This is a genomic window from Enterococcus caccae ATCC BAA-1240, from assembly GCF_000407145.1.
GTDB lineage: Bacteria > Bacillota > Bacilli > Lactobacillales > Enterococcaceae > Enterococcus_L > Enterococcus_L caccae.
Genome location: NZ_KE136472.1, coordinates 1095596 through 1153266 on the forward strand (window position 1 = coordinate 1095596; position 57671 = coordinate 1153266).

A 57671-nucleotide genomic window follows, 5' to 3' on the forward strand; every position below is an offset into this window, starting at 1 on the left:
CGGTTCAAAATAACTGTTTTAATTCTTTCATAAAATACTGACCAATCTCACTGATTGCTTTATTTTTTTGATAAAGAACACAAATTTTATTTGTCGCACTTTCAGCCAGTGGAACCAAACGAATTTCTTTTTTCGTAAAACCTGTTACCACACCAGAACCAGAAGCATATGCATCGGTTTCAACCAATAAATTCATCAAGGTTCCTCGATCATTAGTGTAAATGACGGTTTCTTGTTCTTGATTTTCGATCAAATCTTCGGAAAAATAAGCAAAATTACTACCTTCTTGAGTAAAACGAACTTGAGGGTAGCAACATAATTGTTCCAGTTTGATTTCTTTTTGCTGCGCCAAAGGATGATTCTTACCAAGGAAAATATGGGTTTTAAAACTACCTACAACTTCATAGGTTAAATTTGCCTGCTCTAAATACCGCTCGATTCCAGGTTGATTTTGGCTATTTAAATAAATAATTCCTAACTCACTATGATAACTTTTCACATCTTCGATCACTTTTAATGTCGTGGTTTCAAAGACACGAAAATTTTTATATTGCTCTTTGAATTGTCGAATAACACTACCCATTACTTCTCCTAAAAAATCATAATGCTGAGAAGAAATCGAAAACCGTTCGCTCTTTGTTACTTCTTGGTAGCGATTTTCGATCATTTCCATTTGAGTCAAAATTTTTTCTGCATGTTCTAAGAATGTCAGTCCTTCTTCAGTCAAAGACGCACCTTTGTTCGTACGAATAAACAAAGTTACCCCAATCTCTTCTTCTAATTCACGAATACCATTTGAAAGACTAGGCTGTGTAATAAACAGTTTCTTGGCGGCTTCTCGAAAACTACCATTATTGGCAACTGCAACAACGTATTTCATCTGTTGAATATTCATCGGTGACCTCCGTCTTATTCGGAAAAATAGATTTTACGTCCGTTCAATTTTTGAACTGGTCGGTTATTAAACGGTAACATTCCTTCATCAATTCGTTCAAAAAAATCACGGTCCATTTTTTGAATAGTATCAAAAACAAACCAATGAACTGGTCCTTTAGTTGGTGGCGTTGTTAATGAGCCTAAATAATGAAAATGGGTTCTCTGTTCTGGTAGAAAAATAGAAGGGTCAAACCATTGTTGATGGGTTTCTGACTTCCATTCAAGGGTACTCTTATTTTTCGAAAATTTATTTTCTGCTGTTGTAATCGTAAATAAACATCCCACCACCAAGTTATCGCCAGAATTATTCATGTGAACAAGATGGAATTCGAGTGGTGAATGTTCGCCATCAAAAGTATGCTCACTAGGTGTGTGAAAATGGATATCGGTCAAATAATATTTTTCATCTTCAAAAACGATAAAGCTTTCTGTATTTGGCGGAACAAAATGAAACGTATTTTTGAATTCTTTTTCGGTAAACTCTTCTTTTTTATAACAAAATTTAATTGCTCGACTAGTCGAAACACCATTAACTAAATTTTTTGATAAATTAATTGGCGATTGATAAGGATATTTTGCACCCGTTGAAAACCAATCACAAAGCGTGTGCCAATGTTCTGGTCCACGTTCTCCTTCATAGCCCCATTCCACATCCATATTCCGAATATTTTTCATCAAACCCCACCTTCTAATTTTATCATTTGAATAACTGTATCTTATTTATTCTTAACAGTCAATTGTCAAAAACTTCTTTGTTCTTTTTTCAAGTATAACATATTATAAAGAAATCAATTGATCAAGTAAAAAAGTATAACTTTTGAATGAATGATCAAAAATTATACTTTTTTAAAATTGCAGCTATTTGTTTAACCAATTTTCAGGGTCTTGCTTCCAGTCTTTTAATAATACAACATCATTTGCTTCGATATAATTTGACTCTAATGCTGCATCAATCAATGTTGAATAATTTGTTAAAGTAATTAAGTCCATTTTTTGTGCTTCAAAATTTTCTTTCCCTTTTGGTAATTCATACGTAAAAATCGCTGCAACACCTAACACATCAGCACCTTCACGTTTGGCAGCATCTGCTGCTTCAAGCACACTTCCCCCAGTTGAAATCAAATCTTCGATCACAACCATTTTTTGACCTTTAAAAATACGGCCTTCGATTTGATTGCCTTTACCATGTTCTTTTGCTTTACTGCGAATGTAAACCATAGGTAAATCTAAAATATCTGCTACCCAAGCAGCATGCGCAATCCCAGCAGTTGCAGTTCCTGCAATCACTTGAACATCTGGATAGGCTTCTTTTATTTTGTCTGCTAGTCCTTTGGCGATATCTTTACGAACAACAGGATAGCTCATTGTAATCCGATTATCGCAATAGATCGGGCTCTTGAGGCCGCTCGCCCACGTAAAAGGTTCAGTTGGACTTAGAAATACTGCTTCAATTTCTAATAAATCTTTCGCAATCGCTTTAGCTAGTTCTGTCATTTTGTTTCTCCATTCCATTCATTTTTTATTTGTTGATATGCTACATATGGCTTTTCAGCTTGTGTTATTGGACGACCAACAACAATATATGTCGATCCGATTTTTCTTGCATCAATAGGTGTCACAACACGTTGTTGATCCCCAATATCACTACCGCTTGGACGAATTCCTGGTGTTAAACAAATAAATGCTTCACTTGTCGCATCATGGATATCTTTGGCCTCTAGTGCTGAACAGACTACACCATCTAATCCAGCTTTTTCAGTACATTTTGCATAATGGATCACACTATCTTTTAGTGGAACTTCAATCAATTGATTTTGATGCATTTCCTGTTCACTAGTTGATGTAAGTTGTGTTACAGCAATTAAAATTGGTACTTTGGCACCCTTTTGTGTTCCTTTTTTTAAGCCTGATTTTGCAGCTTCCATCATCTTAATGCCGCCGGCTGCATGCACATTCGTAATATCCACACCAAGTTTTGCTAAGCCGATCATTGATTTCTCAACCGTATTTGGTATGTCATGCAATTTCAAATCAAGGAAAACGGAATGCCCTAATGTTTTTAACCAGCGGACGATTTCAGGTCCTTCTTGATAAAATAATTCCATTCCTACTTTAACAAATAACGATTCTTCTTCTGGAAATTTATCCAAAAAGTTTGCTACATCTTTTTTTGAAGGAAAATCTAAAGCGATGATCGGTCTTTGACTCATTTATTTTTTTCCTCTCTAACCTCTTTAATTAGTTGTTCCAACGATTCGATACCAAGTTCTGCCATTCTATTAGGCAATGCATCGATCAATTTCGGACAAATGTATGGATCTGTAAAATTAGCTGTTCCAACCGCTACTGCACTGGCTCCTGCCATAAACATTTCTAATACGTCATCGACTGTTTGTACACCACCCATACCAATAATCGGTAAGCTAGAAATTTGAGCTACTTGATGAATCAAGCGAATTGCAACAGGTTTAATTGCAGGACCTGACAGCCCACCTGTTTGATTGGCTAACACTGGACGTCGATTTTTCAAGTCGATCCGCATTCCTAAAAGTGTATTGATCATGGAAAAACCGTCTGCGCCTCCAGCCTCGATTGCTTGCGCAACTGGTACGATATCCGTCACATTAGGAGATAGTTTTACATAAATCGGAACTTTAGCTACTTTTTTAACCGCCTGAGTTAACTGAAACGCAACCTCTGGATCAGTACCAAAAGCAATCCCACCATGTTTTACATTGGGGCACGAAATATTCAACTCAATTGCTTTCACATTGGGAGCGTCGCCAATCTTACTACAAACTTCAACATAATCCTCTTCACAAGCTCCTGCAACATTTGCAATGATTGGTATATCATAAGCTTCTAGTGCTGGTAATTTTGTATTCATGACTACATCTAAACCAGGATTTTGTAACCCAATTGCATTCAGCATACCGCTTGGTGTTTCTGCAACTCTTGGCGTAGCATTTCCAAAACGTGCTTGTGGTGTTGTAGCCTTGATCATGATTGAGCCAAGTTTTCCCAAATCATAATATTTAGCATATTCTTCACCGAATCCAAAACAACCACTAGCAGGAATAATCGGATTCTTCAGTTCTAAACCAGGAATATTGATTGCTAACGGATTTTCCATCATAAAACCACCTCGTTTGCTCTAAATATTGGTCCTTCATCACAAACCTTAACACTTTTTACTCCTGTTTCATCATCTGGCACATGGCAAACACAAGCATAACATGCCCCCATACCGCAAGCCATGCGTTGTTCTAATGAGAGAAAAACATTCGGGTTATCAGAAAAAACTTGGGCAACCATCTTTAACATGCCATTGGCACCACAAGCATAAACAGCATCTGGTTGTTCTTTTTGAATTGCATCTAATAAAAGATTCCCAACATTCCCTTCAACTCCAAACGAACCATCATCCGTCGCAAAACGTGTATCTCCTAAAGCGATAAATTCATCCTGAAAGTAGGCAACGTCTTTAGATGCATAACCCAAAAAGTGGATAACTTCAATTCCATTTTGTTTCAACTGCTTTGATAATTCATACATCGGCGGAATACCAATACCACCACCAATCACATACGCTTTTTGGCCCGAAGTCAGGCAGTCGACATCAAAGCCATTTCCTAAAGGTCCCATCACATCTAATGAGTCTCCAGTTGTAAGTTCAGAGAAAACTTTCGTTCCATCGCCTTCTGTTCGATAGATGATCGTGCAAGTCTTCGCCTCTTTATTTATTTGATTAATACTGATCGGTCGTCTTAAAAGCATATCAGCTCGCGGGACTTTTATATGAATAAACTGACCAGGTTTATCCATTTCCTTGACTAAATCACCTGTCAAAGTCATTTGAAAAATTCTAGGCGCTAATTGTTGTTGAGAGATGATCGTCATTATTTCCTGTTTCATTTATTTCGCTCCTTTACAACATGACGTTGAGAAAAAACAAGTGCCTTTTCCCAAAGCTTACTCAGTTTTAGATAGACTCCGTTGAAAATGCTCTTGATTCTAATACTTTTAAAATTGCTTCTGCTGTATCCAATGAAGTAAATAGTGGAACCCCATGTTCTACTGCTTCTCGACGAATCATAAATCCATCTTGATTTAGGTCAGAGCGATTTTTATCCATCGTATTCACAACAACTTGAGCCTCACCGCTGCGGATCAAGTCAAGGACCGTTTCTCCGCCTTGATTTATTTTGAGAACTGTTTTCACTCTCAAGCCATTTTTTGTTAAAAATTCAGCTGTCCCTTTTGTAGCAATCAAGCTATAGCCAATTTGATTAAAGCGTTTAGCTAGTAACAAAGCTTCTTCTTTCGTCTCATCTGCTATCGTGAATAGGACTGCTCCAAAACTTGGCAAGTGTAATCCTGATGCTTCAAAAGCTTTATATAAGGCTTTTTCCAAACTATAGTCTGAACCCATCACTTCACCAGTCGATTTCATTTCAGGTCCTAAATATGTGTCCACCTTTTGAAGTTTAGTAAAAGAGAATACCGGCGCCTTGATGTGTACTTGCTGACTTTCAGGATACAAACCATCTTGATATCCTAAATCAGTTAGTTTCTCACCAAGAATTGCTTTAGTCGCTACCTGAGCCATTGGAATTCCTGTGATTTTACTTAAAAACGGTACTGTTCGACTTGCTCGAGGATTAACTTCTATCACGTAAACTTTCTCCTCATGGATTACAAATTGGATGTTCATCATGCCAACACAATTCAAACCGATTGCAAGCTTTTTTGTATAATCAGCGATTGTCTGTTGAATCTCTTTTGATAATGTTTGTGGTGGATAAACAGCCATTGAATCACCAGAATGAACTCCAGCACGTTCAATATGCTCCATGATGCCAGAAATCAAGACAGTTTGTCCATCACAAATTGCATCAACTTCACATTCTTTACCTAGTAAATAGCTATCCACTAATACTGGATGCTCTGGTGAAGCTTTTACTGCATTGCGCATATAGTCTTCCAAGTCCTTTTGATTTTCAACAATTTCCATTGCTCGTCCTCCAAGTACATAACTAGGACGAACTAAAACGGGATAACCGATCTTATTAGCGACTGTCACTGCTTCTTCGGCACTTGTTGCAGTATCTCCTGGCGGTTGAGGTATATTTAATTCTTGTAATGCTTGTTCAAAAAGGTCTCGGTTTTCAGCTCTATCTAAGTCTTTGATTGATGTTCCTAGAATCTTAACGCCTTGTTTTACTAAAGGTTCCGCTAAGTTGATTGCTGTTTGACCGCCAAACTGAACGATGACGCCTGTAGGTTGTTCCAGTTCAATCACATTCATCACATCTTCTAACGTTAATGGTTCAAAATAAAGTTTATCCGAAATCGAAAAGTCCGTTGAGACCGTTTCAGGATTACTATTCATAATGATTGCTTCAAAACCTGCTTCTTGAATTGCTTTTACGGAATGAACCGTCGCGTAGTCAAACTCCACACCTTGCCCGATTCTAATGGGACCTGAGCCCAGCACTAATACGGAAGGTTTCTCAGAACGGATACTTTCGTTTTCAAATTCATAAGTACTGTAAAAGTACGGGGTTTGAGATTCAAATTCAGCTGCACAAGTATCAACCATTTTATAAACAGGGAGTATTTTTTGCTCGTGACGATACTCCGAAATTTCTTTTTCAGTCATCTTCCACAATTCAGCAATTTTTCTGTCAGTAAAACCATTTTGTTTAGCTTCTTTTAAAAGTTCGGAATCTCTAATATTTGCTTCTAATGCCGTTTCTAATTCAACAATATGAAGAAGTTTGTCTAGGAAGAATAAATCAATTTTCGTCAACTTAGCCAAATCTTCAATCGTAAACCCTCGTCTAATTGCTTCTGAAAGATAAAACAATCGATCGTCTTGAGCTTTTACGATTTTTTCAGTCAATAATTCGTCACTGACTTCTTGCATTTCTTTTAGCTCGTTGTGATACACTCCGATTTCAAGAGAACGTACAGCTTTCAACAATGATTCTTCAATATTGCGGCCTATCGCCATGACTTCCCCTGTTGCTTTCATTTGAGTGCCTAATCGCCGTTCGCCTTTTTCGAATTTATCAAAAGGCCAGCGAGGAATTTTTGCAACAACATAATCCAAAGCTGGTTCAAACTCTGCATACGTTGTTTCTGTAACTGGGTTTTTCATTTCATCTAATGTTAGACCTACAGCAATTTTGGCAGCTAATTTGGCAATGGGATAGCCAGTTGCTTTGCTAGCTAAAGCAGATGAACGAGAAACGCGTGGATTAACCTCAATTACATAGTAGTTAAAACTATGTGGATCTAGCGCTAGTTGAACATTGCAGCCACCTTCTATTTTTAGTGCTCTAATAATTTTAAGTGATGCATCACGAAGCATTTGATATTCGTGATCAGACAATGTTTGACTTGGAGCAAATACGATCGAGTCACCTGTATGGATTCCCACTGGATCGAAATTTTCCATGTTACACACAACAATTGCATTATCAGCAGAATCACGCATTACTTCATATTCGATTTCTTTGAATCCAGCGATACTTTTTTCAATCAAACATTGGGTTACAGGAGATAGTTTCAGACCATTTTCAGCGATGATTCGTAACTCTACTTCATTGTCACACATTCCACCTCCTGTACCACCTAAGGTAAAAGCAGGTCGTACAATGATTGGATAACCAATGGTATTGGCAAATTCTACCGCTTGTTCTACCGTATTGACGATTTCACTTTCAGGAATCGGCTGATCTAACTCTTCCATTAGTTGTTTAAATAAGTCACGATCTTCTGCTTGATCGATTGCATCTAGTTTTGTTCCTAATAATTCGACTTTTAACTCATCCAAAATACCAGAAGCAGCTAACTCCATTGCCATATTTAGTCCAGTCTGACCACCTAATGTTGGAAGTAATGCATCTGGGCGCTCTTTTCTTAAAATGCGAGAAACAAATTCCAGTGTAATCGGTTCGATGTAAACTTGGTCCGCGATTTCTTTATCCGTCATAATTGTTGCTGGATTTGAATTGACTAAGACCACTTCATACCCTTCTTCTCTTAAAGCAAGACAGGCCTGTGTACCGGCATAATCAAATTCTGCGGCTTGGCCAATAATGATTGGTCCAGAACCTATTACCATGATTTTGTTTATATCTGTTCTTTTTGGCATTCGTCCTGCTCCTTCCATGCATCCATTAATTCCATAAATTCATCAAACAGATGAAGTCCATCGTGGGGACCTGGTGCTGCATCTGGGTGGTATTGAACTGTAAAAGCTGGGTATTGGCGATGTCTAACCCCTTCAACTGTCCCATCATTTACTTCTACGTGCGTCACGATTAGTTTTTCAGGATCAACGGTTGTGTCATCTACTGCATATCCATGATTTTGTGAGGTAAAATCGATTCGTCCAGTCGCAATTTCCCGAACAGGATGATTTAATCCTCGATGTCCGAACTTCATTTTATAAGTATCTGCTCCATTCGCTAAAGCAAATAGTTGATGGCCTAAACAAATCCCAAAAATCGGTACTTTTCCTTGAATAGCTTGTATCATTTTAATTGCTTCTGGTACATCTTTAGGATCTCCAGGTCCATTTGTCAACATAACCCCATCTGGCGAGAGTTCTAAAATCGTTTCAGCAGCTGTATTATAAGGTAAAACGGTCAAGTTACAGTGACGTTTTGATAATTCACGTAAAATACTATGTTTCAAACCGAAATCGACTACAACCACATTACGACCAACCCCAGGACTTGGATAAGGTTTCGTTGTTGAAACTTGTGCTACTTGGTTTTTCGGTAAAACGGTCGCCTTAAGTTGATCGAATTCATGTGTTAGATCATCGTCAATATCAACAAATCCTGCTTTCATTGTTCCAACTGAACGAAGTTTCCTTGTTAAGGCGCGTGTATCTATTCCTGAAATACCCGGAATTCCTTTTCTTTTCAAAAATTCGTCAAGCGTCATTTGTGCCCGCCAATTTGAAGCAAGTCGAGCGTGTTCTTTGACGACTACACCTTTACAAGTTGGGGAAATTGATTCATAATCATCGCGATTGACACCATAATTACCAACCATTGGATAGGTAAATGTAATAATTTGACCATTGAAACTTTGGTCAGTGATCGTTTCTTGGTAGCCTGTCATACTTGTTGTAAATACAATTTCTCCAACAACATTAACTTCTGCACCAAACGCTTTTCCTTCAAAAACGGTTCCGTCTTCTAGTATCAATAGTCGCTTCAAATTTATGCATCTCCCTTAGACCAAGCTGATTGCCCATCAACAAAGGTCATTAATGTATTCCCTTTAACTTTCCAGCCAACAAATGGTGTATTGATCCCCATCGACTCAAAATCTTTGTCATCAATCGTTTCTTCTAACTCTAAATCGAAAACTGCGAGATCAGCAGGAGCACCAATCGTAAGTGTTCCAGCATCTAGTCCAAAAATCTCAGCTGGTTTTGTTGCCATCCAGTTGATTACTTGTTCTAATGTGAATTTTCCTGTTTCCACAAAATTTGTATAAATCAATTGGAAAGCTGTCTCACTACCGACAATTCCGAATGGCGCTTTTAAGAAAGTTTGATTTTTTTCTTCTAAACCATGAGGGGCATGATCTGTTGCGATGCAGTCGATTGTGCCATCCAATAAACCTTCGATCAAAGCATCACGATCAGATGTTGCTCTGAGCGGTGGATTCATTTTCCAAAAGCCATTATCCTCCGGAATATCTTCATCAATCAAAATCAAGTGATGCGGTGCTACTTCTGCCGTTACATGTATTCCTGCTCGTTTAGCATCACGAATCACACGAACACTTTCTTTTGTTGAAACGTGACAAACATGATAGTGAACACCTGTTTCGCCCGCTAACACAACATCTCGAGCGATTTGTGACGCTTCTGTCGAACTTAAAATCCCCGGTAGTCCTAATTTTTTAGAAATTTCTCCTTCATGCATAACTCCGTCAAAAAGTAATGACTCATCTTCTGTATGAGCCACGATCGCCATGCCGAGCGAAGCGGCTTCTTTCATAGCAAGGTACATTGTTCCAGCCGTTTGTACTCCTACACCGTCGTTTGTGAATGCGAAAGCACCAACTTCTTTTAGCGCTTTCTGATCTGTTAACGTTTCGCTGCGCAACTTTTCTGTAATCGGTGCATATTGTAGTACTTTTACAACAGCATTTTTTTCAATGATTTCATAAACTTCTTTTAATTTCTCTGCAGTATCTGGAACTGGATTTAAGTTAGGCATAGCACAAACGGTAGTATAGCCGCCTCTAGCCGCTGATTTGCTACCTGTTTCAATTGTTTCTTTATACGTAAATCCTGGTTCTCTTAGATGAACATGGACATCCACTAATCCAGGAGTGATCAGCTGTCCTTTAGCATCATAGACTTTTTCAAATGTACTTTCATCAAATGTTTCACCAATTGCTCTGATCTTACCATCTTCAAGCCAAATTTCTGCTGGAATTAACTGATTGTCTTTTTTTATGATTTTCCCATTTTTGATAAGTGTTTTCATGTTGTTCACCTATGCCTTTCCATGTAATACTGCTTCTAAAATTGCCATTCTCATATAAACACCGTTACTCATCTGCTGGATGATTCTTGATTGGATTCCTTCTACTAGAGAATCCGCCAGTTCAACATCACGATTGACAGGGGCTGGATGCATAATAACTGCATGTTTTTGGAGTCGTTTAGCCCGTTCAACGGTTAAACCATACTCTTGATGGTACTCTTCTTTTGAAAAGATTTCTGATCCGTCATGGCGTTCATGTTGCACTCTAAGTAACATCATAACATCTACCGTTTCAACCACTTCATCTAGAGGCATATAATGTCCATACGCTTCAAATTGCTTATCGTACCACTCTTCCGGTCCTGAGAAAAAGATCGTTGCACCTAGGCGTTTCAGCATTTGCATATTTGATTTTGCCACCCTAGAATGAGTGATGTCTCCCACAATCGCAATTTTTAATCCTTCAAAGTATTTAAACTCCTCGTAAATTGTCATCAAGTCTAGTAGACATTGGGTAGGATGCTGACCACTGCCATCTCCACCGTTAATGATTGAACACTGGATTGTTTTGCTTTGGATCAGTTCATCATAATAATTTTCTTCTCCATGACGAATGACTGCCACATCTACTCCGATCGCTGACATTGTCAGCACCGTATCATACAATGTTTCGCCTTTTTTCACCGAGCTCATACTTTCTTCAAATTCGATCACTTCGATCCCTAATTTTTTTTCAGCAACATCAAAGCTTTTATGCGTTCGTGTGCTATTTTCAAAGAACAAATTTGTCGCAAAGTATTGTTTTTTCTCAGGTTGCCAAGTTCCTCCCTGTTTGAACTCCTGTGCACGATGGATCAAGCCCATAACTTCTTGATCACTTAGTGCTTCTACGGTTAAAAGATGTTTTAAACTGATACGTTCAGATGTGATGATCATTCGTTTTCCTCCTTAGTTTGAAAGCTGAAAGTGCACACTTAGTCTTGACTAGAAATGAGAAAATCTATTTGTAACGTTCTTTGTCACAGGGATATTTTATCTTTTTTCCGAAAGACTAACTCTTGAAGCTAGATAACAATCGTAACAACGTTCTGTTTATCTAGTTAGTCTTTTCTTCACTACGTGCTGTTTCAGGTAAAATCAAGTTTAGAATAATTCCTAAGACCGTTGCGAGTGCCATTGATGATAATTCAAAGGTATCAAGTTTAAAGACTAAACCACCTATACCGACGACTAAGATCACAGAAGCAATCAACAAATTCTTTTTCTTATCAAAGTTGATTTGATTATCAATTAGTATTTTCAAACCGCTTGCTGCAATAACTCCGAATAAGACAAAGCTGATACCTGAAATAACTGGACCTGGGATACTCAAAATGACTGCACTTAATTTTCCTACAAATCCAAGTCCCACTGCGAATACTGCAGCACCTGCGATAACAAATACACTGTGCACCCGTGTAATGGCTAAAACTCCGATATTCTCACCATAACTTGTGACAGGAGGTCCACCGACTAAACCTGCTACGATTTGCGCAGCACCATCACCCATCAATGTTTTGGATAAACCTGGGACTTGGAAGAAGTTTCGTTTTGTTAATTTATTTAATACCATTAAGTGACCGATATGTTCTGTCATTGTTACAAATGCGATTGGCGCCATTGTTGTAATTGCATTTAAATGTAGTTTTGGTTGATATTGAACAAAAGGTATTTCAAAGTTTGGCATAGCAAACCAAGCTGCATTTTTAATTGGTTCAACATCTACGATCCCAAACAACAAAGCAATTAGATATCCACTCACGATTCCTAGTAAGATAGGTATCAATCCTAGAAACCCTTTGAAAAACATATTGTAAAAGATCGTCAAGCCAAGTGTAATCAAAGCAACTGCGATGAATTTAAAATCATACTCTCCCTTGTTAAACATAGCATTGTTTGCAGCGTTAGATGCAAGTCCTAATCCAATGACCATCACAACTGGTCCTACTACGATCGGTGGTAAAATTTTATCCAACCAAGCCGAGCCGATTTTACTAATGATAATGGAAACGATTAGGTAAACTAACCCTGTTGTGATTGCACCTTGAGCTATTGCTGGGTAGCCATCGCTTTTCATTAACATCTGCATAGCTGCTATAAAGGCAAAACTACTTCCGAGATATGCTGGAATCTTCCCTTTCGTTACAAACAAATAGACGATTGTTCCAAGTCCTGAACTGACTAAGGCAATTCCTGGATCGATTCCTACTAAAATCGGAACTAAGACTGTTGCACCAAACATTGTGAATAAATGCTGTAAACTTAAACCGACCCAGTGCGTTACCTTTGGTCTATCGTGAATATCTAACACTGCTTCTTCATTGCGAAAATTTTTTTCTGTCATCTCAACCTACCCTATCTTTACTATTGTATTTGTCTATTGTTCTGTACTTGCAATCAAAATTCGATCCGCACCATCTTTTTCCTCTACTTCAACAATGATTTCTTCTGCCATTGAGGTTGGAATATTTTTTCCAACATAATCCGCTCTAATCGGAAGTTCTCTATGCCCTCTGTCCACTAAAACGGCCAATGAAATTTTTCTTGGTCTACCAAGATCCATTACAGCATCCATTGCCGCTCTAATCGTGCGACCTGTGAAGAGAACGTCATCAATCAAAATTACTTCCTTTCCTTCTAATGAAACTGGAATATCCGATGAGTGAAGTTCTGGCTCTTCTAATGAACGTTTTTTCATTGATTGTCCGTCCATATCATCACGGTATAAAGTAATATCCAACTCTCCTACTGGAACATCGATTTGCTCCAGCTGTTTCAAACGTTCAGCAATTCGTTGGGCAATGTAGATTCCGCGAGTTTTGATTCCAACTAGAACAATATCTTGTATGCCTTTATTTCTCTCAATGATTTCATACGTGATCCTTGTTAGTGCGCGTTTCATTGTCACCGCATCGACAACTTCTTTTTTTTGCATTTTTTTCTCCTCCTAAAAATGTCATTCGAATGATGCCTTATGAGCTTCCTGTTTCAGTGTAAAGGCGTTACACTTGCTCTTTTTCATGTGTGTTAGTACTTGTTTTTCCTGATTTTAAGTAGTTGGGACTTTTGATGGTTCACTAGTGTGATAGCTTCGCTACAAACAAAAATCCTCCCACCCGTGTTCGGATAGGAGGATTGAATTTATCTATACAAAGATACCATTCAGTTCACACAGATTTTTTCTAAGCGCACTTAGATATTGTTCTGCATGTTTCCTTCTTAGCCTCACGGGACTACTCTTAAAGGATTACTTATTAAATTTTCTTTCTAAAACAGTGTACCTTTTCTTTTGAAATAAATCAATTATTATTTCTTAATTGGTCTAAAGTTTTTTCAAAAAGATCAGGTAAAGGGGCTTCAAAGACCATCATTTGGCCAGTTGTAGGATGTTTGAAACCTAGAACTTCGGCGTGCAAAAATTGACCATTCCCTTTTAACGTTTTTCTCGGACCATATAGTGGATCACCAGCAACTGGAAATCCGATATACTTCATGTGTACACGAATTTGGTGTGTACGTCCTGTTTCCAACTGCAACTGAACTAGCGTATAACCGTCAAAACGTTCTAAGACTTCAAAGTGAGTCACTGCAGGCTTACCGCCTTCTATTACTGCTTGCATTTTTCGGTCATTTTTTGAACGGCCGATCGGTGCATTTATCTCGCCTTTATCATGTGCTATTTCACCATGAACTAAAGCGATGTATTTCCTAAGCGAGGTTTTATCTTTTAATTGTTCCGCTAAAGCAACGTGGGCTTTATCATTTTTAGCAACCATTAATAATCCTGAGGTATCTTTATCAATTCGATGAACAATTCCCGGACGAATGATTCCATTAATCGATGACAAGTCTTTTATATGATACAATAACGCATTAACTAATGTACCATGCTGATGTCCAGCGGATGGATGAACAACCATGCCTTGCGGTTTATTGACCACTAAAACATCGTCATCCTCATAAACAATTTCAATCGGAATATCTTCTGCTATAACGTTAAGTTCCTCTGGTTCAGGTACATTGATACTAATTTCATCATGTTCTTTCACCTTATAATTTGAACGAGTCACTTCACCATTGACAATTATATTTTGGTCTTTTAACCATTGCTGGATTTGCGAACGAGAATGATTTTTCAGTACATCGCTTAATACCTTATCGATCCGCCCTTTTTCTTGTTTTATTTTCACATTAATTTGTTCCATTTTTCCCATCCTTCGCTGCTTTTTCGTCTAAAACTAAATAAATAAAAATACATATTACGCCAATCACTAGCGCTGAGTCAGCAACATTGAATATAGGAAAGCGAATAAATTCTGTTTGGAACATATCAACAACATACCCTAGACGAATTCGATCAATAAAATTTCCGACTGCTCCCGCTAGAACTAAACTCAAACCGACTGTGAACCACTTACTTCCATTGATATTTTTAACTAAAATATAGAGAACTACAGCAACTACGATTACAGTCACAATATAAAAGAACCACATTTTTCCTTCTAAAAGGCTCCATGCAGCCCCAGTATTACGCAAATTGGTAAATGACAAAAATCCGGGAATAAACTCCTTTGTTTCGCCTAGTTGAATATTGGTTACTGTTAAATATTTCACCCACTGATCTATTCCAATCAGAATTGCACTGATAATAAGATAAACTGCTAACAACGGCTTTCATTCCTTCTCTAAATTATTATATAAATCCCTTGGACGAATAATACCTAGTAAACTCCCATTGGGATTCCCATCTTTTGTAATCAATATCGCTTCTAATCGGACCTGTGTCACAAACATTTCCTCAACTTGAAAAATCGTTGTATCACTACTAACGAATTGATAATTGCTTCCCTTGTAGTTGCGTTCTAAAAGCTCAACTGCTTTTCTACCTTCTAATTGAATGTCTCCCTTAGAACTTTCAACAGCTAACCAAATACCTAAACCACGGACAGTGATCAACCCTTTAAATTGACCCTGATTATAGATTGGAAATTGGGAATATTGCTTGCGCGCTACGATTGCTAAGATATCCTTGATTGAAATATTTATATCGAACCCTGTAACTTTCTTTGCAAAACGCGGCAAAACTTTTTCAGGACTGATTAATGCTGTTTCAATTTCCGCCATACGTTTGACTGCCCACTCATTTGGTTCTGCTATCACAAAATCGGTTGAAATCTGTTCATGCACAATTGCATTTCTTAATTGAGCCATTTGTAGTAAGTCATCTTGAAAAAGAGGAATTTGACTGTCTTTTTTCCTAGAAAGTCTTCGAACCATTTCACTAAATCCCATGTTGGTTGGATTATTCAATTGTTCGCGAAACCACTTTTCAATACGGTTAAAACTACTTAAAAATTCTTCCGCTCTTTCCCCCATCATGTCTTCTCCTTGATTACATAAGCTTTATTTAATAATGAACATACAAAAATAAAATAAAGAACGAGTACGATTAAAATACCACCTATATTTAGATGTAAAATTGGAATCAAAAACATCCCCCCAAAGAGTATAACATAAACGAAAATCAAAATTGGGTTCATCGTTATTTCCAAATTGATGACTTGTCCTTTATCAATCAATGTAAACGGCGCACTCTTCAGAAAAAAAAATTTAGCTTGAATCGTGCACTCCTGTTCAATCACTTCTATTTGCTTGGTATCATTTTGGTTTAAATAAAACCACTTTTCACCATTTTTTATTACCTCGATTGGACTGGCCATTCCATAAAATCCAGTATTTCTACTACAACGAATCTTCATAATGATCCCTCCTCGAGCTTTAATCTAAAGTATATAACAAAATCCCGCTGACTGGAAGAAAGAAGTTGATTTGAGTATAAATAAACTTGATTACAAAAAATTTTACTTTGCTCCTGTAGATAATCACATTTTAAAATAATCCACTTCTATTTCCATCTTTATTTAATATTGATGGACAATCCATCCGCTACTTACGAAATTTTCTATGTCTGTTTTCATCAGACTACCAATTTTTACGAACAATTTTGTAAGCTTTTTAGTTTTCGTCAAGAAACTACTCATTCCGTCACCTCTTAATGCTACTTTTTATTACTATAACAACTTTTTTGCAAAAGATTGACGGGTACCTTTTTTCACTTTATAATGATGCTAGACTTTATAATATAAAGGAGCGTGATTTGAATGGAAAAAGGGTTCGTCAAGTGGTTCGACAATAGAAAAGGTTACGGATTTATTGGTTACAATGAGGACGAGGAAATCTTTGTTCATTTCACAGCAATTGAAGAAGATGGCTTTAAGTCATTAGATGAAAACCAAGCCGTAGAATTTGAAGTAATGGAAGGTACACGTGGTTTACAAGCCGCACATGTGAAGAAAATATAGAAAAAAACAGCATTCCTCAAGCAGGATGCTGTTTTTTTAGTAGTGTTTGCTAATGGTCAATTGCGGATCATCGATGATCGTTGCACTCAATAAGCTTTGCTGTTTCATCGACTTTATAAAAGCTACTTTATTTTTTTTTGTCATGATAAATAGTTGCGTACCTTCTTTAAACCCAGGTGAGCTTATTTCGATACATTTTGGTCCAACTCGAATCATTTCGATTGCTGACAATGTTATTTTTTTTCGTCTGATTGGTAACAATGCATGGACGATCAACTGCTCATCCTCAATCATAAAATAACGATTGCATCCTACTAAAGCAAAGAAAAAGAAAATACCTAACACGATATTGCTAATCAAATAAGGACGAGTATGTTCCAATGTTAAAATCAAACTTAAAAATAAAATGCCAAATGTACAGGACCAATAAATTATCGCTGTTGATAATTCTGGTTGCCAATGATAGACTTTTTTCTTCATGTAGCGACCCCTTAATAAAAATTCAATATGTTATAATAATAACATACTTCAACTTTGAACGAAAAGAAAATAAGGAGAATTTTATGTTACGAATATATGTCGACGCTGCAACAAAAGGGAATCCTGGTCCAAGTGGCGGAGGAATCGTTCTTGTAGGGGATCATCTACACGAGCAAATCCATGTTCCACTTGGGGAATGTTCCAATCATGAAGCAGAATTTAAAGTTTTTATTAAGGCTCTACAATTAACTATTGAAAAAAAACTAAATAATCAAACGGTTGTGATTCATTCCGATAGTAAAATCGTTGTCCAAACGATTGAAAAACAGCATGCCAAAAATTTGTTGTTCCAACCTTACCTTAAGACTTTTCAACAATTAGAACAAAACTTTGCGTTATTGTTAGTAAAATGGCTTCCTGAAAATCAAAATAAAGGAGCAGATTCATTAGCACGACAAGCGTTACAAAAATATCAGTAGCGTTTGAGACAAGAATGCTTATTCTGCTCTTTTCATTGTATTTTACATTGTTAACTCTGCCATTTTGCCACTCGTTACTTGAAGAATTGATAACGGAGACAACTCGATCTGCATTCCTCTTTTACCAGCTGAAATAATGATCGTATCAAACAATCTGGCATCTTCTGCAATGTAAGTTGGAAACAATTTTTTCATTCCAATTGGCGAACAACCTCCTCTAATATACCCCGTTGTTTCTTCTAAGTCTTTCAGATGGAGCATATCCACTTTTTTGTTACCGCTAGCATTGGCTAGCTTTTTTAGATCCAATTCCTTATTTCCTGGAATAACAGCAACGACCGGCCCAGTTTTATTGCCCACAGTTACCAACGTTTTAAATATTTTTCCATCTTCGATTCCTAATTTTTCAGCAACGTTATTCGCGCTTAAGTGATCTTCACTCCATTCAAATTCATATTCTTTATAAGCAATTTTATGCTGTTCAATAATACGCATCGCATTTGTTTTTTGGTTCTTTTTTTTCTTAGCCAATTCATTTCACCTCACAATTTAGTTTATCAAAGAAATCAATGGATGCAAGAAAAAAGGGTGTGAGACAAAAGTAAAAATCACTTTTGTTTCACACCCTAAATGCGAATACACGGTGGAAGCAGAATCAATCCCTTCGGAAATAAGCTGATGTTGCACAGTACCTACTTGGTCACAAAAATTTGAAGAACACCGATTAGGAATCATTCAACATCAGAATGAAAAATTCCGTGTTTCTTGTCATTTTCGTGTATGCTTCTTATTTCTCGGGATTAAACGTTTCTGTCCTATCCTCATTCTATTAAAATGCTAAAGTTTGGAGAATTTCACGCAGTTGTCCAACAGGTACTTGTCCTGGAGCTGAAGCTTTTTTTGCCGCTCCAAAAGTCATTGCAGAACCAAAAACTTCTCCGCTCATCCGGCTGACCATCCCTAATTGACCCATTGACATTGTAACGATTGGTCTATCGGCATGTTTAGTTTTCATCTCATTAGTTGCTTCTAAAAGTGTTAATACATCCTCTGAAGATTGTGGCATTACAGCGATTTTACAAATATCAGCATTTTTTTCCTGCATACGACATAATCTTGAAACAATTTCTTCTTTAGTAGGTGTTTTATCAAAGTCATGATTACACATAACAATTTTGATTCCTTTATTATGGGCTGCTCCGATTGTCTCTTGAACCTGTTTCTCATCCATAAATAATTCAACATCTAAAAGATCGATTACACCATTTTCGATGACTGTTTTATATAAACCAAAATATTGTTCATCCGAAAAGGCTATTTCTCCACCTTCTTGTTTTGTACGGAACGTAAACAAAACTGGTTTATCGGCTAGAATCTCTGCAATTTTTTTTGACATTTCAACAACTGCTTGATAATCAGCAACTTGATCAAAAAAGTCCACACGCCATTCAACCAGATCACAATCGACCGGCAATAAATGTTTCGCTTCTGCAATTAATTCTTTTTCATTTTTCCCTACTAGAGGCACGATAATTTTAGGACTCCCACTTCCAAGAGTCACTCCTTTAACTGTAACTGTATTCACTGTTTGCATCCTCCCTTATTTAGATGTATCGATTGTTTGACGATAACGAATAAAAATAATGACAGCTAAAATAAAACCAATTCCGGCAATAACGGTATCTAATAACATAATGCCATGAGGATTACTATTAGCGATTTTACCAGAAACAACAGGAATAGCAAAGGAAGCAATACTTCCGAATGTGTAAAAAATTCCTGTAATCGTTCCTTTACCCGCTGGGAACATTTCCCCCATTACAGTTAAACCTAATTGCATAACACCACCTGCGGCAAAAAATCCTACTAAAACTGCTCCAATGGTTAACACTGCTGGCGTTGGGAATAACCACATAGCCGCGATAGCTAGAAATGACGCTAACGTATAAGGTAACACTAGATTAACTGGACGAATTTTAGCTGCAACAACTGCCGTTACACCAACACAAACTAATGATCCTGTAGAATAATATGAAACAAGTAACTTCGCCGCATTTTCGGACATAGAGGCAACTTCTTGACCATATACAGCAATATATTGACTAATCAGGTAAAACGTAGCTTGAGAAATAAAACCGTAAATAACAAATGCAACACCTTCGATATGCATTTTAGGTTTACTTTTAAATTTAGTAACTGGAGCAGCTTCAACTTCCACGCCCTCTTTTTCAGCCGCTTTATTATCAGCATCAGGAAAAGGTAATTTCAATAAGAATAGTGCATTGATACATAATAAAACTAAACATACAACAAAAGACCAACCAAACCATAAACCGCTACTACCTAAAAATGCAATAATGAATGGTAACGCAAATTGACCGATTTGTACAGCGGCTTTGATTAATACGCTTGCTGTACCAGCCGTTTTAGGAAATGATTCCATCAAAGCAGGGTATGTCCCGGAATCAAGACAAGAATTAGCTATTCCTGCAATCACACCAAACGCCATCGCAACAGGTACACTTGGACTGAATAAAATCCCAACAAAAAATAATGCATAAATCACCATTCCAAGATACACAAAAGGCTTACGACCGAATTTGTCTGATAACCATCCAGAAATCAAAATGGCAACTAATCTCCCGATACCAAGCATTGCAACAACGCCTGATACGCCCTCTATATTCGTATTCCATTGTGATGCTAGTGCATCCTTGTTTTGCATAATGATCAAAACGCCCATTCCATGAACAATATAATTGATATACAGCCCTAACGCTGTTGGTACATACTTGTTTTTCATTCGTCTCTCTCCTGTAAGTAAAATTCTATTTAATCTTTGAATAATAGCTCTTTAATGTAATCAACAGGCATATCTTCTCCTGTGAAATGTTTGAACGCTTCTGCACCTTGGTATAACATCATACCGAGACCATTAATCGTTTTTTTAGCGCCATGTTCACGAGCAAACTTTAATAATTTCGTTTCTTTTGGAATATAGACAACATCGAAAACAACTAAATCTGGACGAATAACTTCTGGATCATTGATTAAGCTTTCTTCTTGAAGTGGTTTCATCCCAACTCCAGTAGCATCAATATAAATACTACTTTCACTAATTGATTGTTTAAAGGCTACTTGGTCAGATAAATCAGTTAATGTTGCGATACAATTTGTATTTTCGTTGATTTTTTTCACTGTTTCTTCTGCATTTTTATAATGTTGATCGTTAATATTAAAAATACGTAACTCCTTTACTCCATCTAAAGCTGCTTGGATTGCAATGGCTGTTCCAGCACCACCGGCACCAGTCATCGTCACGACTTGTTCTTTAACTTCTACGCCTTCTTCTTTCAATGCACGCATTGCGCCTGTTCCATCTGTTACATGACCAACTAAATGGCCTTTTCCATCTTTATTTGTCACAGTATTCACTGCACCAACTAATTTTGCAGCAGGTGAAAGTTCGTCTAAATAAGGAATGATTGCTTGTTTATTTGGCATTGATACGTTAGAACCTCGGATACCCAATGCTCGAATTCCTTGAACGGCATCTTTTAATTCTTCATTGCCTACTTCAAATGCCATGTAAGCATAGTCTAAACCTAATTTTGCAAATGCTTCATTGTGCATAGTTGGTGATAAACTATGGCGAATTGGTGTTGCAATCAAACTGATTAATAATGTGTGTCCGTCAATTCTTTCTGTCATGTTAATTTCCCTCACTTTATATAGTTTGTGTCACTTGTAAACTTTTTGTTTGTTCAAACAACATTTTTTGTGTTCGTGTGTTTTCTAAAACTTCGATTGTTTTCAGAATGTCGCGGGCTTCTCTTGTCCCTTCCATGATTCGTCTAGCAACTTTACTGTCCCCCATATTTAAAAGTACAGCACCATTACTTCTAGCATATTGATCAAGTTCACGAATCATCGGTGCTTCAGCACGCATTCCTAAACATACAAAACCTAAATCAAATGGTAATTCGATCATTTCTCCATCTTTTTCAACTAAAAAGCTACTTTCTCTAACTTCTGTCAGTTTTGTTTCTACATGGACTTCCACATCAAATTTTTCGACAATTTCCATCATCGCAAGTTTTGTAATCAAATCAAGATCTTTCCCGATTTCACCTTGCATTTCCACAATACTCACTTTTTTAGCACCACGTTCAGCGTAATATTCCACAACGTCTAACCCAACAGCACCTCCGCCAATCACAACAACTTCTTTTCCTTCAAACTCTTGGAATTTTGACATATCATCTAAAATATCAAAAATAGAGAAGATTTTTCTGTTTGGATTATCTAGTTGTTCTTTTAGACCATTGATTGGTGGCAATAATGGTTTCGCTCCAGTAGCGTTCACGATAATATCTGGACCGATTGCCTCAATATCTTTCAACGTTGCTGCACGGTTTAGATGGATCGCTAAATTATCTAGTTCTTTACAACGATTGATTTCATACGTAATAAAATCATCGATTCGTTTCTTATCTGGGAAACGAGCAATTTCATGACCTAAGCCACCTAGATACTCTTTTTGTTCAAAAAGTTCTACGCTAACACCAACTTCAGCTGCTGTGGCTGCTGCTTCAAGTCCTGTCGTCCCGCCACCGATCACAACCATTTTAGTTGGATGTAAAATAGGTTTCATTTTATAGTCATCTTCATAATGTAGATCTGGATTGACGGTACAACGCATTGGACGAGCTTTAGCAATACGATGATCAGCACATCCGATGTTACAAGAAATGCATTTTCTTAGTAAATCTTCTTGTCCATTGGCTACTTTATTTACCCAGTTTGGTTCGGCAATCAATCCACGACCCATTGCTAAAAGATCTGCATCTCCTGCTTCAAGGATTTCAGTTGCCCGTTTAGGACTGCGGATATTTCCAGAAGTAACGGTTACTTTATCAGGAAAACGCTCCTTAACCGCTTTTGACATATACGCACGCCAGCCATCCGCTAAATTCATTTTATCGATTTGATATTGTAAGCTGTCATTCAATGCAGCTGATACATTTAAAATATCTACTTCCTCTGCAAAATAACTTAAAATTTCAATTGTATCTTCTAATGAATTACCGCCTTCTAGTAATTCATCTGCACTAAAACGAAGAGAAATTGGGAAAAATGGTCCTACTGCTTTTCGAACGGCTTCAACCACTAATTTAGTTAAACGAGCACGATTTTCTGGACTTCCGCCAAATTTATCTGTTCGTTTATTATATAAAGGAGATAAAAACTGACTTAAAAGATACGAATGTCCTGCGTGAATTTCTACACAATCAAAACCAGCACGTTGCGCTCTCAACGCTCCATCTGCATAGCGTTCAACAATTCCATAAATCTCCTCTTCAGTTAACGGACGTGGAATCGGATTACCTTTTTTTGAAGGAATATTTGATGCAGAAACTGGTTGCTCCCCTTCTAAGCGTAATCCATAGGCAGAAGCTCCTGCATGATTGATTTGAACAGACGTACACGCACCATAAGCATGCATCTTTTCATTAAAATGCCATAACCCAGAAATATATTGATCATTATCCATTCTTAATTGACGAGCACCATTTGTTCCCATCGGATAATCGATACACACATTTTCTAAAGTGATTAAACCAGTTCCACCCTTAGCTCGTTGTTCATAATATGAAATATGCTGCATACTGAAAGTACCGTCCATATTAGCGAAATTTGTCCCCATCGGTGGCATAACGACACGATTTTTTAATGTCATACGTTTTACAGTTAAAGGTTCAAATATTGCTTGATAATTATTCATGATTACCTCCTATTTTTAAAAGCAAAGTAGCCTTAATTGAAAATATGAAATGATGACTGAAGTGCTTTTCATGTCATTTATAATATATTTTTTCCAAAAAACAACTTATCTAAATAGCTTTTATATTGTTAATCTTTTCACAATTGATGTAAATTTATTTTAATCCAACAAACCAATAAATTCCAATGAATGTTTTTTATATTTTTGATAAATATAATTTATGTATAAACTCAAATCATTTTTTCATTCGTTGATGCATATTTTCAGAATTATTGATAAACTGTGCTTATGAATCAATTACTGATAAGGAGTATTACTTATGAATTTGAGACAGTTAGAATTTTTTAGAATGTTAGCAGATACCCAACATATGACCCATGCAGCCAAGTTATTAAATACAACCCAGCCAAACTTAAGCCACTCCATGTCAGAATTGGAAAAAGAACTAGATGCACAATTATTTGAAAAAAAAGGCAGAAATATTCAACTGACAAAATATGGGAAATTTTTCTATACGTATGTTTCAACTGCCTTAGAAGAATTAGCCAAAGGCGAACGTGCGTTAAAAGAATTGGTCAGTCCAGAAAAAGGGTTGATTGATTTTGGTTTTATTTATACCGCAGGTTCTTTTCTAGCCCCGATGCTTATGAAGGAGTTTTCAACCTATCCAGGCAATGAACAGATTCGTTTTAATTTATTTCAAGGAAATTCTTCTGATATGACAGATTTACTATTGAAGGAAGATGTAGATCTCGCAATTACTTCAAAGCTACAAGAGGATGAGCAGCTTAATTACGAAATATTAACGGAACAAGAAATTGTTTTGGTCGTTCCCTTAAACCATCCTTTAGCTTCATACGATAGCATTTCCTTGAAGCAAACAAGTCCATATCCTTTCGTTTATTTTAATGAACGGAGTGGCTTACGACCTTATCTTGATAAAATGTTGACTGCAGCTTCTATTACACCAAAAATCGTATGTGAAGTTGAGGAAGATCATACCATGCTAGGTTTTGTTGCACATGATTATGGCATTGCACTGATGCCAAAAATCCCATCTATTTCTGCTTATAATGTCAAAACACTAACGCTCAAAGATAACTTTTTTCCTCGCTATATTTATCTAGCAACCAAAAAAGATCATTTTCTTTCACCAGCGGCTCTGCGCTTTAAAGAGTTTATTGTGCCGTTTGCTCAAAATATATTTTATCAATAGGAAAAAATCTGAATGAACGGTGGTTAAAATGACAGCTACTACATCATATTTCAACCACATTGCTGTACCTCACGAAGATCGATGAGACACCATCCAAAGTGTTTGTGTGACTCGTTACTTCCTTAATTTAAAAACTTCGATAAAAAATGGAAGCATTGTAAACACAGTACATGAAATGAACTGATTTTGCACATTACTTACTTGGTCACAAAAAATGGAAGAGCAGCAAATACGTACCAATTATCATCCGCTCTCACACTCACTGTGATGCTTGGTCATGTTCATGAATTCTTTACTATAAACCTAAAAAAGAAAATAGAGAGTACGCCATCCATCGATGACGTTACTCTCACTCTTGACGTATTTTCTATTTCTTTATTTCAATGAAGAAGACTTTCAAATAATTCCCTTCTTCAAAGTGCTTTGTCGTTTTAAAATCGTTAGGCAATTGATACGTTTCCTTAAATTGATAACGAACTTTTTTTTCTTCTAATGCAGCGATAATCATTTTTTTATATTTTTCTAGAGAAATGTTTGCTGCATTGGTTGAAGCAATCAATAGCCCTTCTTTTTTTAAGATATCAACAGAATCTTTTACCAAATCTCCATAATTTTTAGTAACAGAAAAAACCTTTTTCTTATTTCGTGCAAAGCTTGGTGGGTCAAGAATAATCACATCGTAACTTAGTTGCTTGCGCGCAGCATATTTAAAATAGTCAAATACATCCATCACAATAATTTTTTGATCTTCTGTAGCTAGATGGTTCACTTCAAGTTGTTCTTTCGTCTTTGGTAAACTGCGTTTAGCTAAATCCACACTAGTCGTCATACTTGCACCGCCCATCGCACTCGCAACAGAAAATGCACCAGTATAACTAAACATATTCAAAACTGTTTTTCCAGCTGCAACACCTTCAACCAAACGACCACGTACTTCTTTTTGATCCAGGAAAATCCCCGTCATCAGTCCGTCATTTAAATATGTAGCATATGTTACGCCATTTTCATAAACCAAAAGAGGCTCTGGTGCATCATCTCCAAACAGTTTCTGTGATTCTGGTAATGATTCGGCTGAAAAACGAATTTTTTCATACGCACCTATGATTTCTGGAAAATTCTTTTTAAACGCTTGGATGATTTCTTCTTTCATTTGATACAATGTTTCGTTATACCATGAAAATACAGCGAAATCACCATAACGATCAACGATCAATCCCCCCAGTCCGTCTCCTTCTCCATTGAATATACGATAAGCAGATGTGGAATCATCTTGTTCATAAAATGCTCGGTGACTTTTGGCTTTTAAAAATAAGTTTTCTAAAAAAAGGGCATCCACACAACCTTGCCAGTTTACTAGCCAACCAATCCCTTTGTTTTGTTTGCCTAGATAGCCTGTCGCAATCAATTGACCTTGATTATCAACAAATTTTACCCACTCATTTGAAAATGTCTTAGGCACATCAAGTAGATCTTCTTTTTGAATAAGAGGATATCTTCCTTTAAATTTCTTTTCTGATTTTTTGGTTACTATTATATTCATTCTTGTCATCCTTCGTTCAAATTTTCTTTTTATAAAAAAGCACCTTAATTACTTGTGAAGTCATCACTGGCTAGTATATCAAAAAATAAAGCTTCTGTCGTTAGCTAAAATCAACCAAATATAGAGTGAACTGTTAAGAAAAGTAAATTTTTGTTAACTTTATTTATACAAATCTTGATTTAAATTGACATAGAATTACAGAGAGAGTAGAATTGTAGCAGTGTATAGAAAGTTTTTAATTACTTTCTTTTAGATTTGATTTTGGAAAGGATACGTTTACTTTGAATATTATAAAAAAAATACATATGCCCAAGTTTTTAAACACTCGTTTAGGACTATTCGGTTTTGTGGCTGTATTGCTCTGGTTAAAAAATATTTTTGCTTATACAGTTGATTTCCACTTAAGAATCGAGAATGCTTTTGAATACTTCATTCTCTTCATTAATCCAATTGCTTCTACGTTTTTCTTATTGGCGATTGCTTTGTATGTGAGAAGAAAGAAAGCTTCTTATATTACTATGATGGTGCTTTATTTCTTATTGACGTTACTGTTATTCTCTAATGTTGTTTACTATAGAGAGTTTACTGACTTTATCACCGTCAACACTATGCTCGGTGCAGGAAAAGTCGCAAGTGGACTTGGAGAAAGTGCTTTACGTTTATTTAGACCTTACGATGTGCTTTATTGGCTTGATTTTGTCATTATCGGCATCTTACTACTAACTAAAAAAATCAAGATGGATGAGCGCCCGGTCAGAGCTCGAGTGGCTATTTCCATCAGTATGTTATCTGCGTTATTTTTTGTTGCGAACTTGACTTTAGCTGAAACTGCTCGCCCTCAGTTACTAGGTCGTCAATTTTCACGTGATTATATTGTTAAGTTTTTAGGCTTAAATGCGTTTACCGTCTATGATGGTGTGACAACTTACCAAACAAACCAAGTTCGAGCTGAAGCCAGTGAAAATGATATGGATACTGTTTCAGACTACGTTAAAGGTCATTATGCCGCACCAAACCCTGATACTTTTGGTATGGCTAAAGGAAAAAATATTATCTATATCCACTTAGAAAGTTTCCAACAATTTTTGATTGATTACAAATTAAAAGATGAAAAAGGTGTTGAACATGTAGTAACTCCTTTCATCAATAGCTTGTACCACAGTAACAGCACCTACAGCTTTGATAACTTTTTCCATCAAGTAGGACAAGGAAAAACAAGTGATGCTGAAACAATGTTTGAAAACTCATTGTTTGGTCTTAGCCAAGGCTCACTGTTCACACAAGTTGGTGGTAAAAATACTTTTGAAGCAGCCCCAGCCATTTTAGGTCAAGAAGCAGGCTACACTAGTGCTGTGTTCCACGGAAATGCTGGTAATTTCTGGAATCGTAATGAAACATACAAACATTTGGGATACAACTATTTCTTCGATGCAAATTACTATGATGTCAATGAAGATAACTCGTTCCAATATGGCTTGCATGACAAACCTTTTTTCCAACAGTCTGCACAATACTTGGAACATCTACAACAACCTTTTTATTCTAAATTTATTGCTGTTTCTAATCATTATCCATATTCACAATTTACAAATGATGAAGCTGGCTTCCCGATTGCTCAAACATCAGATGAAACAATCAATGGCTACTTTGCTACAGCAAACTATCTTGATAAGGCTGTTGAGGAATTCTTCAATTACTTGAAAGCTTCTGGATTGTATGATAATTCTGTAATCGTTCTTTATGGCGATCATTATGGTGTTTCAACTTCTAGAAATCAAAATTTAGCTGAGTTACTTGGAAAAACAAAATCAACTTGGAATGACTATGATAACTCAACTATGCAACGTGTGCCTTACATGATTCACATTCCTGGTCAAACAAATGGTGGGATCAACCACACATATGGTGGCCAAATCGATGCATTACCTACCCTGTTACATTTGATGGGTATTGATACTAAGAATTATATTCAAATGGGACAAGACCTATTCTCCAAAGACAATTCTCAACTTGTTGCTTTTAGAAATGGAAACTATGTTTCACCAAAATACACCATGCTAGGTTCTAGTATCTATGAGACAGCCACTGGTCGTTTATTGGAAGAACCAACTGAACAAGAAAAACAAGAAGCGCAAGCGTTAAAAGAAAAAGCTAACTTGCAGTTAGAGATGTCTGATCAAACAACAAATGGCGACTTGTTACGCTTTTATACAAACAGCGGATTGACTCCAGTGAATCCCGATGAGTATAATTATAAAGATCAATTAAAACAATTAGAAAAGATTGAAGATGAAAAAGGCAATAACTCAACAAGTGTTTACAGTAAAAATAATAACACTTCTACTGTTGATAAATATCATACTGAATCTTACCAAAACTATTTAAAATCGGGCAACTAAGCCAAAATAATCATGAAAGCTTGAGTAAATTACTCAAGCTTTTTTATATCTTATTCATAATTTATTCATATTCTTCTTTTATACTTAGTTTAGTGAGGTGACCTTATTTGAAAAACATACGTTACGCTTTTGCCAGCGTTTCTTACCATAAAAAAATTTCTTTTGTTATCGGTGCTAGCTCTGCTATTTTTCTGTTCCTACTAACAAGCCTTTTGAATCTTAAGTATTTAGAAACTTCTCTGTATGATCAAGTAAGTCCTTTAATCAACAATAGTGATTATCACCTCAATTATCAAAAAACGATGCAGCTTTACACTTCTTTATATATTGTGACCTTAATTTTATGGACGATTTTAATTGCTCTATTCGTGTTTATTTCATTAAAAATAAAGCAACAAGACATGTTGAAATGGCGTATTATGGGTTTTTCAAATCGCTTTGTTATCAAACAATCGATATTGGAGAGTATTATTCCAATAGCTCTTGGAATATTTACGATTGCTTTGTTTCTTGGGGTTTGCCAACATACATATGAATTTATATTAATCGAGGTGAGACCGTTACTTGCAAACGGTATAGGAATCAAGAGAGTCGCTCTTTTCTCCTCTAATGTACTTATTGAAAGTACCCCTAATCAAGTACTAAATTCTACTGCAGGAACACATTTTTTATCTATGAGAATCAACAGCTTACCTGTTGCTACTATTTTTAAAGCTTTTTCAAAAAATAGCATGTTATTACTCTCTATTACGACTGTGATCACGTTAATTTCAACTTATTTTCTTTCAAAAAAATCGAAAAAAGTATTTAGGATGTGAGTAAATGAATTTCCCTTTAGTAAAAAACTGGACAGATGACAGTTTCAAAGAATTATTTCAACAACAGCATATGACAGTTGTTTTGGAAGACCAAAGTAGTGTCCAAGCTGACTTTTATTTCCTCATTGATAAAACATTTGATATGAAACATGATATGGCAATTGGCTTCATTTTATCTGAGAATATCTTTTTACCTTATCTTTCAATAAGAGATAATTTATTTGTGGGAACATCTATCAAAGAAAGGGAAAAAAAGCAACTACTTAATAACTGGCTCACCTATATTGGACTTCCAACAAGTGTCTTAAATAAATCAGAAGATACCTTAACTTCCTTTGAACAAATTAAGCTTCAGTTAGTTCAATTACTACTTATAAAAAAAGATATCATCATTATTGATGATATCTTCCAAAAACTCTCAATTGGACAAAGACAAGAACTATTACCCTTACTTCAAAAAATAGCAAAAGAAAAACAAAAAGCAATTTTAGTTTTAACAAACGATATTCAAATCGCTGAAAGTCCTTATATGGATAAAATCATTAAAACGGCATAAAAAAGGTTTGGATCAGAAGCGATTGCTTATGATCCAAACCTTTTTCCTGATTCCAAGTGAATGGGACATGACTCTTCGAGTCATATCCCATTCACTTTTTATTATGCTTCATCTTCTATCTCTACATCAGGAAATGAAATGGTAAAACTAGTTCCTTTACCAGCTTGGCTTTCTACATTAATTTTCCCTTTATGCAAACGAACAAGCTGCTGAACAATGGATAAACCTAAGCCTGATTCACCATATTTTGTATTTTTTCTGGAAGGATCCACTTTGTAATAACGATCCCAAATATTTTGAACTTGTTCTTCTGACATGCCAATACCAGTATCAGAAATGGTAATGATCGTTTCTAAATAGCCTTTTTGTAAGCGGACTCGAATCTCTCCGTCTTGCGTGAATTGAATCGCATTTTGGATAATATTCACCATAATTTGAACAAAGCGATCATAATCAGCATAAACATCGATGGCTTCATCCGCTTCTAGAATTAACTTATCATTAGCTGACTCAGCTTTTCCTTCTAGCTGAGTCAGGATATTCTTCAATGTCTCAGTAGCATCAAATTTCTTAACCACAATACTGATTTGATTGGTCCTGATTTTTTCATAATCTAAGTTTTCATTCACTAAACGGATTAAACGAGACGTTTCATTTTGCATTAACTTGATCGCGTTTTCTCTTTGACTTTCTGGAATTGCATTGTACTGCAGCCCTTCCAATAATCCGTTGATCGTCGTAAGTGGTGTTCTCATCTCATGAGAGGCATCTGCCATGAACTGTCGACGCCTGTCTTCTTGCCGATCGATCTCTTCCCTAGATTCTTTCAAGGACTCCGCCATTTTATTGAAATCTTCCGCTAAATCATCAAATTCGTCTTTATCATGCGAGACAAGTTTGATATCAAAATTACCACTTGTAATTTCTTTTGTGGCTTTTCGCATTCGGTTGATTCGCTTCACTTGGAAACTAGCAAAGAAATAGCTTAGAATAAGTCCAACAATACTCGATATAATAAAACCTTTGAACAAATTAGCTGTTATTGCGTCCACACTATCTGATACATTTTTCGCAGGTTGTGTCACGACCAATGCTCCAACAATTGTATTTTCATTTGTTTGCGTATTGGTCTGAGAAACAGGCATCATTACATAAGAAGACATGTTCGGATTTCCATAAATATCTTTATTGACCGTGATATATTCTTGTTCTCCTTGCATTAATTTGTTCCAATTACTTTCAATCAATGAATAGTCTAATTTCTTTTTTGTTTTTATCGGATACTGAATTGACATGTCCTTATCGATAAAAACAAATTGAACATCTTGATTGCTTAGCACACTTTCAGATAAAGTGAATGACATATTCAATAACTCTTGATCCGTCATTCCAGGATAGCGAGTGATCGAATCTTTAGTCTTCCATGCAGATTGCGCATACCCTCTCAGTTGTTCATAATTCGTATCTTGCATCGTTTTTTTAGTCAATTGAGTGAAAGATGTTCCTACAATCAAAATAATGAGAATAATCACACCCCAAAAAGCGAGTAATTGTTGATATAAATATTTCATCTAGGCTACACCAGAATCGTCAAATTTATACCCTACACCCCAAACAGTTTGAATCACTTGTGGTCCCACTTTTTCAATTTTTTGACGTAATTTTTTAATATGTGCATCTACTGTTCGTTCATCACCGAAATATTGATAATCCCAAACCATTTCAAGTAACTGTTCACGCGAAAACACTTGTCTTGGTTTTTTCGCTAATGTATAAAGCAAATCAAATTCCTTAGGTGTTAATCCACCGATCAATTGATCATCAAGATACGCTTCTCTCGTCTTAGTATTCATCTTAAAATGGTCTGTCTCTACATCAAATTGATCATCTGAACGTTCCGATCCTTCCACAGTATGTTCCCCTATCTCAGAACGGCGGTGTAACGCTTTGATCCGAGCTATCAACGTTAATGGGCTGAAAGGTTTTGTAACGTAGTCATCTGCACCCATTTCTAGCCCGATTACTTGATCACTTTCAGAATCTCTAGCTGTTAGCATAATAATTGGAACAGTATTTGACACTTTGCGTACTTCGCGGCAAACAGACATACCATCCATTGTAGGTAAATTTAAATCAAGGGTGATCATATCCCACTTTTCTGGATTCTCTAAAAATGCATCCAAGCCTTCTTTCCCATCATATTTAAACGTAGCTTCCCAGCCTTCATTTAAAAAGAACATTTGCATCATTTCTGAAACTGATTCGTTATCTTCTATCATTAATACATTCATTATTTAATCGCCTCTTCCCTTCAACTTTAACGTCATTTATATTATACTCTAAAAATCAGCTAGCTCCAATAACTTCTATCTTTCTTCAAAAAAGCTTTGTCTTTTATTCAATCTTTGATACTATTAAAGATGAAAGGACGTTGAAAATTCATGGAAAATATTCAAGCAGTTGCTTTTTTTGATTTAGATGGTACATTATTGAATCATCAATCGCAAATTACGCCAGAGATAACGAAAGCAATTAAAGCATTAAAAAATAACAATGTGTTACCTCTTATTGCGACTGGCCGGACAGTTGTAGAAATTGAGCACATTATGAACGATAGTGGGATCGATTCGGCAATCGTAATGAATGGTCAGCTTATTCAAGTTGAAGGAAAAAAAGTTTATTCAGATGAGTTTACGTATGAAGAATGTTCGAAAATGTATGAACATGTCAAAAAGTTAGGACATGAACTCTCGTATTATAATGATCAGCAAATCTGGTGCTCTGGCCATAATGAAATCGTTACAAACGCTTATGCATTCATCCATTCCAAAGCCCCGATAATTGATCGCTCTAGTGTAGAAGATAAAACAGTTAATATGATGTTAGTTCTCTCAGAGGATGGCGATGAACACTATTTAGAACATTTCCCTGAAATGACCTTTTATCGCAACGGCCCTTACTCCATTGATACAGTTAGAAAAGGTGTTTCTAAAGGAACTGGCGTAAAAAACTTATTTAAAACATTAGACTTACCCCAAGTTCCTACATTCGCTTTTGGTGATGGAATCAATGATCTCGCTTTATTTGACGCTTGTGACAATAAAATTGCTATGGGCAACGCACGGAGCGAATTAAAGGAACGTTCTAGCTTTATCACTAAGAAAAATACTGAAGGCGGAATCGTTCATGCCTTGCAACATTTTGATCTGATTTAAATTAATATATTAGAAAAAAAGCGTTTTGCTCCACTTTTTTCACCAGAGCTAACGCTTTTTCGCTTAAAAAATCTCGCTTCTTATTTAGAAGATGGGATTTCTTTTTTATGTCTTTTTTGATGAACACAGATAACGGTTCCTGTCACTTGAATCAGTAAGAGAAAAAGCAAAATGGCGCTTAGTCCTATATGTCCTTGATCGAACGTTCTTTTTAACAATACGAGTAAAATCAGACTACTTACTGAATAAAGTGACCATTGTTTATCCATAATATCTAGACCCCTTTGGTTTGTTATCTATAAGGATAGGACTTTTGAATAAAAAAAGCAAGGATGTTTTAGGTATCTGTGAAGTTTCCAACAATTTTTTAGTGTTTCCTTAAATTTCTAAGAAAACTCTAAACAATGACCCGCTAGTTTTTTTATTGTAACATGCGCAATTCATTTCAAACAGCACAAAAAAATGATACACTAATTTTATTGTAACTTTACTGTAAGGAGTTTTTGGTTATGAACGAAGAGAAACAATCATCGATACAACTTATTTTAGATACATGTTTAATGGCTGGTAAAATTATGACAGAAAGTGGTTCTGAGGTTTATCGTGTTGAAGATACGATGAATCGAATCGCTGAAAATGCTGGTCAAAAAGAAAGTGTTAGTTATGTTACTGCCACAGGCCTTTTTATGGGCTTTCGCTCTAGTAATTACACTCAATTAGAAAATGTGACTGAACGTAGCATCAATTTGGAAAAAGTAGCAATTGTTAATAACCTTTCTCGAAAATTTGCGAATAAAGAAATTTCTTTAGAAGAACTCAATTTAAAACTGACAAACATCAATCATGAAGCACCAACCTATTCGATTCCTTTGCAAATTCTTGCAGCAGGTTTTGTCAGTTCAACGCTCATGTATATATTTGGTGGAACGTGGAATGACTTTCTAGCTACCTTTGTGATTGGAATGATTGGTTTTAGCGTTGCTCTTTTTACAAAGGAGTGGTTAAACATTAAATTTTTAGACGATTTTTTGGCTGCCTTTTCCATTGGCTTTTTAGCTTATTTAGCAGTGAGATTTCACTTAGCTGGCAATATCGATAATATCATTATTGGCGCTGTTATGCCTCTTGTTCCTGGTGTTGCGATCACAAACTCATTTAGGGATATCTTAGCAGGTCATTTATTAAGTGGGACAGCCCGTGCAACAGAAGCAATATTTGTTGCAGGTTCGATTGGTATTGGAATAGCCATTGTATTTAAATTATTCATGTAAGGAGAAATGAATGTGGAATTTGTTATTCATTGTTTATTTAGTTATCTGAGCACAGTAACTTTTGGAATCGTTACGAATGTACCTAGAAAAGTTTTAAATGCTTGTGGTATTACTGGAGCTGTAGGTTGGATGATTTATTGGTCTACTGAAAATATGGACGCTGGGGGCATTTTTGCTAATTTTCTAGGTGCAATCGGCATTGGTATGTTAAGTATTTATTTTTCACGTAGAAAAAAATTGCCTATGACAATTTTTAATATCCCAAGTCTCGTTCCTTTAGTTCCCGGTGGTCCTGCTTACCAAGCAGTTCGAAGTATTGTTTTAGGAGACTACGTTAGTGGTGTTCATTTTATCATTAAAGTGATCATGACCGCAGGAGCGATTGCAGCTGGTTTTATGGTCACAGGAATCGTTGAACGATTATTAAAAAATTTGCTAGATAAAAATAAGATTGTTTCAAAAAAATAATTGAGCCCGAATAAATAGCAAGAAATATGCAACTACTACGATACACTTCGACCACATTGTTGTACATCACGAAGAACGAAGTGCTTCGATGCCACACAATACAAGGTGGCTTTCATCTACCTTGCTTCCTTTATTTTCAAGTTAAGACACTAAGAGTTGAAGGATTCGGAAATAAGCTAAAATTGCTGTAAAACACAACGAGAAATGAGTTGATGCTTTCTCTCTAAAGGCTCGTCGCAGATAAACATTGTTGCACAGTACCTACTTGGTCACAAAAATTTGAAGAACATCAAGTAGGTACCAATTATCATCTGTTCGCACGCTTACTGTGATGCTTGGCACTCTCCATGAATCCCTTCTTATTCCTCAAAGCGACTCCCTTTGTCCCAATCTTCCTCTCACTGATTACTACAGTCTTAAAAAGGAATAGAGGGAAAATTCATCCGTTAATGAGTTTTCCCTCTTTCTTACTATGTTTATTTTTAATCAAGCGTGATTTCTTCTACTTCTTCTTCAAAGAATAGTAATAAATCTTGTAAGCTTAACTTTTCTTTTTCTGCTTTACTGAGGTCTTTGATAATTTGACCTTTTTGTAAAACAATTAATCGGTTACCATAATTCAACGCATCTTCCATACGGTGGGTGATCATTAAACAAGTTAAATCTCCTTCTTTGATTCGTTGATCTGTCAACTGCATCAACTGTTTTGATGTTTTAGGATCTAAAGCTGCCGTGTGTTCATCTAAAAGCAATAAGTCAGGCTTTGTTAATGTTGCCATTAATAGACTCAGTGCTTGTCTTTGTCCACCAGAAAGATTCCCTGTCGGCGTGTCTAAATGATTTTCTAACCCGTTTCCGACTTCACTGCAGATTTTTGTAAATAGCGTTCTCTCTTCATTTAATCTACGTAACCGTAAGCTTCGCTTTTTCCCTCTATACATAGCTAATAATAAATTCTCAGCAACGGTCATCCTTGGTGCTGTCCCCATCTTAGGATCTTGAAAAACACGCGATACGTATTTTGCACGTTTTTCTTCAGAATAAGCAGTGATATTTTGATCGTTGATCAGTAAATCCCCTTCACTTAATGTTACTGTTCCAGCAATACTGTTAAATAACGTACTTTTACCTGCTCCATTACCACCTAATACGGTAACGAATTCACCCTGAGCTATTTTTAAATTCACATGATTTAAAATCGTTTTTGTTTCATTCAACCCATTATCAATACGCTTCGTCGCATTTTTTAGTTCTAAAACTGTGCTCATTTCTCCCCCTCCTTTTGTGGTAAAAAGTGCAGATTTAATGCTTTTTTTAGTTGTGGTATCATTAAACATACTGCTAAGATCACAGCAGAGAAGACTTTTAAGTAAGTTGTATCAAACCCTAGCTTGATGACCAACAAAATAAGTAACTGATAAATAATACTCCCTACAACAATCGCTACTAGACGTTCCGCAAAGGTCAATTCACCGAATAACACTTCACCAATAATGATTGAGGCCAAACCAATAACGATCACACCAGTTCCTTTATTGACGTCTGCATAGCCATCATTTTGAGCAATCAAAGCACCAGATAAGGCAATCACACCGTTTGATAATGTCAGTCCTAATATTTTCATAGAATCAGTCTTGATACCGATCGAGCGCGCCATATGTTCGTTATCACCTGTTGCAATATAAGCTTGACCCAAATTCGTATTGAAGAAAAAGAGTAATAAACTAATAATGATTGCTAAAAAAATCACTCCTAAAAAGATGATATCGTAATAATTAGGAAGATTAAGTTGTAAAAAGAAATCTTGAATCTTCGGTTTATTTAGTAAAGATAAGTTTGGCGTTTGCATTACAAAAAGTATCACTGAATTCAACCCTGACATCACTAAAATACCTGCCAATATTACTGGGATTTTTCCTTTAGTAAAGAGTAATCCAGTTATCAGACCGGCACTCATCCCAGCTAAAACACCTAACAATGTAGCAATAATAGGATGAATACCATTTGTAATTGCCGTAACACATACTGCTCCTCCTAATGGAAATGAGCCTTCTGTCGTCATATCAGGAAAGTTTAAAATACGATAAGTCATAAAGATTCCTAAACCTAATATTGCCCATAACATTCCTTGTCCAATTGCTGAAACAATCATTTGATCCACTCCTTCTACCTATTCTGTAATTGTAGCTTTTGATTTAATATGTTCAGGAATCGAAATTCCTAGCTTCTCTGCTTGTTTTTGATTAATGATGATATCACCTGTTTTAAATGTATAGATTGGTGTTGTTTCCGGCTTGGCTTTTCCAGATAAAATATCAGCAGCCATTTTGCCAGTTTGAACACCTAAGTCAAACTGATTGATCCCTACTGTAGCAAGTCCACCTTGCTCAACCATTGTGTCCACAGAAGGAATAATCGGTGTTTTAGTTTTGTTCGCTTCATTGACAACTGTTTGCATCGCATTAGCAATCGTATTGTCTGTAGGAATATAGATAAAATCTACTTCACTTGTCATGACTTGAACAGTTTGTGCAATTTCATTACTTGAAGGTACAGCATAGGTCTTAACCGTCAATCCTTTTTTTTCTGCAACATTTTTTGCTTCCTCAACTTGATATTTGGAGTTTTCCTCTGACGATGCATATAAAATTCCAACTTTTTTCTTTTTCGGTAAAATTTCAGACACTAAATCAAACTGAGCAGCTACAGGTGATTTATCACTAACACCAGTGATATTGCCCCCTGGTTGATTATTATTCTTTACAAGTCCTGCACTGACCGGATCCGTGATTGCCCCAAGAACGATTGGTATTTCTGTCGTTATATTTGCTAGTGCCTGTGCTGCCGGTGTTGCGATTCCGATTAGAACATCTGCTTTCTTTTCTTGTACTAATTGCTGACTCATTGTGGCCAATTTACTTTGATCCGCTTGACCATTTTGAAAAGCAATCACCATGTTCTTCCCATCTTCATACCCTTTTTCTTTCAAACCAGCTTGAATGCCTTTATAAATTTGATCCAATGCAGGATGACTAACAAACTGCAATACACCAACCGTTGGCAACTTTTCTTTGGCCGCTTCTTTTTTTTCTACAAAGAATGAACCAATTAAAAAAATAACAATCATTACGACAACAATCGATAAACGATTTTTTCTCATTTCTTCTCCTCCTAAATTTTAAAATGGAATGTGCTTTCGATTTCGTATGAAACCTAAGAAAAATTGACTGAGGTATTCTTCACCTCGTTTTATCTTTTTTCCGAAAGTCTAGTCCACATTGCTAGATTTATACGGTAGCAACGTTCTTTTATTATTCCCACCTAAACAAAAAAACAATGACAAATCCTAAAAAGGAGCAGTCATTGTTTCTAAACAAAAACCGCATAGACTACCCATCTATGCGGTCAAAAATTCATCTTGAATATACCGACATAGATACAAAATTTAGAATTTGTCTTCTAAAGTTGTATCTATGAGAGTCTCATACATACAACTATCTACGCCAGTTTTGCCATGAATTATTCAATTCTTTGATTGGTTTTGATAGTCCGTTCATGTAATCACTCCTATAGTTTTGTAATAAAGTTAGTGTACACCAAAGAGAATTTGTTCGTCAAGTCCAAAAATATGTAAAAGAACAACTATTTTGAATTTTCTTTTCTGGTACCCAGTCTTTTTAATCGTCTGCGGTAACTCCAACTGTCCTCGTTTTCTTTAAAAGGATAGAATTTTAAACTTGCAAACATTTTCTGAGAAGCTTTATTCCAATTGAAAATTTCACTAACTGTAATAAACTCTCTGCCTAGTTTTTTTGATTTATAGATAAAATATTTTGTAACACTTCGACCAATATGGCGATTCCGAAATGCTTGATCGATCACAATGGCATAATCATCCTCAGCTAACCAAACATCTCCAATTATTTGGTAATGGCTCTCGTTATTATATTCAATATAGTAGAGTAGTCCATGTTCATTTTGCCACTCATACATTTGTTGGATCTGTTTCTTTGTATAGGTACTTTTTATTCCGACTATATGATACATACTTTCAGGATCCTGATACCATTTTAATGACTCTTGACGAAATTTATCAAAAGGGAGCAATCGAATTTTTTCGCTTATTCGAATCCCCTTAGAGCCGTTACGCTGGAAAGAGGACTCAATGCTAGGCTGAGTCCTCTTTCCTAATAAATCAGTCGCCAAAGTCCGCCACTTAATACTTGCCACGTCGATCACTTCTTATATAAACACCTTGTAATCTAGGTTTTATTAAAAAAAGTCCTACTAAAATGAATAGAATAAGCTCTTTCATATCAAGTCCTTCTTCCTAAAATTTGATTTATTGCGTTACTGATTCAGCTTCTGTAGATTGTTCACTTACTTGTCCTGATGTCGCCTGAGACGTTTCTGAACTTGACGTATTTGAAGCAGTTGTTGACGTTGCTGGTGGCTGAACACTTTGACCAACAGCAGATAAAGGCAACTGATTTAAAGACGGAATAAGCATTGTTTTTATATCAAGACTTTGGTCAATCGAAAGTCTATTTTTCTCTTTATTATTTTCAAAAAAGATGATAGTTACTTCATTTTTTTTGATATTATATTTTTTTTCGATTTTCTCTGTATTATAAACAATTGGGTAGATATAGATACTACGGTTAAACTCTTTCGTCTGCTTTGTGTCTTTTAACACGTCTATAATTTCATTATATGTCTTTCCACTTGGTGTTGAGAATAATACAGTCATGGCTGCCTTTTCACTTATTTCTTTATCGGCCGTTTCAATATCTAAGTAATTTGCTTTTTTCGTCAGATTGGCTTCATTTACAAGCGATTTAATTTCAGATGAACGAATATTGGCTTGCATTCTTGGTACTGCTACAACTAAACTTATAAACGCTAAAACGATCACAGCTAAAATGATTGCACTAAGTTTTTTTTGTCTATTTATGTAAGCAATAAAGTCATCTTTAACATCAATAAAATTTTTCTTCATGCGTTCTCTCCTCTACAACTTATGCTTTTATTATACTAGTTGTTCATTCCTTTGCCTAGTATAACAGCTAAAGACTCTTAGCTATTTAAGAAAACAACCATCTTTTTTATTGTATAATTATATAAATATTAAAAAACAACAAAAAACAAAAAGAATGATCCCCAGTTGACAAACAATATGCTCTAGCCTATACTTTTGTTAATGATGAATCAATTAGAAAACGATGAAAAGAAGAGTACTATTTTCAGAGAATTAATGAGAGAGTCTTGGTAGCTGAAAAGAGATATTTCGAGAAAATAGGAAGATGGTCTTTTAGTTAACATTGGTCAACTCTGTATAGCCAATGTTGGGTACGCCCATTACAGCGTCTAGGTATTAAGTATGATTTGTACCTAAAGAGGAAAATCTTGTGAGAGATTTTTGAATTAAAGGTGGTAACGCGTTCAATCGTCCTTTACTTTTGCAAAAGAGTATTGGACTTTTTTTTTATTTTTTAACAAATCTGACTAAAAAATGGAGGAAACATTATGGCTGATAACAATCAAAAAATCCCTTTTCGTTATGATATTGTAGGGAGCTTTTTGAGACCTGAATCTTTAAAAATCGCTCGTGCTGCATATGCTGATGGGGCAATTTCTAAAGCCGACTTAACTGAAATTGAAGATCAAGCGATTCTTGAGTTAATCAAAAAACAAAAGGCAGCTGGCCTTCATGCTGTTACAGACGGTGAATTCCGTAGGCGCTGGTGGCACTTAGATTTTATTGCAGGGTTAAATGGTATTACTGTTTTCGATTTTCAAACCTCCGCGTTTGGGATTACAACTGAAGCGCAAGGAACATATGTTAGTGGTCCATTATCTTTTCCAGGTACTCATCCTTTCCTTGAACATTTTCGCTTTACTCAAAAACATGCATCTCCTGCTTTAGCCAAACAAACGATTCCAGGACCAAACATGATATTCTTGGACTCTTTGATTTTGTCAAAACAATATAATGAAATGCCGATTTATGATTCTTTAGACAGCTTCAAGCACGACTTGATCAAAACTTACCAAGATGCGATCCAAGCTTTTTACGATGCTGGTTGTCGCTATTTACAATTGGATGATACGAGTTGGGGTGGATTATTTGACGATCGTTTTCGTGAACTAATCAAAAATAACGGTTTAGATGCCGATCAGTTGCTAAATGATTTCCAAGAAGTGACTGAGAAATCGTTAGCTAATAAACCAGCAGATCTTGCTGTAACCTTCCATTTTTGCAAAGGAAATTTCCAATCTCATTGGCTTTACAACGGTTCTTATGAAAAAATCGCCAAAAATTTGTTTTCAATCGATGCTTTTGACGGGTTCTTCTTAGAATATGATGATGATCGTTCAGGCAGTTTTGAACCGCTTAAAGAATTAAAAAATCAACGAGTTGTCTTAGGATTAGTTACAACGAAAAATGGACAACTAGAAGATTCAGCAGCAATGATCAAACGGATCAAGGAAGCGAGTCAATTTGTTCCGCTCAATCAAATTTGTTTGTCACCGCAATGTGGGTTTGCTTCAACACATGAAGGTAATCACTTGTCAGAAGCAGATCAATGGGAAAAAATCAATCTTGTAAAAACGATTGCTGAAACTGTTTGGCAAGACGCTTAAAATAAAAGGAGGCAACAACATGACTAATATTAAAAAAATTCCATTTCGGTTTGATCAAGTCGGAAGCTTTTTACGACCTGAGACATTAAAAGAAGCAAGAGAAAATTTTTTAAATCAAAAAATTTCTAAAAAAGAATTACAAGCAGTCGAAGATCAAGCAATTATTGAGTTGATTGACCAACAAGTTAAGAATGGTTTGAAAGCTGTCACAGACGGTGAATTCCGTCGTAGTTGGTGGCACTTGGATTTTCTTTGGGGCTTAAACGGTGTTGAACAAACAACACCAGAACATGGATATCAATTTAATCAAGTTGAAACGAGAGCAGCATCCTATCAAATTACAGATAAAGTTACATTCAACCCAGAGCATCCTTTTTTTGAAGCTTTTACTTTTTTAAAGAAGCATACACCAGATGGAATAATCGCCAAAGCAACGATTCCGTCACCTACATTGCTTTTTAACCGCAAAAGTGATACTTTCACTTACGCAAGTTATACTGATGAAAATGTCTTTATTGATGATTTAGCGAAAGCATACCACCAAACCATCTTAAAGTTTTATGATTTAGGCTGCCGCTATTTACAATTAGATGATACTTCTTGGGGAATGTATACAGGTTTTATTGAGAATGCTAAAACACCAGAAGAGGTTCAGCATTGGCAACAACAATGTGAAGCAGGTGTTGCTGTGGTTAACCAATTACTTCAAGGTTTACCAGAAGATTTAACCATTACAATGCATGTTTGTCGCGGCAATTATAAATCTGATTGGGCTATTGCTGGACCGTATGATCATGTTGCTGAATACCTAGCGCAATTAACTATTGATGGCTATTTCTTAGAATATGACGATGACCGCTCTGGTGGATTTGAACCGCTAGCGCAAATTTATAAAAACGATCCTGCAAAAAAAGTAGTTCTTGGATTAATTACTTCTAAGTTTCCTGAATTAGAATCAAAGGAACGTTTAACGAAACGAATTACTGAAGCTTCGGCTTATATTCCACTGGAAAACCTATGTCTTTCACCGCAATGTGGGTTTGCTTCTACAGAAGAAGGAAATCATTTAACTGAGGAGGAACAATGGGCGAAAGTACGCTTAGTTGTTGAAACTGCAAAACAAGTTTGGCCAGACGCTTAAATAAAAAACCAAGGCGCTAGATTTTCTCTTGCTCCTTGGTTTTTACTTTATCTATTAATTGAACGAGCCATTCGATTGATTGTATGACGCATACCACGAATCGCTACCGACATTTCATAAATATTCTCAACGGGTGCCAGTCCGCCGTATCCGGCGTCCCCAATATGTTGGATATCTACTCCACAAATTTTGTTTGTCAATGCAATTTGACGAATCGTTTCCTTGCTTGCACTCTCTTGACTCGTTCCAATCGCAGACATTGTCAATAAATCATATTGCTTAGCAATCGCTACTGCTGCTTTCATATCTTCTTCAGCAAAACCTTGAATCGTGCCGACTGCTGGCAACAATAATATATCTGCCCCAGCTTTTGCGTATGCTTCAACTGCTTCATTTGACACTACAGGTTCATCTGATCCTGCACTGTGCATTTTTCCAGCTATCACCAACCCAGAAAAATTTTCTTTGGCAACTTTAACCGCTTTGGCAATCTCAGTATTTGTAACACCAGTACCAGGATTTCCTGTTAAACAAATAAAATCAATCCCCAATGCTTCCGCTTTTTGAATCGTTTCTTTTGAACTGGTACGACCATTGCTAATTGCTAATTTTTCACTAAACATAGTCGACGACTCATCGACCGGTTCTAAGTTTACGCCGATTGGACGCCCCACTAATTCTTTTAAAATTTGAATTGGATTAATCTGATTTGTTTCCGGATTTTGCCAATATGCCATAATTTCTTCTAACGACATCCCTGGAATCCCTTGTACTACTGGGTTAAAACAGTCAAAAGCATTTAATAAAATCAAATCTGCACCAAATGCCGCCGCAACTTCTGCATTACTGATATCTCCTGCTTGCGGAGATGCAATAACTACATTTTCAGAAAGGATCGTTCTTCCTTCACTAGCTTTGATAGACTGTTTCAATTCTTCTGCCGTCATTTTTGCTACGTCACTATAACTTGCACTAATCAATCTTTTTACCATAATAATTCCTCCCTTTAATAAGGCTAAGTTCATTATACTAAAAACGATAAGAAAGCGCAGTCATTTACAAATTAGATGAAACAATTTCTCATTCTCAAATTTTTATTTTCCACTTCCTTTATAATTAAAAAGAACTCCGTTATAATAGTACTATTATGTATATAGAATTGAGGGATGTTTATGTCATTTGATGGCGTATTTACTCATGGAATCGTCTCAGAATTGTCTGAGACATTAGTCACTGGTCGCATTTCAAAAATCCACCAGCCTTATGAAAATGAAATTATTCTAGTTATCCGAACTAAAGGGAAAAATCATAAATTACTTTTATCAGCTCACCCAAGTTATGCTCGTGTCCAGCTGACCGAAATCGCTTATGCTAATCCTGATACACCGCCTAATTTTGTTATGATGCTTCGTAAGTTTCTGGAAGGAGCTATTTTAGAAGAGATTCATCAAATCGACAATGATCGCGTGATTCACTTTACGTTTACCAAAAGAGATGAATTAGGTGATTTGCAAAATATCGTTTTAATTGTTGAACTGATGGGTAGACATAGTACAATCGTTTTGATGAACAAAGAAAATGGTAAAATTTTAGATGCAATCAAACATATCGGCAGTTCTCAAAACAGTTATCGCTCTTTGCTTCCGGGTGTTGATTATATTGATCCACCTAAACAAAATCAGCAAAATCCTTTCTTAGCGACAAAAGAAAAAGTCTTTGAACTTCTTTCAAAAACAAGTGAGCTAAATGGAAAATATCTGCAAAGTCAATTTCAAGGTTTAGGCAAAGACACAGCTGATGAGTTAGCTTTTCGTTTAAACGAACGCCCTAACGAAAAAATGCTGGTATGGCAGTCATTTTGGTCCTCAATTAAATCAGAGCTTGATCCAACTTTAACCATAACTGACAAAAAAGAATACTTTACTCCCCTTTCATTTATCTCTTTAAATGGAAAACAAGAACATTTTGGGACATTGAGTGAATTGCTAGATACCTTTTATGGCGGAAAAGCTGAAAAAGATCGGGTCAAGCAACAAGGCGGAGAATTGATCCATAAAATAGAAAATGAACTGAAACGAAATCAAACCAAAGTCGTAAAACTTCAGCAAACATTAGCCGATACAGAACATGCCGAAAACTATCGCCGAGATGGTGAACTTTTAACAACCTTTATGGCTCAAGTTCCAAAAGGTGCTGAATTTGTTGAATTACCAAATTACTACGAAGAAGACCGTGTATTAAAAATCAGCTTAAACCCAGCGCTAACACCAAATCAAAATGCTCAAAAATATTTTCAAAAATATCAAAAGCTTAAAAACGCAGTGAAAGTCGTTCATGGACAAATTGAACAAGCAACTCAAGAAATCAGCTATTTAGATTCTGTCTTGTCTCAACTAGAAATCGCAGGTCCGATGGATATCGAGATGATTCGAGAAGAATTGATCGAACAAGGATATGTAAAAAAACGTGGTACAAAAAAACAAAAGCAACCTAAAAAAAGCAAACCTGAAGAATTTTATTCAAGTGATGGTAGCCTGATTCTAGTCGGTCGTAATAATCTGCAAAATGATCAGCTTACACTAAGAACCGCTAAAAAAACAGATATTTGGCTACACGCAAAAGATATTCCAGGCTCTCATGTAATTATCAAAGATACAAATCCATCAGAACAAACACTTATGGAAGCTGCAAACCTTGCTGCATATTATTCTAAATACCGTTTATCAGCGCAAGTCCCAGTTGACTATGTGCAAGTCAAACATGTTCATAAACCTAACGGCGCTAAACCAGGATATGTTATCTACGAAAATCAAAAAACAATCTATGTAACGCCTAATGAGCAATTACTAGAAACATTAAAAGAGGATGGGACAGCAGCGTTTACTCCCGAGAAATAAGAAGGAATTCACGAAAAGACATTCAACACCGATTAGGAATCATTTCGATGTTGAATGATTCCTAATCGGTGTTCTTCAAATTTTTGTGACCAAGTAGGTACTGTGCAACAATGTTTATCTGCGATGAGCCTTTAGCGAGAAAGCATCAACTCGTTCCTCGTTGTGTTTTACAGCAATTTCAGCTAAATTCCGAAGAGCGTGCTTCTGATCCCACCGTTTATTCGTATTTAGGGTGTGAAACAAAAGTGTTTTTTACTTTTGTCCCACACCCTTTTTGTGGCTACTAGCGAACCACCATCGCTCGCTCCACTAATTTATTGGCGACATCAGAAATAATCGTATTTGCAGAAACACCTTCCAAAACAGGTCTTTTAAGCGTCATATAAAAAATATACTTAGGATCTTCAGTCGGTGTGATTGTCACTACAGAATGTAAGTACTCTTGTTTTTGATAAGCACCGTTTTCAAAGAATTCTGCCGTTCCAGTTTTAGCAGAGACATTTAATCCTTTAATAGCATATTCTTTTCCCATACCATATTTAGGATCAACTGTAACATCTTTCATGTATTCCAATACTTTCCCAGCCGTTTCACTAGAAATCGGTGTTCCAACAGTTTCTGGTTGAATTGTTGTTTCTTCTCCAGTTGCCGAAACGATTTTGCTGATGATATTAGGTTTGATCATGTTTCCGCCATTGGCAATCGCTGTATATGCTTGAAGCATTTGCATATGCGTCACAGAGATTCCTTGACCATAAGATGTCATGGCTCTATCTACCGTGGTCTTATTTTGAATCTCTCCGGCAGCTTCACCAGCTAATCCAAAATTTGTACTTTGACCAAACCCAAATCTTTTAAGATACTCTTGCCATAAATCTGGCATTCGCTCTTGAAGGTTCACCATACCGACATTACTAGACCACGCTAAACCTTGTCTAAAGGTCATATTTCCCGCTCCAACACCATTATTCCAGTCACTAATCATTGTATCATCCACTTTGATACTTCCAGATACAAACTGCTCACTTTCATTGAATTTAGTTTCTTCAATTGCGCTTGCGACCATCATACTCTTCATTGTTGATCCTGGTTCATAGATATCTTCAACAAGAATGTTACTCCATCTAGCAGTATTAGGATCATCCAAGCCTTTTTTTGTATCTAACGCAAAAGACGGGCGTTGCGATGTTGCTAAAATATTTCCAGTTTTAGCTTCCATTAAAGTAGCCGTGATATGTTCTGGTTGATATTTTTGGGTAGCATCATCTAATAATTCTTCAAGAAAAAATTGCAGATTACTATTTAACGTAGTATAGATATCACTCCCATTAACACGTTTTTTCTCTTTCACGCTTCCAGGCTTTACATCACCCAATGCAGAATTTTTTTCAAAGCTTTTATAACCGTTTTTACCAGCTAACTTATCGTTATATGCTTCTTCAATTCCCATAACGCCATGCTCATTCCCATTATCATCTTGTTGCGTGTAACCAATAAAATAAGAAGCAAAGTTGCCAACTTGATAAGCACGTTTTTTTTCTTCTCTAAAATAAACACCTGAGATTTGTTTCTTATCTAGCTCATCTTGAATAACTTTTTTTGTTTCAAAACTCAAATTTCTTCCTTTTGTTCCAAATTCAACCGTTGTAATTGGCTCTCCTTCTTCATTTAGGCTAGGTTTTAATTGTTTTAAGGTCACGTTTTTGTCTATTTGTACATATTTTTCAAAAAGCTCTGCAATCGCTGTCCAATCCTTTTCTTGGACATATAATTTTTTACCCTCTAAATCAGTATAGTTTTTATCTAAAATAGCGTATAACGAAAACGCACTTGAATCCTCAACTAAAACATTACCATCCTTATCAAAAATAGAGCCTCGTTTGGCTTCAAGTGTCTCATGAACTTCATAAAGTTCCTTTGTCTTTTCAGAAAGATTCGTTCCAGCAACTTTACCTGTAATCAAGATATAAGAAAATCGAAAAGTAAATAATAAAAAAAGCAAGATTGTCAAAACTAAAACAATAATCCCTACTCTTTTTCGATTTTTAGTTGTTGTAAGATTATGATTGTTGATCCAGTCTTTCAATTTTTTCATTCCAGTATATCTCCAATATCTCATTTTAAATGTATCTATACAAAATAGTCACTACTTTATGTATTGCCTTTCCACTAATCATGTTCTTTTATTTTACCTCGTTTACCTACTAAATTTCACTTCTACTCTGTTTCTTAAACAAAAATTAGAGTCTTTAAATTAAGAAGCTGTTGATTCAGATAATGAATGTTTGAAAAATGAAACAAAAAAAGATAGAACACACAACTACAAGCTTTTATTGCGTGACCTATCTATTCTATGATTATTTTTTTCTTGCTACATGTACTTTTAATTGCTTACCTTTGATTGTTCGCTCTTTCATCGCTTGAATCACAAGTTGGCCTTTTCCATTTAAAATATCAACATACGTCACATTCTCTTGAATTGTAATAATGCCAATATCTTCTGCCGTAATCCCTTCAATTTTAGAAATAGTGCCCACAAAATCAAGTGCACGTAATTTCTTTTTCTTACCGCCATTGAAATAAACTTTTGTTATTTCTTCATTTACTCGTTTGGCTTTAGGTTGTCTTATCTTTTGTTTTGTCGTTATTTTTGTTTCAAAAGCAGCTTTGCTTCTTGCAACTAGTTTAGCATTTGGCAGTGTAATTCGAGTCATTGTCAGATGACCAAAAGTTTCGATTTCTTTTTTTAATGCTACTTCTTTTGATGTCACTAGCGTCAAGGCGAAACCAGCTTTTCCGGCACGTCCAGTTCGTCCTACACGATGAATATAGCTTTCTTTTTCGTACGGGACATCTAGATTGATAACATGAGTGATATTCTCGATATCGATTCCTCGCGCAGCTACGTCTGTCGCTACGAGATAACGAAACTTTGCTTTTCTAAAAGCATCCATTACCTCAAAACGATCTTCTTGCATCATTCCACCATGTAATTTACCAACAGGATATCCTGCTCTTACCAAGAAATCGTAAGTATCGTTAACTTTCTCTTGAGTATTAGCAAATATGATACAAGTATCTGGATTTTCAACGATCGTTACCGCTTCTAAAGCAACTAACTTACTTTCTTCTGTAACCTCTAAAAAAGAATGTTGAATTTTGGGCGTTGTTTGTTCTGTTGCTTCAATTTTTACGACGGTTGGATCATGTAAATAGGAACTACTCAGTCTTTCAATCGTTTGCGGCATGGTCGCCGAAAATAACAATGTATTTTTTCTATTCGGCAAACGTGTAATAATTTCTTTTACTTGATCAATAAAGCCCATATTTAACATTTCATCTGCTTCATCAATGACTAAACAGCTGATTTTTTCAAGTGGAAGACTCCCTTTTTTAATATGATCCAGTACACGTCCCGGTGTTCCAACCACCATATGACTTTTCTGTTTTAGCTCAGACTTTTGTTTGATATAAGATGCTTTTCCAAATACTGCCGTCGCTTTGATTCGTTTGTAGCGCCCAATATTGATTAGATCTTCTTGAACTTGCTGCGCTAGTTCTCTAGTAGGTTCAAGGACAAGAATTTGTGGCTTATTCTCAATCCAATCAACTTTTTCACAAAGAGGTATACCAAAACTGGCCGTTTTTCCACTACCCGTTTGAGATTGAACTAAAACATCTTTTTCATCTAAAATTGCTGGAATAACAGCTTGTTGGACAGGTGTGGGGCTTTCATACCCCAAGTCTGAAATTGCTTCCAAGATTACATCACTTAGTGGATAATTGCTAAAATTTATTTTATTCATCGTTTCCCCATTCTTTTAGTTAATGTTCAAAAAACATTTAACTAAATGGTCATTCTTACTTTTTTAGACCTAGTCCTTTATTATCCACGAAAAGAGGTAGAACTGCAAGAGCTTGAATTCTTCTTTTTATATCGTCTATTAGTATAAAAAAAATGAAGACAATATTTAGTCCTCGTTTAACAGTTAAATCAACAAAACATTACTTTACTAAATTTCCCAAGATTCGGCATCAAAAGACTTTCTCTTTGCTCTTTTTCATTTCTATAAAAAACAGACTACTTTACCGCTACTCTGACAATTTCTTTTACCACCTGTTGCAGGAGATTCCTCCTCAATATTTGCCAAGTCATTGTGAATCGTTTGCTTCGAGACCTATAACTTTTACTGAATGATACTCTCGAAATGATTCGTAAAAAACTGCACTCGAGTAAAACTAGTCTATATCACTAGAACTAGCACATTTTCTTTGACCCTTTATTTCAATACACTTTGTTTTAGTGCTTTTAAAATTTTAAATCAATCACAAAAAAAGGCGTGTTTACGATAACACCTATTCTCTAAAATTCAACTCTCATGTAAAAAAAATCCTTGATCAGTAACGATACCATCAAGGATCTTCCATATTAAATCAATCTGTTTCTTTCATAACATAAAATAGTACGTGATTAAAAAAGGCCTCTATACAATCTCTAGTTTTAATTCGTTATCCCAATAACACAATAAGATCCATTTAAGAGCGCTAGTCCAATCATCAATCTTACTTTTTCTAATAATGACGAACAAAAGTTGATACATGTAGCTGACACTTCTACTCATTTCCTTCAGGAAATGAGGGACCATCAATAAAGCTAGTGTAAATATGATCATCATCCGTTTCTTCTCCAGCAATCAGCTGAATGATTTTTTCAGCAGCTAGCATACCCCAACGATGTTTAGAATAGGAAATAGTTGCTAACCGAGGCTGAATAAAGGCACTAATATCGATATTATCAAAACCAATCAATCGAATATCCTTCCCAATTTCATAAGGTGTTTCTTTAAAATATTTATATACGCCAATTGCCATTTCGTCATTCAATGCAAAAATATCTAAAGGAAATACAGGTTTTTTTTCCATGATTTTCTTAGCTGCTCGGTAGCCTGATGGTTCTGTAAAATCACCTGAAATAATATCATATTCAATTCCAAACCGTTCTAGTTCTTTGATACTAGCATTTAAACGTTCTTGACCGTCATAGCTCTTCTTTGGTCCTGAAATTAAAAACAACTTCTTAGTTTGGCAAGCAACCGCTTTTTCAATGGCTAACGTAGCACCACCTTTATTATCCAATAAAACTTTTCGTACATTTTCATGGGTAATCAACCGATCTAAAATCACTAAAAAATGACCTCGATCTGCATACTGCTCGATTTCTTTATTCTTAAACGTCCAGTCCAACACAATTGCGCCATCGATCATTCGTTCAGGAATAAACAAATGTGATTTATTCCCACTGCAAACGATCATCTCAAAATTTTGAGTTTCTAGCCCTTTTTTTATGCCATCCAATAGTTCACCATAAAAACTACCACCATAATCAGCAAGGTAAACACCGATAATGTTAGTTTGCTGCCTTTTTAACGTACGAGCAGCCATGTTAGGAACATAGTCCAATTCATCCGCAATCGCTTGGATTCTTGCTCGAGTTGCTTCAGTAACTTTTGGACTGCCATTTAATGCATAAGAAACAGTTGAAATCGATACCCCTGCCTTTTTTGCAATTTCTTTGATTCCTATCATGAATACTCATCTCCTAACAATAAATATCTATCTGATTTTCTCTCTCGTCTAGGTAAGTGACCAGTTCTGCTAATGCAACAATATAGCCCCCTTGACGGTAAGGATTGTTTTCTCGTTCAGTGGACAATTTTTGTCCATTTGCAAAAACCGCCTCTTTTTGACCATCTAAGTGAAAAATAATTCGTACCTTTTTTCCAACTAGTTGATAGACCATCTCTAATTTATCTAATTCTTCTGGTAGTACCGGATCAAAGATCACATGTTGTTTGTCTTCCCGAATACCTAATACGTTCGTTAGGAGCTGATTCATATATATTCCAGGTCCGCTAGAATAAATTCGCCAGCCGCCTTTGACGCCAACACTACCATCTTTCAACTGATCAAAGTTCTTCTGAGCATCATACCTTGTTTTAAAATCACCATCGGAACTACTAAAATAAACATTTGCTTGACGGATTTCTGCATTTTTTACATGATCTTTTATTTGAATAGGGGTAATAGTATTCAATCCTTGCCATGTTTCATGGGCTTTTCCAAGTTTTGCCATTGCTTCTACAAAACGGATATGTGCATGGACATACTGCAAGCCGATTTCACGTCCAAAATTGGCTGATTGTTCAGCACGTTTAAAGTTAGTGCTTACCCCACCTTGATAATTAGCAGGCCGATTCATCAAACGAACACCATCTGGAAAGTGTAAATGTTCCTTAATGATCGCATAATGCTGTTCCGCTTGTTCCGTAGTTAGCAATTCAGCGATCATACTACGTGTCATTGGTAATAATCGATACTGGATCCCTGTTTTTTCATCTGTTGGATGAATCATGAATTCTACATGATCTGTATCCTCCATATAAACAAAACCTGGAATAGTTTCCGTGGATAAAATGTATGTTTCAAAGTCATTTTTGATATTTTCAGCAAGTTTAACTAAATGATCGCCATATGTTTGATCTATCTCTGTCAGTAGATAAGACAATTTTTTTATTACTTGGTAGGTTAAAGCCACCGTCCAACTACTTGCCATATATTTTTTTAGTTTATTATCATATGGTTGTAAAGTGTCGTCCCAGTCACCATCACTATAACAAGATAAATAGGTTCCTTCTAAAAAGTTGTTCTCAATAAACTGGATCTCTTTTTTCACATGTTCAAATAAAGTCTCTGTCTCATCTGTTTTTAGGAACGTAGCCCTATCGGAATACGGGATTTTTTTATCTAAAATCGCAAAATCTTTTGTTTTTGCTAGATAATCAGCAACAATCTTCATTGGCCAAACAATCACATCTCCATGACTTTCATCCGCCTTTTGTTTTTCATAACGATCAAACATAAACCACTGTGGCCAATTACCATCATCACTAAATTGATTTGCATAAACAGTTTTTATGATATCTCGCACAATTTCTGGTTTATTAACGGCTAAGAAGAATTCTGTTGGTCCTTGCGAAACGTCTCTAGTCCCCCATGCAGCCCCACCATATTGCTCTAACCCATGGGGAGAAAGGTAATGCACTAGCATGTTATGCGTATACCAACGCGACAAATTATTCATCGCTTCAACCTCTGCTGTCTCGTGCACCAGTTGAAAGTTGTTCAGTAAGCTATTTATAAAATCCAAGAACTGCTTGTTTTCCTTATGGTAAGTGGTATTGGTTTCTTGAAATGGTGCTCCCGTCATGTTTGCTTGAATATGCATACAAAATTCTGATTGTTCTTCAATCACAAAAGTGCTCAAGACTTGTCTAGTTCCACTAGATAAAAACAGACGCTCATCTGTTAGTTCAAATGGTTTATCTATTGAAAAATAATAGGTCAAATCAGGGTATTCTTTATAGATGACTGAATCCATTGATGGTGTAATCGTAATCAACCCGTTTACTTTTGTTAGAATGAATGCGGGTTCTTCTTCCTCAGCATTCATTACCAATTGATTGGTTACAGCAAACGTATAGTTAATTCCATTTTGGCTAGTCACCTTTGTACAAATCTCTTTGGTCTCACACAACGTAAACGTTCTCACGATAATTATATCATTCTCTAATTTATAATACCACGTAGCCGAGTTTAATCCCATCTCAAATGCAGATGGCATCGTTAATATCCGCCACTTCTCTTTTTCTTTAATGTAGATTCGTTGTCCTGCTTGCTTCATAATATTTAACGAATTACGACTATTACTCATTAATTTATTCATTGACGTATTGCCTAGAACGATTTGTGAATTAAATAAACCATACATGTAAACAGTCGTACTTAGTAACGGCTGTTCCACATCAAGCTCTGTCCCACTTAATAAAATATGCCCATGAGCTCTTTCCATCGCTACTTCTTTTTCCTTCAATACAACATGATGATAGTCATCCGTAAAGAAAGAAGCGATTTTTCCATCAATCATTTCAACTTGATTTTGTTTGGGAAATAAACTACTACATTCGTTCCTCGTTAACGTTCCCCCTACAATCGGTTCAGCTAACTTTTTTTCAACACTTGTTCCTTGCTTGTTAGTCATTTTTATTTTTAAAGAATCATAACTGTTTTTGATTTTCTCTTTAGAAATCAGTGGTTTTTCAATCACTGTAGGTTGATTTTTGATTGGTGCTCCATAAAAGACAATTGTCTTTTCTTTTTCAATTGCAACATAGCTTTCGGTTTGTAGCGCAACATAAGCAAACTCATATTGATACACTTCATTTGCCAAAAAATCTTGTTTCAATACTTTTGGTTGATTTGTCTCTTTGTATTGCCGACCGAAAAATTGGTAACCATCTGTGGAAAAAGCGATTACAGGCGTCAAACTCCCTTGTTCCACTACTGGAAAACAGCCTTCTTGTGGCTGATTTTGACGAGATGAAATAGTCACGGTCTCACACTCTTTTGAAACATGGTGATCTACATATTGAGACATGTAAGCTTCGTTCGAGCGAACAGCTCCTTTTGTAGCATTCCCAATATCTTGCCCGTAAATAACATCAACTTTTTGACCAGAGCCAATTACACTTACTTGCCAAAACCAAATACCTGATTTTGAAACTTGAAAATTTACTTGGTAGGATACTCCTAAAAAATCTCCCCACCAGTTTGCTTGTTCGTTATCAATATAAAACGTACTTGCTGAATTAGAACCAACCATCGGAATTGTCTGAATCCCCTCTTCTTTGTAGACTCTTAAATAGAGCTGATTACAGCTGCCATCTAATACATTTCCATGTAATTGATTGATCATTATATTTCCTTGGAGTATTTCATAAAGATCCCCAGTTTCCAAAAATGAGACAATTGTTCCACCGTTTTCTATCGTTCGTTTTTGTTCTGTCATGTCAATCTTCCTATCTATTTCAGTAATTTAAAGGTACTAGTTACGACATCTCTACTATTTGGTCCAATCATTACGTCAAACATTCCCGCATCACTACGACATGTCTGATCACTATGAACATATCTTAAAAGCTCTTCTGTAATCGTGAATTGTACTGTCTTTTGCTCATTTGCTAGTAAATTCACTTTTTCAAACCCTTTTAATTCTTTTATTGGACGAACTACCTCTCCAATTTGATCTCGAATATAGAGTTGTACCGTTTCTTGACCTGCTACATCCGACTGGTTTTCTAGAGTCACAGAGACCGTTAGCACATCTCCTGACTGTAATTCATTTGTGCTTAATTGAAGATCAGTATAAAGACAGTTGCTGTAGCTCAAACCAAAACCAAAAGGATACTTGGCAAAATTGGATACATCTAAGTATTTGGATACATATTTTTCATCGCCAGGTTTATAAGGTCTGCCTGTATTCTCACCATTATAATAAACAGGCACCTGGCCAACGGTTTCTGGAAACGACATACTTAAGCGACCGCTTGGATTATACTCGCCATATAAAATATCCGCTAGTGCGGCGCCACCTTCTGTCCCAGGGAACCAAGCTTCAACTATCGCTTTTGCTGAATCGATCCCCTGTAAATCTAACGGGCGACCATTGTATAGTGTGACGATGATATTTTCATTAACAGCTTGAATCGCTTTAAATAAGTCAAGCTGTGCTTGCGGTAAACGGATATCGCTACGGCTTGATGCTTCCCCACTCATCCAATCTTCTTCACCAAGTGCTAAAACAACTTTATCTGCCTCTTTTGCTAAAGAAACAGCTTCATTAATCGCAGCCTGACTAGGATTGAAGTAATCAAACACTTCTTTTCCAGCCATGTACTCAACCTTAAGTTGTTTAATGCCTTGTACTAAAGTGATCGCTTCTTCTTTTTTACCTTGCCATGACCAAACACCTATCACATCATGGGAATCTGCAGCAGGACCCACAATAGCAACTTTTTCTTGTTTAGATAAAGGTAAAATATTTTCATTTTTCAATAAAACAATTGATTTTCTTGCAACATCTTTGGCGATTTCACGATGTTCGTTAGATAAAACGACTTCTTTTTCTAAAGTAACATCCGCTCCTCTATGTGGATTTTCAAATAAACCTAAGTCATTTTTCAATGTTAAGATTCGTAAAACCGCTTCGTCAAGTATTGCTTCATCAACAATATTTTCGTCGATTAATGCTTTTAAGTTTTCTGTATAGCACGTTGTCATCATTTCAATATCTACACCTGCATTGATTGCTAACTCAGCAGCTTGTCTCTTATCTTCTGCAACTCCATGAGGAATCAATTCAATCACTGCTCCCCAATCAGAAATAACGACACCTTCAAAGCCAAATTCTTTTCTCAAGACGTCTCTAAACAACCATTTGTTGCCTGTAGCAGGAATCCCATCAACGGTATTAAACGAAGTCATCACTAATTTTGCTCCTGCATCTAACGCTGCTTTATAACCTGGTAAATAGCTATCTCGTAATTGTCTTTCAGACATGTTGACCGTATTATAATCTCGACCGCCGATTGCCGCACCATAAGCAGCAAAGTGTTTGACACAAGCCGCTACTCTTAAAAAATCATTCTTCAAATCCTCTCCTTGATAGCCTCTAACAAATGCCTCTGCAAAGCGACTATTTAAAAAGGGATCTTCTCCTGTTGATTCCATCACACGGCCCCAACGAGGATCACGAACTAAATCAACCATGGGTGAAAATGTTACATGTAAACCAGACACTGCCGCTTCTTTCGCTGAAACTTCTGCCATTTTTTTGGCAGCTTCTAGATCCCACGAACTACCTAAACCAAGAGGAATCGGAAAAATCGTCCGAAAACCATGGATGATATCTGCCATTAGCATAGTTGGTATTCCTAGTCTATTATTCTCCATGTATGCCTTTTGTACCCGAATTGCTTCTTTAGCTCCTGAAATGCCAAGTGTTGTTCCTGCATTATTAATATCTTCATGTGTTAAACCGAGATCCGTCATTGGACCAGTTTTTTCTTCTGCTTTTTCAGAGTAAAATTCTGCTGCTAATTGAAGTAATTGACCAACTTTTTCGTCCAATGTCATTTGCTTCAGTAAATCAATTAATTGATGTTGTTCCATATTTAGTCACCTTTTCTTCCTTGATTTTCAGATAGTTTTATTTTTATATCCTAGCGTTTATTTAATTCCAGAAACATTAAAACCTTGTAAAATATATTTTTGAAAAATTGAGAAAACAATCAGAATCGGTATCACCATAAATGTTGCGCCTGCCATTTGTAAGGCATAATTATTCCCGTGTTGTCCCTGTAGTAACTGTAATCCGACTGATAAAGTATAATATTTTTCGTCATTCGCAATAATCAGCGGCCATAAGAATGAATTCCAACCGCCTATAAAGGTTAGTATTCCTTGGACAGCTAATATAGGACGACTGACAGGTAAAATGATCTTAAAAAAGATATACCATTCACTAGCCCCATCTAACCGAGCTGCTTCAAGCATTTCATTTGAAATAGTATTCATAAATTGTCGGAATAAAAAGATACCAAATGCGCCTGCTAAACCTGGTAAAACTATGCCAATCAAAGTATTCGTCAAACCGACAGAGTTTAATAATAAATACACGGGAATCATCGTTACTTGGCCAGGGATCATCATCGTTGCTAAAACCATGAGAAATAACCCGTTTTTTCCTTTAAAATCAAACTTTGCAAAACCATAGCCAGCCATCGCATTTAATAATAATCCAACAAAAGAACACGCTGTAATGATCAAGGTATTTTTAAGATATATTCCAAAATTCAACCGGATAAACAGTTCTTTAAAATTATTGAATGTTGCGTCTTTGGGAAATAAACTAGGGACGATTTGATTGATTTCTGCATTCGTTTTAAATGACGAAAAAATCATCCATAAAAATGGGAAAAAGGTCATGATGCCCAGAACGC

50 protein-coding genes and 1 other annotated feature (1 of these 51 cut by a window edge) are annotated in these 57671 nt (G+C 36.1%); of the genes, 12 read left to right on the top strand and 38 right to left on the bottom strand.

Translation table 11 applies throughout. The annotated features are described in order from the left end of the window. Positions 1–4: 4 nt before the first annotated feature. From I580_RS04930 to I580_RS05005, 16 genes are all read right to left on the bottom strand, one after another. Positions 5–895 carry a LysR family transcriptional regulator gene (locus tag I580_RS04930; RefSeq protein ID WP_010772405.1) on the bottom strand — a complete coding sequence of 297 codons (891 nt, stop codon included), beginning with the start codon at positions 893–895 and terminating at the stop codon, positions 5–7. 14 nt (positions 896–909) lie between these two features. Further along, positions 910–1611 carry a carbonic anhydrase gene (locus I580_RS04935; RefSeq protein ID WP_010772404.1) on the bottom strand — a complete coding sequence of 234 codons (702 nt, stop codon included), beginning with the start codon at positions 1609–1611 and terminating at the stop codon, positions 910–912. A 183-nt stretch (positions 1612–1794) separates the two neighbouring features. Beyond that, complete coding sequence (pyrE, locus tag I580_RS04940; RefSeq protein WP_010772403.1) at positions 1795–2430, bottom strand: orotate phosphoribosyltransferase; 636 nt, start codon at positions 2428–2430, stop codon at positions 1795–1797. Next, entirely contained in the window at positions 2427–3146 is a 720-nt protein-coding gene (gene pyrF / locus I580_RS04945) for an orotidine-5'-phosphate decarboxylase (protein WP_010772402.1), read from the bottom strand. The genes pyrE and pyrF overlap by 4 nt, the downstream gene beginning before the upstream one ends. Further along, the gene (locus I580_RS04950; RefSeq protein ID WP_010772401.1) at positions 3143–4072 is read right to left on the bottom strand and encodes a dihydroorotate dehydrogenase; all 930 of its coding nucleotides are present in this window, start codon (positions 4070–4072) and stop codon (positions 3143–3145) included. The genes pyrF and I580_RS04950 overlap by 4 nt, the downstream gene beginning before the upstream one ends. Continuing rightward, positions 4069–4851, bottom strand: a complete 783-nt coding sequence (locus I580_RS04955; protein WP_010772400.1) for a dihydroorotate dehydrogenase electron transfer subunit — start codon at positions 4849–4851, stop codon at positions 4069–4071. Before I580_RS04955 ends, I580_RS04950 begins: the two co-directional genes overlap by 4 nt. A gap of 67 nt (positions 4852–4918) precedes the next feature. Beyond that, positions 4919–8098 (bottom strand): carbamoyl-phosphate synthase large subunit, encoded by a 3180-nt coding sequence (gene carB / locus I580_RS04960; protein WP_010772399.1) that lies wholly within the window; start codon positions 8096–8098, stop codon positions 4919–4921. Beyond that, a complete protein-coding gene (locus I580_RS04965; protein ID WP_010772398.1) occupies positions 8077–9177 on the bottom strand; it encodes a carbamoyl phosphate synthase small subunit in 1101 nt (366 codons plus the stop codon). Before I580_RS04965 ends, carB begins: the two co-directional genes overlap by 22 nt. 2 nt (positions 9178–9179) lie before the next feature. Beyond that, positions 9180–10463: a dihydroorotase gene (locus I580_RS04970; RefSeq protein ID WP_010772397.1), complete on the bottom strand. Its 1284-nt coding sequence runs from the start codon at positions 10461–10463 to the stop codon at positions 9180–9182. Between the two features lie 9 nt (positions 10464–10472). After that, positions 10473–11399 (bottom strand): aspartate carbamoyltransferase catalytic subunit, encoded by a 927-nt coding sequence (locus I580_RS04975; RefSeq protein ID WP_010772396.1) that lies wholly within the window; start codon positions 11397–11399, stop codon positions 10473–10475. Between the two features lie 160 nt (positions 11400–11559). Beyond that, a complete protein-coding gene (locus I580_RS04980; RefSeq protein WP_010772395.1) occupies positions 11560–12846 on the bottom strand; it encodes a solute carrier family 23 protein in 1287 nt (428 codons plus the stop codon). A gap of 33 nt (positions 12847–12879) precedes the next feature. After that, positions 12880–13437 carry a bifunctional pyr operon transcriptional regulator/uracil phosphoribosyltransferase PyrR gene (gene pyrR, locus I580_RS04985; RefSeq protein ID WP_010772394.1) on the bottom strand — a complete coding sequence of 186 codons (558 nt, stop codon included), beginning with the start codon at positions 13435–13437 and terminating at the stop codon, positions 12880–12882. A 364-nt stretch (positions 13438–13801) separates the two neighbouring features. Continuing rightward, complete coding sequence (locus tag I580_RS04990; protein ID WP_010772393.1) at positions 13802–14707, bottom strand: RluA family pseudouridine synthase; 906 nt, start codon at positions 14705–14707, stop codon at positions 13802–13804. Continuing rightward, positions 14694–15170 (bottom strand): signal peptidase II, encoded by a 477-nt coding sequence (gene lspA / locus I580_RS04995; RefSeq protein ID WP_010772392.1) that lies wholly within the window; start codon positions 15168–15170, stop codon positions 14694–14696. Before lspA ends, I580_RS04990 begins: the two co-directional genes overlap by 14 nt. A 6-nt stretch (positions 15171–15176) precedes the next feature. After that, the gene (locus tag I580_RS05000; RefSeq protein WP_034860344.1) at positions 15177–15878 is read right to left on the bottom strand and encodes a CBS domain-containing protein; all 702 of its coding nucleotides are present in this window, start codon (positions 15876–15878) and stop codon (positions 15177–15179) included. Continuing rightward, positions 15878–16261, bottom strand: a complete 384-nt coding sequence (locus tag I580_RS05005; RefSeq protein WP_010772390.1) for a hypothetical protein — start codon at positions 16259–16261, stop codon at positions 15878–15880. The genes I580_RS05000 and I580_RS05005 overlap by 1 nt, the downstream gene beginning before the upstream one ends. A gap of 402 nt (positions 16262–16663) precedes the next feature. Between I580_RS05005 and I580_RS05010 the strand changes: the two genes are divergently transcribed. Then, entirely contained in the window at positions 16664–16864 is a 201-nt protein-coding gene (locus I580_RS05010; protein WP_010772388.1) for a cold-shock protein, read from the top strand. 36 nt (positions 16865–16900) lie between these two features. Here the strand turns inward: I580_RS05010 and I580_RS05015 are convergent, their stop codons facing one another. Further along, positions 16901–17344: an EbsA family protein gene (locus I580_RS05015; RefSeq protein ID WP_010772387.1), complete on the bottom strand. Its 444-nt coding sequence runs from the start codon at positions 17342–17344 to the stop codon at positions 16901–16903. Positions 17345–17427: 83 nt separating this feature from the next. Here I580_RS05015 and I580_RS05020 point away from each other — a divergent pair, with 83 nt between their 5' ends. Next, positions 17428–17823, top strand: coding sequence for a ribonuclease HI family protein (locus I580_RS05020; protein WP_010772386.1), 396 nt, complete (start codon positions 17428–17430; stop codon positions 17821–17823). Positions 17824–17865: 42 nt separating this feature from the next. Here the strand turns inward: I580_RS05020 and ybaK are convergent, their stop codons facing one another. The 5 genes from ybaK to I580_RS05045 form a co-directional block, all read right to left on the bottom strand. Beyond that, entirely contained in the window at positions 17866–18318 is a 453-nt protein-coding gene (gene ybaK, locus I580_RS05025) for a Cys-tRNA(Pro) deacylase (protein ID WP_051091075.1), read from the bottom strand. A 334-nt stretch (positions 18319–18652) separates the two neighbouring features. After that, positions 18653–19408 carry a type I 3-dehydroquinate dehydratase gene (aroD, locus tag I580_RS05030; RefSeq protein ID WP_010772384.1) on the bottom strand — a complete coding sequence of 252 codons (756 nt, stop codon included), beginning with the start codon at positions 19406–19408 and terminating at the stop codon, positions 18653–18655. 15 nt (positions 19409–19423) lie between these two features. Further along, the gene (locus tag I580_RS05035) at positions 19424–20626 is read right to left on the bottom strand and encodes an MFS transporter (RefSeq protein WP_010772383.1); all 1203 of its coding nucleotides are present in this window, start codon (positions 20624–20626) and stop codon (positions 19424–19426) included. 29 nt (positions 20627–20655) lie between these two features. Beyond that, positions 20656–21534, bottom strand: coding sequence for a shikimate dehydrogenase (locus I580_RS05040; RefSeq protein WP_010772382.1), 879 nt, complete (start codon positions 21532–21534; stop codon positions 20656–20658). Between the two features lie 16 nt (positions 21535–21550). Further along, on the bottom strand, positions 21551–23608 hold the full coding sequence (locus tag I580_RS05045) for an oxidoreductase (RefSeq protein WP_010772381.1): 2058 nt from the start codon (positions 23606–23608) through the stop codon (positions 21551–21553). Between the two features lie 319 nt (positions 23609–23927). Here I580_RS05045 and I580_RS05050 point away from each other — a divergent pair, with 319 nt between their 5' ends. After that, on the top strand, positions 23928–24824 hold the full coding sequence (locus I580_RS05050) for a LysR family transcriptional regulator (protein ID WP_010772380.1): 897 nt from the start codon (positions 23928–23930) through the stop codon (positions 24822–24824). A gap of 367 nt (positions 24825–25191) precedes the next feature. Here the strand turns inward: I580_RS05050 and I580_RS05055 are convergent, their stop codons facing one another. Next, complete coding sequence (locus tag I580_RS05055; RefSeq protein ID WP_010772379.1) at positions 25192–26364, bottom strand: class I SAM-dependent rRNA methyltransferase; 1173 nt, start codon at positions 26362–26364, stop codon at positions 25192–25194. Positions 26365–26654: 290 nt separating this feature from the next. Between I580_RS05055 and I580_RS05060 the strand changes: the two genes are divergently transcribed. The 3 genes from I580_RS05060 (at position 26655) to I580_RS05070 (ending at position 30137) form a co-directional block, all read left to right on the top strand. After that, positions 26655–28763: an LTA synthase family protein gene (locus tag I580_RS05060; RefSeq protein WP_034860410.1), complete on the top strand. Its 2109-nt coding sequence runs from the start codon at positions 26655–26657 to the stop codon at positions 28761–28763. 107 nt (positions 28764–28870) lie between these two features. Beyond that, positions 28871–29581 carry a hypothetical protein gene (locus tag I580_RS05065; protein ID WP_010772377.1) on the top strand — a complete coding sequence of 237 codons (711 nt, stop codon included), beginning with the start codon at positions 28871–28873 and terminating at the stop codon, positions 29579–29581. A gap of 4 nt (positions 29582–29585) precedes the next feature. Next, on the top strand, positions 29586–30137 hold the full coding sequence (locus I580_RS05070) for a hypothetical protein (protein WP_010772376.1): 552 nt from the start codon (positions 29586–29588) through the stop codon (positions 30135–30137). Positions 30138–30238: 101 nt separating this feature from the next. Here the strand turns inward: I580_RS05070 and I580_RS05075 are convergent, their stop codons facing one another. Further along, on the bottom strand, positions 30239–31708 hold the full coding sequence (locus I580_RS05075) for a sensor histidine kinase (protein WP_010772375.1): 1470 nt from the start codon (positions 31706–31708) through the stop codon (positions 30239–30241). Further along, on the bottom strand, positions 31709–32428 hold the full coding sequence (locus I580_RS05080) for a response regulator transcription factor (protein WP_010772374.1): 720 nt from the start codon (positions 32426–32428) through the stop codon (positions 31709–31711). 150 nt (positions 32429–32578) lie between these two features. Between I580_RS05080 and I580_RS05085 the strand changes: the two genes are divergently transcribed. Further along, positions 32579–33352, top strand: a complete 774-nt coding sequence (locus I580_RS05085) for a Cof-type HAD-IIB family hydrolase (protein WP_010772373.1) — start codon at positions 32579–32581, stop codon at positions 33350–33352. Between the two features lie 80 nt (positions 33353–33432). On the opposite strand, the gene I580_RS16690 is transcribed toward I580_RS05085, so the two are convergent. Beyond that, positions 33433–33621, bottom strand: coding sequence for a hypothetical protein (locus I580_RS16690; protein ID WP_025869055.1), 189 nt, complete (start codon positions 33619–33621; stop codon positions 33433–33435). A 240-nt stretch (positions 33622–33861) separates the two neighbouring features. Between I580_RS16690 and I580_RS05090 the strand changes: the two genes are divergently transcribed. Together I580_RS05090 and I580_RS05095 are read left to right on the top strand one after the other, a co-directional pair. Further along, positions 33862–34623, top strand: coding sequence for a threonine/serine exporter family protein (locus I580_RS05090; RefSeq protein ID WP_010772372.1), 762 nt, complete (start codon positions 33862–33864; stop codon positions 34621–34623). 12 nt (positions 34624–34635) lie between these two features. Further along, positions 34636–35091, top strand: a complete 456-nt coding sequence (locus I580_RS05095; protein WP_010772371.1) for a threonine/serine exporter family protein — start codon at positions 34636–34638, stop codon at positions 35089–35091. A gap of 482 nt (positions 35092–35573) precedes the next feature. Here I580_RS05095 and I580_RS05100 read toward each other — a convergent pair whose 3' ends face one another. From I580_RS05100 to I580_RS05120, 5 genes are all read right to left on the bottom strand, one after another. Continuing rightward, positions 35574–36359 carry an ABC transporter ATP-binding protein gene (locus I580_RS05100; protein WP_010772370.1) on the bottom strand — a complete coding sequence of 262 codons (786 nt, stop codon included), beginning with the start codon at positions 36357–36359 and terminating at the stop codon, positions 35574–35576. Then, positions 36356–37243, bottom strand: a complete 888-nt coding sequence (locus I580_RS05105) for an ABC transporter permease (protein ID WP_010772369.1) — start codon at positions 37241–37243, stop codon at positions 36356–36358. Before I580_RS05105 ends, I580_RS05100 begins: the two co-directional genes overlap by 4 nt. Positions 37244–37261: 18 nt before the next feature. Further along, positions 37262–38251 carry a tryptophan ABC transporter substrate-binding protein gene (gene trpX, locus I580_RS05110; protein WP_010772368.1) on the bottom strand — a complete coding sequence of 330 codons (990 nt, stop codon included), beginning with the start codon at positions 38249–38251 and terminating at the stop codon, positions 37262–37264. A 482-nt stretch (positions 38252–38733) separates the two neighbouring features. Beyond that, positions 38734–39321: a GNAT family N-acetyltransferase gene (locus I580_RS05115; protein ID WP_010772367.1), complete on the bottom strand. Its 588-nt coding sequence runs from the start codon at positions 39319–39321 to the stop codon at positions 38734–38736. A 112-nt stretch (positions 39322–39433) separates the two neighbouring features. Then, the gene (locus I580_RS05120) at positions 39434–40090 is read right to left on the bottom strand and encodes a hypothetical protein (RefSeq protein ID WP_010772365.1); all 657 of its coding nucleotides are present in this window, start codon (positions 40088–40090) and stop codon (positions 39434–39436) included. A gap of 214 nt (positions 40091–40304) precedes the next feature. Continuing rightward, positions 40305–40548 (top strand) — a binding site (T-box leader). A 69-nt stretch (positions 40549–40617) separates the two neighbouring features. On the opposite strand from I580_RS05120, the gene I580_RS05125 reads away from it, so the two are divergent. Together I580_RS05125 and I580_RS05130 are read left to right on the top strand one after the other, a co-directional pair. After that, positions 40618–41736 carry a 5-methyltetrahydropteroyltriglutamate--homocysteine S-methyltransferase gene (locus I580_RS05125; RefSeq protein WP_010772364.1) on the top strand — a complete coding sequence of 373 codons (1119 nt, stop codon included), beginning with the start codon at positions 40618–40620 and terminating at the stop codon, positions 41734–41736. A gap of 19 nt (positions 41737–41755) precedes the next feature. Then, complete coding sequence (locus I580_RS05130; RefSeq protein ID WP_010772363.1) at positions 41756–42877, top strand: 5-methyltetrahydropteroyltriglutamate--homocysteine S-methyltransferase; 1122 nt, start codon at positions 41756–41758, stop codon at positions 42875–42877. A gap of 47 nt (positions 42878–42924) precedes the next feature. Here I580_RS05130 and I580_RS05135 read toward each other — a convergent pair whose 3' ends face one another. Further along, on the bottom strand, positions 42925–43869 hold the full coding sequence (locus I580_RS05135) for a DUF7916 family protein (protein WP_010772362.1): 945 nt from the start codon (positions 43867–43869) through the stop codon (positions 42925–42927). A 180-nt stretch (positions 43870–44049) separates the two neighbouring features. On the opposite strand from I580_RS05135, the gene efbA reads away from it, so the two are divergent. After that, entirely contained in the window at positions 44050–45774 is a 1725-nt protein-coding gene (efbA, locus tag I580_RS05140) for a fibronectin-binding protein EfbA (RefSeq protein WP_010772361.1), read from the top strand. Positions 45775–46057: 283 nt separating this feature from the next. On the opposite strand, the gene I580_RS05145 is transcribed toward efbA, so the two are convergent. From I580_RS05145 to I580_RS05170, 6 genes are all read right to left on the bottom strand, one after another. Beyond that, the gene (locus I580_RS05145; protein WP_010772359.1) at positions 46058–47869 is read right to left on the bottom strand and encodes a penicillin-binding transpeptidase domain-containing protein; all 1812 of its coding nucleotides are present in this window, start codon (positions 47867–47869) and stop codon (positions 46058–46060) included. 262 nt (positions 47870–48131) lie between these two features. Next, complete coding sequence (locus I580_RS05150; RefSeq protein WP_010772358.1) at positions 48132–49580, bottom strand: DEAD/DEAH box helicase; 1449 nt, start codon at positions 49578–49580, stop codon at positions 48132–48134. 808 nt (positions 49581–50388) lie between these two features. Next, positions 50389–51360 carry a LacI family DNA-binding transcriptional regulator gene (locus I580_RS05155; RefSeq protein ID WP_010772356.1) on the bottom strand — a complete coding sequence of 324 codons (972 nt, stop codon included), beginning with the start codon at positions 51358–51360 and terminating at the stop codon, positions 50389–50391. A gap of 13 nt (positions 51361–51373) precedes the next feature. Further along, on the bottom strand, positions 51374–54679 hold the full coding sequence (locus I580_RS05160; RefSeq protein ID WP_010772355.1) for a GH36-type glycosyl hydrolase domain-containing protein: 3306 nt from the start codon (positions 54677–54679) through the stop codon (positions 51374–51376). A gap of 14 nt (positions 54680–54693) precedes the next feature. Then, positions 54694–56841: a beta-glucosidase BglX gene (bglX, locus tag I580_RS05165; RefSeq protein WP_010772354.1), complete on the bottom strand. Its 2148-nt coding sequence runs from the start codon at positions 56839–56841 to the stop codon at positions 54694–54696. A gap of 57 nt (positions 56842–56898) precedes the next feature. Further along, positions 56899–57671, bottom strand: the 3' portion of a protein-coding gene (locus I580_RS05170; protein ID WP_010772353.1) for a carbohydrate ABC transporter permease. The gene runs 58 nt beyond the window's last position; 773 of the gene's 831 nt are visible here — the last part of the coding sequence; the start codon falls outside the window, past its right edge — the gene reads right to left on this strand; it ends in the stop codon at positions 56899–56901.

Excerpts from the sequence above, each read along its gene's own strand:
- I580_RS04930 (WP_010772405.1), bottom strand. The coding sequence starts at position 895 with ATGAATATTCAACAGATGAAATACGTTGTTGCAGTTGCCAATAATGGT.
- I580_RS04935 (WP_010772404.1), bottom strand. The coding sequence starts at position 1,611 with ATGAAAAATATTCGGAATATGGATGTGGAATGGGGCTATGAAGGAGAA.
- pyrE (WP_010772403.1), bottom strand. The coding sequence starts at position 2,430 with ATGACAGAACTAGCTAAAGCGATTGCGAAAGATTTATTAGAAATTGAA.
- pyrF (WP_010772402.1), bottom strand. The coding sequence starts at position 3,146 with ATGAGTCAAAGACCGATCATCGCTTTAGATTTTCCTTCAAAAAAAGAT.
- I580_RS04950 (WP_010772401.1), bottom strand. The coding sequence starts at position 4,072 with ATGATGGAAAATCCGTTAGCAATCAATATTCCTGGTTTAGAACTGAAG.
- I580_RS04955 (WP_010772400.1), bottom strand. The coding sequence starts at position 4,851 with ATGAAACAGGAAATAATGACGATCATCTCTCAACAACAATTAGCGCCT.
- carB (WP_010772399.1), bottom strand. The coding sequence starts at position 8,098 with ATGCCAAAAAGAACAGATATAAACAAAATCATGGTAATAGGTTCTGGA.
- I580_RS04970 (WP_010772397.1), bottom strand. The coding sequence starts at position 10,463 with ATGAAAACACTTATCAAAAATGGGAAAATCATAAAAAAAGACAATCAG.
- I580_RS04975 (WP_010772396.1), bottom strand. The coding sequence starts at position 11,399 with ATGATCATCACATCTGAACGTATCAGTTTAAAACATCTTTTAACCGTA.
- I580_RS04980 (WP_010772395.1), bottom strand. The coding sequence starts at position 12,846 with ATGACAGAAAAAAATTTTCGCAATGAAGAAGCAGTGTTAGATATTCAC.
- pyrR (WP_010772394.1), bottom strand. The coding sequence starts at position 13,437 with ATGCAAAAAAAAGAAGTTGTCGATGCGGTGACAATGAAACGCGCACTA.
- I580_RS04990 (WP_010772393.1), bottom strand. The coding sequence starts at position 14,707 with ATGGAACAAATTAATGTGAAAATAAAACAAGAAAAAGGGCGGATCGAT.
- I580_RS05000 (WP_034860344.1), bottom strand. The coding sequence starts at position 15,878 with ATGGGGGAAAGAGCGGAAGAATTTTTAAGTAGTTTTAACCGTATTGAA.
- I580_RS05005 (WP_010772390.1), bottom strand. The coding sequence starts at position 16,261 with ATGAAGATTCGTTGTAGTAGAAATACTGGATTTTATGGAATGGCCAGT.
- I580_RS05010 (WP_010772388.1), top strand. The coding sequence starts at position 16,664 with ATGGAAAAAGGGTTCGTCAAGTGGTTCGACAATAGAAAAGGTTACGGA.
- I580_RS05015 (WP_010772387.1), bottom strand. The coding sequence starts at position 17,344 with ATGAAGAAAAAAGTCTATCATTGGCAACCAGAATTATCAACAGCGATA.
- I580_RS05020 (WP_010772386.1), top strand. The coding sequence starts at position 17,428 with ATGTTACGAATATATGTCGACGCTGCAACAAAAGGGAATCCTGGTCCA.
- ybaK (WP_051091075.1), bottom strand. The coding sequence starts at position 18,318 with ATGCGTATTATTGAACAGCATAAAATTGCTTATAAAGAATATGAATTT.
- I580_RS05035 (WP_010772383.1), bottom strand. The coding sequence starts at position 20,626 with ATGAAAAACAAGTATGTACCAACAGCGTTAGGGCTGTATATCAATTAT.
- I580_RS05040 (WP_010772382.1), bottom strand. The coding sequence starts at position 21,534 with ATGACAGAAAGAATTGACGGACACACATTATTAATCAGTTTGATTGCA.
- I580_RS05045 (WP_010772381.1), bottom strand. The coding sequence starts at position 23,608 with ATGAATAATTATCAAGCAATATTTGAACCTTTAACTGTAAAACGTATG.
- I580_RS05050 (WP_010772380.1), top strand. The coding sequence starts at position 23,928 with ATGAATTTGAGACAGTTAGAATTTTTTAGAATGTTAGCAGATACCCAA.
- I580_RS05055 (WP_010772379.1), bottom strand. The coding sequence starts at position 26,364 with ATGAATATAATAGTAACCAAAAAATCAGAAAAGAAATTTAAAGGAAGA.
- I580_RS05070 (WP_010772376.1), top strand. The coding sequence starts at position 29,586 with ATGAATTTCCCTTTAGTAAAAAACTGGACAGATGACAGTTTCAAAGAA.
- I580_RS05075 (WP_010772375.1), bottom strand. The coding sequence starts at position 31,708 with ATGAAATATTTATATCAACAATTACTCGCTTTTTGGGGTGTGATTATT.
- I580_RS05080 (WP_010772374.1), bottom strand. The coding sequence starts at position 32,428 with ATGAATGTATTAATGATAGAAGATAACGAATCAGTTTCAGAAATGATG.
- I580_RS05085 (WP_010772373.1), top strand. The coding sequence starts at position 32,579 with ATGGAAAATATTCAAGCAGTTGCTTTTTTTGATTTAGATGGTACATTA.
- I580_RS16690 (WP_025869055.1), bottom strand. The coding sequence starts at position 33,621 with ATGGATAAACAATGGTCACTTTATTCAGTAAGTAGTCTGATTTTACTC.
- I580_RS05090 (WP_010772372.1), top strand. The coding sequence starts at position 33,862 with ATGAACGAAGAGAAACAATCATCGATACAACTTATTTTAGATACATGT.
- I580_RS05100 (WP_010772370.1), bottom strand. The coding sequence starts at position 36,359 with ATGAGCACAGTTTTAGAACTAAAAAATGCGACGAAGCGTATTGATAAT.
- I580_RS05105 (WP_010772369.1), bottom strand. The coding sequence starts at position 37,243 with ATGATTGTTTCAGCAATTGGACAAGGAATGTTATGGGCAATATTAGGT.
- trpX (WP_010772368.1), bottom strand. The coding sequence starts at position 38,251 with ATGAGAAAAAATCGTTTATCGATTGTTGTCGTAATGATTGTTATTTTT.
- I580_RS05120 (WP_010772365.1), bottom strand. The coding sequence starts at position 40,090 with ATGAAGAAAAATTTTATTGATGTTAAAGATGACTTTATTGCTTACATA.
- I580_RS05125 (WP_010772364.1), top strand. The coding sequence starts at position 40,618 with ATGGCTGATAACAATCAAAAAATCCCTTTTCGTTATGATATTGTAGGG.
- I580_RS05130 (WP_010772363.1), top strand. The coding sequence starts at position 41,756 with ATGACTAATATTAAAAAAATTCCATTTCGGTTTGATCAAGTCGGAAGC.
- I580_RS05135 (WP_010772362.1), bottom strand. The coding sequence starts at position 43,869 with ATGGTAAAAAGATTGATTAGTGCAAGTTATAGTGACGTAGCAAAAATG.
- efbA (WP_010772361.1), top strand. The coding sequence starts at position 44,050 with ATGTCATTTGATGGCGTATTTACTCATGGAATCGTCTCAGAATTGTCT.
- I580_RS05145 (WP_010772359.1), bottom strand. The coding sequence starts at position 47,869 with ATGAAAAAATTGAAAGACTGGATCAACAATCATAATCTTACAACAACT.
- I580_RS05150 (WP_010772358.1), bottom strand. The coding sequence starts at position 49,580 with ATGAATAAAATAAATTTTAGCAATTATCCACTAAGTGATGTAATCTTG.
- I580_RS05155 (WP_010772356.1), bottom strand. The coding sequence starts at position 51,360 with ATGATAGGAATCAAAGAAATTGCAAAAAAGGCAGGGGTATCGATTTCA.
- I580_RS05160 (WP_010772355.1), bottom strand. The coding sequence starts at position 54,679 with ATGACAGAACAAAAACGAACGATAGAAAACGGTGGAACAATTGTCTCA.
- bglX (WP_010772354.1), bottom strand. The coding sequence starts at position 56,841 with ATGGAACAACATCAATTAATTGATTTACTGAAGCAAATGACATTGGAC.